We start from the raw sequence: 57671 nt of genomic DNA on the forward strand, positions 1-57671 counted from the left end.
GGGTTCGCATTTGTTGATTCGGGGTTCGCATTTGTTGATTTAGGGTTCGCATTTGTTGATTCGGGGTTCGCATTTGTTGATTTGGGGTTCGCATTTGTTGATTCGGGGTTCGCATTTGTTGATTTAGGGTTCGCATTTGTTGATTCGGGGTTGGCATTTGTTGATTTAGGGTTCGCATTTGTTGATTCGGGGTTCGCATTTGTTGATTGCACCTGAGTCTGAGAGGGACAGGTTTTGCGTAGTAAAACCTTTTATACGCATTATTTGTAAACAAGGCTCAAACTCTTTTTCCCCCTGCTCCCAGCAAGAACTGCCCCCTGCTCCCCTGTCTCTTCGGTCACGGATAAGATAAAGAGGTAACGTAGCTCCTCACACAAGTAGCAATGACTTCAACCCTGCGGAAATTTTCTCGTCTTAATACCCCAACCCTGCATCAGTTGCCCAATGGTTTGACAATTATCGCGGAGCAGATGCCAGTTGAAGCTGTAAACCTGAACGTATGGATTAAAGTTGGTTCAGCAGTAGAATCTGATGCGATTAACGGCATGGCTCACTTTTTAGAGCATATGATTTTTAAGGGAACAGAACGACTGGCTAGCGGCGAATTTGAACGTCGAATTGAAGAACGGGGTGCTGTTACCAATGCCGCTACTAGCCAAGATTATACTCATTACTATATAACCACTGCCCCCAAAGATTTTGCCGATCTTGCTCCACTACAAATAGATGTAGTATCTAATGCGAGTATTCCTGATGATGCTTTTGAACGTGAGCGATTAGTAGTTTTAGAAGAAATTAGGCGTTCAGAGGATAATCCCCAACGGCGTACATTTCGACGGGCGATGGAGACAGCCTTTGATGAGCTACCTTATCGCCGTGCGGTATTGGGGCCAGAATCGGTGATCGCCGAACTTAAACCTCAGCAGATGCGGGATTTTCATGCTAATTGGTATCAACCCCGATCAATTACTGCTGTAGCTGTGGGCAATTTGCCTGTGGAAGAATTAATTGCAACCGTTGCTGAAGGATTTACAAAAGCTAATAAAGCTCAGGACTCTCCAGTACAGACGCCATTAATCGCGTCTCTGCCTACTGAGCCACCATTTACAGAAATTGTGCGTCGAGAATTTGTAGATGAAAGTCTCCAGCAAGCAAGACTAGTCATGGTTTGGCGGGTTCCAGGAATAGCCCAGTTAGATCGCACCTATGGATTGGATGTTTTAGCCGGAATTTTGGGACACGGACGGACATCAAGACTGGTGAGGGATTTACGAGAAGAACGGGGATTAGTTTCTTCAATTTCTGTGAGCAACATGAGCAATCAGCTGCAAGGGACATTTTATATTTCAGCTAAATGTGCAGTGGAAAATTTAGCACAAGTAGAGGATGCGATCGCACAACATATTCGCACAGTCCAAACCGAGTTGGTATCAGAATCAGAAATTGCCCGTGTGCGCCGGCGAGTAGCAAACAGATTTATTTTTGGCAATGAAACACCAAGCGATCGCTCTGGGTTGTATGGTTACTATCAGTCTTTGGTGGGAGATTTGGAACCCGCCTTTAACTACCCAGATGATATTCAGAGCCAAGATGCAACTGACTTGATGCAAGCAGCCAAAGAGTATCTTTCTCCAGATGCTTATGGTGTAGTTGTCGTCAAGCCGTAAATTAGGAAATGGGGAGTGGGGAGTGGGGAGTGGGGAATGGGGAATGGGCAATTCAATTTTGGATTAAATTTCAATTCTTTAATCCAAAATCTAAAATCTAAAATCTAAAATTCTCACTCTCTCTCATCTCCCTCATCCCCTACTCCCCACTCCCTACTCCCCACTCCCTACTCCCCACTCCCTACTCCCCATTCCCCACTCCCCAATTATTTAATCATGTGGACTCAAATCGATACTCATATTAGCCAAGTGACAGGCGAAAAATTCCAGAGTCAGCAACAGCGATCGGTTGGTGGCGGATGTATCAACCAAGGTTATGCTGTTTCCAATGGTGAGATAACCTACTTCGTCAAGATTAACCAAGCATCCCAAGCTGCGATGTTTGAGGCTGAGGCATTGGGTTTAAAGGAAATGCTAGCAACAGCTAGTATTCGCGTCCCAAATCCTCTAAGTTGGGGTGTAGCTGAGAATTCTAGCTACATCGTCCTGGAATGGTTAGAACTTGGTAACGGTAACAGCAATTCTTCTCTACGAGACGCTCCGCGATGGGAAGAGATGGGGCGCAAGTTGGCGGCGATGCATAAAGCTAGCAGTAGCGAAGGTTTTGGTTGGAAAATTAACAATACTATTGGTTCCACGCCCCAAATCAATACTTGGACAGCAGACTGGACAGAATTTTATATTAAACATCGCCTGGGTTATCAATTTCAGTTGGCAAGGCGACGGGGAGGAAATTTCCCCCAACAAGAAAAATTACTCGCAGCAATCCCTGAATTATTGGCAAATCATCAGGTGCAACCTTCTTTAGTACATGGTGATTTATGGGGCGGAAATGCTGGGTGTACAACATCAGGAGAACCCGTGATTTTTGATCCAGCAACTTATTTTGGCGATCGCGAAGTTGATATTGCCATGACAGAATTGTTTGGTGGCTTCCCCGCAGCGTTTTACAAAGGTTATAACGAAGTCTTTCCTTTAAATCCAGGCTATGAGCAGAGAAAAACGCTCTATAACCTGTATCACATTTTGAATCACTTCAATTTATTTGGCGGTGGCTATGCTTCCCAGGCGAACCGAATGATTGACGAGATTTTGCGCTAACTACAGCATTGCCTACTTTGCGTACCTCCGGGCTTCCCTTTGCGCTCCTGGAGCGTTTAAATTTCACCCCTCAATTCCCCACCATTTGCTTCACCATCACCCCCAAAGCCAACATACCCAAAATCGTCATTAATCCCGCAGGCATAAACTTGCGTGTCTTTACCAGCCGAATTGTAAACACGACTACTAAAATAGCAGTAACTATCACTGCTAAAATCGAACCCCAGGTTTGCCCTTGGAGTTGAAAGAAAGCGCCGATTATTAGTAATAAACCGCTAATGGTGCCACTTAAGAGTGAAACCCTACTTCTAGCCTGGATGTAGCCAATAATGCCACCAGCGATCGCTAATATGCCGTAACCAAAAGCAGCAATTATACTTAAATTCATTGTTAAAACCTATGTAGACTTTGACTTTACTGCCAGGGTCAGCAGACAATTTACCATAGCTATTTAGCTATACCACACAGTTTATTGATGGATAATCAAGCGATGCCAATAGCAAGTACTTCCTTATATACAAAGGTTCAATATCTCCAACGCCAAGCAGCCTCACTTTTACTCTACCAGTCTGTTCTGCAAGGCGAAGTGGGGAAGGCATTTCTGGAACTGTTGCAAGCTATACGTTACACTGAGTCTGATGCACGGGGTTGCCTCCAAGCCTACGGCAGTTATTTCCACACTTTGGCTGCTAGAAATCAAAACTGGGAAGACTATTTAATTACTCAACTCCTCTTCTCGGAGAATCCTTTTACAAAGCTGGCCCAAGTACGAGAATTTGAAGATTTGCCCCCAGCTTTAGTAGTAGCAGTTCAACATGATTTACAAATATTGCAAAGTCTTTATGAATGTAGCAGCGCTTCTTTGAGCGAGTGGGTACAAGCTGTAGCTCATATGCCGATTTCACCAGTAGTGTGGTATAAAGAGCAAGAATTGATAGGAGTAGAGACAAAGTTCGCTACATATCTACAAAAGTTAGATAATTGGGGTGATGCTGTAGAAGAGTTAGCAGCTTATTATCGGCAATGTGGCTCTGGTTTATTTGCAGAATATGGCGCTTTACGCTGGCAAGCTGGCCAGTTTATCGGTATCCGGTATTCTGACCCAATTAAGCTGAGTGCGCTTGTTGGTTACGAGTCTCAAAGAGATGCTTTGCTAAAAAATACAGAGTTTTTATTATCAGGAGAAATGGCACTGCATGTATTACTTTACGGTAGTCGCGGTTCTGGCAAATCTTCTTTGGTGAAATCTTTGTTGAATGAATATAGTAATCGCAGCCTCCGCTTGTTGGAAGTGTCAAAATCTGATTTAAAAGACTTACCAAAAATTGTGGAACATTTACGGGGGGCGTCACAAAAATTTATCATCTTTGTTGATGACCTTTCCTTTGAAGAAGATGATGATGCTTTTAAAGCCCTCAAGGTAGTTTTAGAAGGGAATTTAACCGCGCGTCCTCAAAATGTAGTTGTGTATGCTACTTCCAATCGCCGTCACCTGATTCGGGAGTTTTTTGTGGATAGACCTGCACCTAAAGATAACGAGGAAATCCATGCCTGGGATACGATGCAGGAGAAACTTTCGTTTAGCGATCGCTTTGGTTTAACCTTGACCTTTGAACCAGCCAATCAGAAAACTTATTTAAAGATTGTAGAGCATTTAGCCGCACAAGCTGAAATTAATATTACCCAAGAAGATTTGGAATTTCAAGCATTACAGTGGGCAACTCGCCATAATGGTCGTTCTGGACGCACAGCACGGCAGTTTGTTGATTTTTTAAAAGCAGACTTAAGATTTCATGTAAATAAGGATACATCCAAAACTTCAGATTAAAATTAGTTCATTAATGATTGCACTTTTTTCTTACTTACAGAACAATGTTATACACCAATAATTACAACTAAAGATTTCAGAACGACTATGAGAGGGTTAATGACCTTAAGAACTACTTATTCTGATAATTTAAGTACGCTAAAAACCAGCAATATGCAATCAGTAATGATCAGTAATCGATTTATACTAGGGATAGTTGCCTTTAGTGTGAGTTTTGGCCTTAGCCTTGTCCCAAACTGGGATTTTAATAAAGCCTTTCTCACAGGTGTAATTACTGCCGTTACTATCTATGCAGCAGCATTATTCGTAGATAAGCGACGCAGAAATTATGAAATGTTTGTTTTAGGTTCTCTCCGCAAGCGAATTAAAGATATGGAGGGATTGAAGGCTCGTGTTCTCAGAGAAATAAATCAACTCGAAGAACATCATAATTTATTATATGCTCAGTCACAACAATTGCAAAATCAAGTAACAGAAACCCGTAACCAAAGGGATAGTCTACATCGAGAATTAAGAACATTTGCTGGACAAAAAAAGCAGTTAGAAACCGAAATCAATAGTCTGCAAATTGAAATTAATAACTTGCAAAAAAATCAAGGGGAATTGAACAATGCTTTTTCTATCCTTACAGCAGAAAAGCGCCGTCTAGAGTCGAATTCTAATCTATCTCGTGCTGAAATCACGCAGTTGCAAAGTCAAATTTCTGAACTCCAGCAGGAGAAACAAGAAGTTGAAAGCAATTTAACTCTTTTAGGCAGACTCAAACCCCAATTAGAAGAAAAATTATACGAACTGCGAATTGCAATTCAAGAACTAGAACTTGAGACAAACCAAAAAAATCAATTGCTGATAGCGGCAAAAGCCGAAAGAGAAAATATCCAAGCTATCCTGAATTCTTCACAAACCCAACTAGCAGAACAAAAAGCCGAATTACAGCAGTTGCAAGGGCAAGTTTCATTATTGCAAGAAGAACGAGACTCATTGCAAAATCAAGTATGGGAATTACTCCAACAAGTAGAAACCTTTAATCCACAGCCTTTGTCTGACAATTCCCAAGAAGATGACATTGAATTGTTCCCTTTTTCGGAAATAATTGGAACTTCAGCCGTCAGTGACATTTCGGAAGTTGATACATCGGGGAATTTACCTGAAGAATGGACTAATTTTAGAGAAAATCTCCCAGGATATGAGTTACAAGTATTAAAAGCTATAGTCGAACAAGATAATCCCAATGCTGCTATTAAAAAAATTGCCGAAGCAAACATCACTATGCCGAATCTATTAATTGATTCTATAAATGAACGCGCAAATGATACTATTGGTGAATTAATAATTAATACAGATTCGGAAAGTCCAGAAGTTTATCAAGAACATATGACGCATGTCAAAAAGATAATTGCAATGTATGAAGACCTTATGGCTAGACATGCTTCCTCAAATTAAATTATTATTGCAGTCGTCAAATTAGTAGTAAGGTGAATATGTACCTTACCTACTTACTTACTGCGTTTAGAATAAAGTGAAGTGTAATACATGGCCAAGCTCAAAATCTCGAAAAAAATCTCCACTGCTTTAATCAATTCCCTTGGTGCGGGGGTAGTACCAAGAGTGGGAGTTGAATATATAGCAGTAGGTCGAGAAAAAGAACTAAAAAGCCTATTACAAAATCTCGATGATATTGCAGAAGGTGTAGCAGCATTTCGCTTTGTAATTGGTAACTACGGTTCCGGGAAAAGTTTTTTACTGCAACTAATTCGCAACCGGGCTATGGAGCAAGGTTTTGTAGTAGCTGATGCTGATTTATCCCCTGAACGCCGATTGACTGGAAGCAAGAATGAAGGTGTAGCGACTTATCGAGAATTAATCAGCCACCTAGCTACAAAAACTCGTCCTGATGGTGGTGCTTTAGTCTCTATTTTAGAAGGATGGATTAATAAAATTCAACAAGAAGTGGTTAAAGAAACTGGAATGCGTCCGAATGAGGATGGTTTTGATGACCAAGTTGAATCGAAAATTAGGGAAGTAGTTCAGGATATTGAAGACTTAGTTCACGGTTTTGATTTTGGTAGTGTGATTATTGCTTATTGGCGTGGCTACCGATTGGATGATGATAATTTAAAAAATGCGGCAATGCGCTGGTTGCGGGGAGAATTTACTACTAAAGTTGAGGCGAAAGCAGCTTTAGGAGTACGCGTTATTATTGATGATGATAGTTGGTATGACTACATAAAACTCTTTGCGAAATTTGTAGCTGAGATTGGCTATAAAGGGCTGTTAATTCTAGTTGATGAAGCCGTACATTTATATCAAATATCTACTACAGTCACGCGCGAAAAGAATTATAATCGACTTCTAGCAATGTTTAACGACACCATGCAGTGCAAAGCAGAACATCTTGGCATTGTTGTTGGTGGAACAACTAAATTTTTAGAAGACCCCAAACGGGGACTTTTTGCAGACCAAGCTTGGCAAAGACGTACAAAAGAAAGCCGTTTTGTTGCACAATCTGGTGTTCAGGAATATTTAGGGCCAGTGATTCGGCTAAATCCATTGAGTGAAGCAGAAATTTTGACGCTTCTGCAACGTTTAGCTGAGATTCATGCTCTCAATTTTGGGTATGAACAGACTTTGACAAATCGTGAGTTGAAGGAGTTTGTGCAAGAAATTATTAATCGCTTGGGTGCAGAAGCATTACTTACACCAGGGGAAATTGTGCGAGATTTTATGAGTGTGCTGAATATTCTTCACCAAAATCCAGGAATTGCGTTTACTGAATTAATTCATGGCTCTAAATTTAAAGCTACTGCTGTGGGTAAGGATGCAGATGTGGATGAGGATGGCGCAGCAGAATTTAGTTTGTGATTAATCTGAAAGCGGTACGTCAAGTCGCTTCTCGAAATTAAAAATTATCGGACTTACGCATTGACAATAAATACCAAATATAAATCAAGGTTAAAAACCATATTTTTCGTATGGGCACAGCAATGCTGTGCCCCTACAGCATGATCTATTTACGTAGTTTACCGCCGTAGGCATCGCAGGATAATTAAGAAAAGCCTGAAAATTTCCTCAAGATCCTTAATTGGGATCACGATGCATTTGTACAGTGCGTAAGTCCTAATTAACTATTCAATCTGAATAAGCATATCTGGTTTGGGTCATTTTGATTGCCACCAAACGCAAAAAATTAAATGCTCATCCGATTGAAATGACAAATTTCAACGAACGCAACTGTCTCAAGAAAGTTATTCAGGGAATAACACATTATCAATAACATGGATAACACCATTGTCAGCTTCCACATCGGAAGTCACAATGTAAGCATCATTCACCTTAACATTATTCTCAGTATTAACTTTGATATCTTTTCCCTCGGTCGTTGTTAGCTTTTGCAACTGAACTAAATCAGCCGCCTTAATCTTGCCAGAAACCACATGGTACTCTAAAACCTTTCTTAACTTAATGACATCCTCTAGTAGTTCTTCTACAGCCCCTGATGGGAGTTTGGAAAAGGCTTCGTCTGTTGGTGCAAAGACAGTAAATGGCCCATCTCCCTTAAGTGCAGTATCAAGACCAGCAGTAGTAATAGCTGTTACCAAGGTGTTGAAAGAACCTGCATTAATCGCAGTATCTATAATATCCGGCATCTGATGTCACCTTAATTGTGTGAAAACTTGATGTTAAGAGATTTAACACATAAATGTATTTTTAGGCTATCAACCTAAGTTAGATTCAATTGAAGAATGCCCCCGTCCAAACAACAGCCTAGTCACAGCAAGCTTCTGGCAATTACCTTTGTCTACAATTGGTAAAAGTTGCATCAAGCGCAGTGGCAATTTGTACAAAAACTTCACTTGCAGGTGAAGTGCGATGCCAACTCTTCTCTACGAGAGGCTGCGCCAAGGAGACGCTAGGCGAATCGCGGGCTTTCCTTACGCTGATTGCAATCGGATTTCCAGTATCACCACCGCTACAAATATCGGGATCAATGGGAATTTTCCCCAGCAGTGGTGCTTGTAATTCTGCTGCGAGTTGTTCGCCGCCACCACTGCCAAAAATTGGCGTGTGTACGCCACAATCACTACAGATTAAATAGCTCATATTTTCAATGATGCCAAGCACGGGAACGCCCACTTGGCGAAACATATATATGTTGCGTCGTACATCTGCGATCGCTACTTGCTGAGGAGTTGTCACTAGAATAACTCCACAAACGGGGCTTTCTTGGATAATTGTAATTTGAGCATCACCTGTTCCAGGAGGTAAATCTATTAATAAATAATCCAATTCGCCCCATTCCACATCTTGCAAAAATTGAGTGATAATTTTATGCAAAACAGGCCCACGCCATGCCAAAGGACGATTTGCTTCTACAAGTAAACCAACTGACATCACTTTTATTCCCTGAACTTCTAGAGGTAAAAACTTATCACCTGTAGGAGTATTAATTACTTGAATATCAGCTTGTCCTAAACCCAACATTTGCGGCACATTCGGCCCATAAATATCAGCATCTAATAGCCCAACTTTTGCACCCTGTAATCTTAAAGCGGCGGCTAGATTGACGGCTGTTGTTGATTTGCCCACACCACCTTTACCACTAGAGACTGCTAGGGTTGTTTTTACGCCAGGAATTGTACAAATTTGAATGTAAGTTTTTTTACACCAAGTTAGAAATGATAATTTAGATTGAATCTCCGTCTGTAATTGGTGCTGATGGGAACCGATATATAAACGCAAGTAAACATAGTCATCAACTATGCGGAGATTCCGCACCATTCCCAAACTAATGATATCCTTTTTTAAGGTAGGCTCGATAACCTCTTTGAGGAGTTGGACGACCTCTTGCTGATGGGGATTAGTATCTGGTTTTACTGGATCTTCCGAATGCTGAAAGGGGGATGGGTGGTAAGACATTTATAACTCCACAAAAATATGTTTGTCAAATCTTGCATCTCTTCAAACGATGCGTGCGTCATAATTATTTGTATTGCAATTATGGTTGTTCTAAATAATATCTTTTAGTCGTCGCCATAGTCGATTCCAGGAAATAGATTTCCCATTGCACTTCCCTTATGTTATTTCTCCTCGATTGAGACTATTCTATCTGTTTTAATCTTCTGAATTGCCCGCTGCGCTTGGATGGACACTTCTTTGTCAGGGTCATCTAAGGCTTGTTGCAGGGGGTTAATAACGTCAGGATGAGCTAAATTCCCAAGTGCGATCGCAGCTTCTTTCCGTACATCTGCATATTCATCTGTTAATGCTTGAATTAATCTCGGCATAACTTGAATATCTGGAATTTTTTGCAACGCTTGTGCTGCTGATTTCCTCACTTGCCAATGTTCATCATCTAAAGCTATTTCTAATGCGGAAATCGCTTGAGAATTTTCCTGAATAGCCAAAGATTTCGCTGCATTCCGGCGAACTTGCCAGTCACTATCATTTGTGAGGGCTTGACAAAGTATTGTAATCACTTCTGTATCTTGTAAATGTTCTAAAGTTAAAGCAGCAGCACGACGTACATTTGCTTCTTGATCAAAGATTAAATTTAAAGCTTGTGGACATTTTCCTAGTTGATTGATATATCGCAGTGTGGTAACGGCTGCTTCTCTTAACTCAGGACTTTTTGATTCTAAAAATGGTAAAATGTCGGGTAAAGATTGAATGTCATGTATCTTCCGCAAAAGCACTAAAATATTTAATTGAAAATTTAGATCATTACTTTGTAGTTTATCTAGTAAAAGTAACAATTCATCTTGTGTAACTAACTCGTTTAAAGCTGAGGCAGCTTCAGTACGAATCTCTGAATCTGTTGAAGTAAGACATTCAATTAAAGCCGGGATGGCAACAGGATTGGCAATTTCCCAAAGGGCAGCGATCGCTATTTTTTGAACAGCAATATGTTCATCTTTCAAAGCGATGATTAAAGCGTCTATTGTTTCTTCATCGCCTAGATGTTGTAAGGTTTTGACAGCTACTAGACGATCATTTATATCAGGCGATCGCAACATTTCTAGCCAATGCTTGAGGTCATCGTTCATTAATTTTTACCACAGAAAAAAATAAGAGAAGATTTAACGTAATAAAAATGGAATTTGTACTGTAATTGCATTGGTTGGACATTCTTTTTCACAAGGTAGACAAAACCAACACTCATCATATTTCATATACGCTTTCCCCGTCTCTGGATTTTTTGCCAACACATCCAAGGGACAAACTTCAATACAAGCTGTGCATTTTTCTAGACATTTCGATTCATCAACGATAACAGGAACATCTACTCTTTGATTGATTAAAGCCATAAAATAACTCCATGATTTTGTACTGAAACTGCTAAACGGTAAAATAAATGGGGTAAGCTTGCATGAATTATCTCACGATTGTAGGTTGTTTATAGGCATTATGGAATATCGCAGAGCCAAGATAGAAGGAGGTACATTTTTCTTTACCGTTGTTACTCATAACCGCCGGGAATTTCTTTGTAATGCAAAGAATATTCTGCTGTTAAGACAAGCATTCAGAGAAGTAATGAGTAAATCTCCATTTATTGTAGATGCCATTGTCATATTACCAAACCACATACACTGTATTTGGACGTTACCACCAGGAGACAGTGATTTTTCGGATCGTTGGCGATTAATAAAAAATTATTTTACCCATCATTGTGATATTCAATATCAAGGGAAAATCTCTGTATCACGTCGAAAGAAAGGTGAAAAAGCTATTTGGCAACGCCGATTTTGGGAACATCAAATTCAAGACGAAATTGATTTCATTTATCATGTTGATTATATTCATTATAATCCTGTCAAGCATGGATATGTTAAAGCACCTAAAGATTGGAATTATTCAAGTTTCATTTTGTATGTAAACAAAGGAATTTACGATATAGATTGGGGTTTAGGAATAGAGATAGAATTTCCCGAAGATGTAGGAAATGAATAATCTATTCGTAGTTATTGTAGGTTGGGTGGAGGCGCAAGTTAATATCTTAGTAACACAATGAACAATTTATATTGCGCCGTAACCCAACATCAAGCGATATTAATCTTAGCGAATAATTAAATATATAAAATAGGTTTAGCATTAATTTTATCAAAAACTTTAAAGATTATTATAATATAAATATTTTCTGTTTTTCCGATATCATGTGTTGGGTTCCACTACGTTCCACCCAACCTACGGGAGATAGCGATCGCACTGCCAATCTTCTATCAGAAGAAAATCAAGACGAATTCTCAAATTCATTGTGGCATTTCCCAGGGATAACAAGTTACTATTTGCCCATCGGGCATAATAGTGTCTTCCAAGACGGCATCCTGGATAGCACCATCCACAATAGCTCCCCTGAGATTAGCGCGATCAAAGCCAGTATTTTCCAAGATGGTATCTCTAAGATCGGCTTCAGTAAGGTCGGCATCAAGCAAACCAGATTGATATAAATTAACCCCTCGCAAATTTGCTCTTCGGAGCTTGATGCCGACCAAATTCGATTGGCTCAGATCGGCATTAGTCAAGTTAATCTCACTCAGGTCGAGACCACTCAAGTTGACTCCAGCCAGGTTGATTCCTATAAAGTCTCTCTCTCCAGCAGCATAGCGTCTGAGCAGTTCTTCAGCAGTCAGATCGGTCATACTACAATTCCTCAATTACTTTCTACAATCAATTCTACTGCTCTCAACCTCTGGAACAATTTAATCCAATCCGTAACCCCCTTCGACATCAATCTCGAAATTCAAAAACCTCCCCCAAGGATAACTTGCCGAAGCGCAAGTTATTGTAGGTTGGGTGGAGGCGCAAGTTAGTATCTTGGCAACAAAATGAACTATTTGTATTGCGCCGTAACCCAACATCAAGCGATATTAATCTTAGCGAATAATTAAATATATAAAATAGGTTTAGTATTAATTTTATCCAAGAAATTGAGAGATTATTATAGTGTAAATATTTTCTGCTTTCCCGATATCATGTGTTGGGTTCCACTACGTTCCACCCAACCTACGCGAGATAGCGATCGCACTTCAATACAGGCTGTGCATTTTTCTAAACATTTCGATTCATCAACGATTACAGGAACATCTATTCTTTGATTGATTAAAGCCATAAAATTTCTCCCTTATTTTGTAATTAAACTTTTAAGCGGTAAAACAAATGCGGTAAACTTGCGTGGATAATCTCACGCTCATATTGAAACCCCAACTTTTCCATAACTCTTTGTGACGCTTTGTTAGTCGTTAGAGTAAAGCAAACTATCTCTGGCACCTTCAGCAGTTCAAAACCAATTTTCAATATTTCCTCACCCATTTCTGTTGCTAACCCTTTAGCCCAGAATTTAGCTATTAGAGCGTAAGCTAATTCTACTTCATCGTTACCTTCTACATCAGTATTCCGAAGACCAGCACGACCAACGAACTGATTATTAATTTTGTCTCGAAATACCCATAATCCGAATCCATAACGCTGCCAATGGTTCAAGTTATTTAGAATAAATAGCCGTGTTTCCTCATCAGAACGAACACCACCCAAACTTGCCATAACTTGCGGATCTTGATGCATACGATGAAGTTCATTCAAATGTTTAAATCGCAGACGTTCAGCAAGCAGACGCTGAGTAGTAAATGTTTGTATTAACTGCATATTCTTTTACCAAACCAATTGTTTATGAAAAGCCAGTGACTGTTTTATATTGGTGTAACCAATTTTCTCATAAAACAAGTGAGCTTCTTTGCGTTTAATATTAGAACGTAGTAGAACACTATCACATCCAGCCAGAGAAGCCCACTGTTCAATTTCCTGCATCAAAAAACGTCCAATTCCATGATGACGATAGCCTTTATCTACAACTAATCCCAAAATAATTGCAGGAGTCGGAATAACTATTGAGTCACAAATATGAGCCTGCGCCCAAGCTATTACATATTCATCTTCTAGAGTAGCAACATACACAATATGAGCATCGTTATTTTTAATTTTAGTAAGGCGCTGCTCTATTTGTTGATTTGTCACAGAATATTCAAGTTGTTCGCAAAGACTAGCAATTCTCTCTACATCTTTAATCTCAGCTTGTCTAATTTTAATTTTCTCACTTACACTAACTTTGTTTATCATAATTTAATTTTAAATTACAATTATTTAGTTATCCAGCGTTGCACGCAGAAAACGATAGCCTATATCAATCTCTGTCAAATTGTGAATATCACCATATTTTTTGCTCCATTCTCCACTACTTAAATCTGCTGCAAGTAACTTTACTCCTTGCTCTACTAAATCTTGATTAGCTAAAGCAAAAGATGATATTCCTGCACGTACTTCTGGTTGAAGATATAACTCTGGCCGTCTCCAGCCTGCTGCTGCGAATAAATCAGATAAATCGTATGGTAATAAAAGGGGTATGGCTTCAACACGCTTTTTAGTATTATTCTGAATTAAATTAACCTGTTCGTTAAGTGGTAAAAATTGTAACGCATCTTCCCACAAAAACGGAAAATAATCATAAAGCCATATCTTCTGAGCTAATCTAATATCAAAAGTTAACAAAATTATTGCCCCATCTCTAATTATTCTGTGCATTTCCTGAAAAGCTTTTTCGAGATGAGAAAAGTGATGAATTGCCAGGATACTTACAACAGCATCAACAGAGTTATCTAGTAGAGGTAGATTTTTTGCATAACCAGTAAACCACTTAATTTGCTGATGTTCTACTGCTTGTTTTTGCATTACTATAGAAGGTTCAACAGCATTAACAAGAAATCCTTTATTAGCTAGCGCTAGACTGTAACCACCAGTACCAGCGCCAATATCAGCAATAATGCTACCTTTGGGTAAATTGAGTAAATCAATTAATTTATTGACAATACGGATATCAGGAACGCGAGTTTTTGAGTATTGTTGACCAATTGAATTATATATAGACATATTAGAAAATTTCTCAAAATAATTTAAAACAACCCATTTAAAATCTAACTTTAGATGAATAAATCAAAAACCTGTTAGTTAAACAATTCCAGCAAATTTAAGAGATCACTTATCATAAACTTTGGTTTTACTTCTTGTGGTAAATTTTGATTTTTTCTGTTGTAATAGCAAAAATCTATTTTGACTTGTGTTGCTCCCGCATAGTCGTGCTTTAGAGAATCTCCAACGTAAAGAACTTCTGCTGGTGTTAAATTTAATCTAGACAAAGCATAATGAAATATTTCAGGAGATGGTTTAGCAAAACCAATTGCTTCAGAAACTACAATTTCTTCAAAAAAATGCTCAATTCCAGCAGCTTGCATTCTCGGTAGTTGCGCTGATACAAAACCGTTCGTAATCACAGCCAAACGATAACTACCTGCGAGAGCAGTTAGTACTTCATTTACATCAGGTTCCATAACAGCAGAATGATTAAAAATATGCCAAAAACTTTGACTAAGATTGCTGATTTTATCTGTTTGTATATCTAATTGAGCAAGTGTACTTCGGTAAGACATCTCGATTAACTCACTAGGAGAAAAGATATCTTGCTGTCTCCAATACTTGGAATTATAAGTTTCAAAGACTTGAAGAAAAATAGTCTCACTGACTCCATTTAAATCTAAAGATACTGCACAATCTTCAAGCGCTCCAAGAATAGCTTGGCGTTCACACATCTCAAAATTCAATAGTGTATTATCGAGATCAAAAATTATTGCTTCATAAGACATTTTTGTGAAATATTGGTATTATCTGGACTATATCGAAAAAGAGCATTTTATTTTAATGGTCATTTCACTTAACGGCAACATTGTAAAATTCTTTGACTATATCTACTTCTACAATGTAAGGCTCTACAGGACGCTTAAACAAGACCATTTGCTCTAATTCATCTTTCTTTAAATTGACATGACAAAACCATTCATCATCATTTTTTTCTGGATAATCTAAACGGTAATGATAAAGACCCCAACGAGTTTCTTGACGATACAATGATGCTCTGGCTGCCATTTCTGCACAGTCACGAATAAAGTGAACTTCTAGACTACGCATCAATTCATGGGGATCGCGAGCGCCCATTAAATCTAATGTTTCTTGATATTGGACAAAATGTTTTAAACCAATCTCGATTTTGTTACCTGATTTCGGTGGTTGCAGATAATCATTAACTAAACGTCTTAATTTATATTCTACCTGGGTATGAGGTACACCATTGGGGCGAGTTAAAGGTGCATAAATTCTAGTTTTTTCAGCTTCTAAAAAATTTGTATCTGGTTCGATAAAATCTAAATTTTGGATATATTCAATCGCATGAGTTCCCGCTATGCGACCGAAAACAAATGCCCCAATCATGTAATTATGGGGAACGCTGGCCATATCTCCGGCTGCATATAAACCTGTGACAGTTGTTTGAGCGTTTTCATTCACCCATACACCAGAGGCACTATGACCACTACATAAGCCAATTTCTGAAATGTGCATCTCTACGCCGTGAGTGCGATAATCTTCATTTCTGCCTTGATGAAAACGTTCTCTACTTGGTCGCTCATTCGCCCACAATATGGATTCAATTTCAGCGATTGTATCTTCATCAAGATGGGTCATTTTAAGTTGGACTGGCCCTTTCCCAGAATTTAATTCTTTCCAGATTTCCAACATCATTTGACCACTCCAATAGTCGCAACTAATGAAGCGATTTCCCTCGGCGTTAGCAGTATGAGCGCCAAAAGGGCCGGCAACATAAGCACAGGCGGGGCCATTGTAATCTTTGATTAAAGGATTAACTTGAAAGCATTCAATATTGCTGAGTTCTGCTCCTGCATGATAAGCCATTGAATAGCCATCTCCAGCATTGGTAGGATTTTCATAAGTGCCGTAGAGATAGCCAGAAGCAGGTAATCCTAATCTGCCACAAGCACCTGTACACAGGATGACTGCTTTAGCTTGAATGACCATATAATCTCCGTTTCTGACATCAAATCCCACCGCCCCAATAGCACGTCCTTCTTTGACTAACACACGGGTTGCCATGACGCGATTTGTAACTTTGACTTTGTGGCGTTTAACTTGTCGGGTGAGGATAGGTTTGAGGTCTTTACCTTCTGGCATAGGTAAGACATATTTACCCACACGATGTACTTGTTTTAAGTCATAGTTGCCTTGGGCATCTTTTTGAAATTTTACGCCCCAGCTTTCTAATTCTTGGATGACTTCGTGACCTAATTTGCCTGTTTGATAAACGGCTTTTTGGTTGACAATGCCATCGTTAGCAAGGGTGATTTCGCGCACGTATTGTTCTGGTGTGGAATGACCGGGAATGACTGCGGTATTTACTCCGTCCATACCCATTGCGATCGCACCACTGCGACGGATGTTAGCCTTTTCTAAAATCAGCACATCTGCATCAGGATTCGCTTGTTTTGCCTTGATACCTGCCATTGTCCCTGCGGTACCACCGCCAATGACAAGTACATCTGTTTTGAGCCACTGGGTATTGATATCCATATATAAATCCTTAGATTCAGAAATATCTCAACTTCTCCTACTTTCTTCAATTGCCTTCCCAAAGCATGTATTTATAAATTTCAGCATATAGTACGGTAATTTGGTAGAGCAATAGTAGTATATACTGATTGTATGAAGAGTTAATCAAGTCAAAGGCAATAAGTTTACATATCTACGAGTACTGGTTGACCTATAGTGCCACCAGCCAATCGCAAATAACAGATATCTTTACTCAAGCTGGCTTCTGGTAAATGTAATGACTGTAGTAGAAATCTTGTCATACTCCGCCAATTATCTGCGTAGGCGTAGCCCGCCGCAGGCATCGCTTGCTTTGCCTACTAGGGGACGGGGTAGTTGATGAAAATGTGACCAGCTTTCTACCAGGATTTCTGCCCCCTGACGCAAGCTGTTGGCTAGAGTTATCATGGGTACAACGTATATAAGCTTGTTGGGGAAGTCAATGTTGAGCGCTTTGGCGAAGAGAAAAGGTGCGATCGCATTTCGGTTTTCCCTAAACCTGTAGGTGCGATCGCATTTGGTTGCGAGTGGTGTGGTGTAATCAGGGTTAAATGATAAAAATATTTACTCAGTAGTTGTTCGCTGTGGTAGTAGTTGCTGTCCAAGTTTTTGCAATTGTGGATAGATTAATTTAGTTCTTTTCTTGAGATTTGCTGCGGTTTCGGGTTTAAGATTCATGCCTACATGGGCAATATCATTACGTAGTTGAGCCATTTGACTCCAAATTTTGATCAGTTCATCTGCTTCTGACAAAGCTGTAAATTGTTCATCACAACGGCTAGGAGTAATAGAACGAGGTAATTGTTTACTCTTTTCAACAGCATTGTTTATAGCACCTTCCACATACTTTCGACTTTTTTCGGAATCAAACATTAGTTCACCAAATCGAAGCACCAACACAGAAATTAACCATTCACGCGCTAGAGTTACAGCCTGTACAATTCTATCTCGCTGAATGTACCACTCAATCATCTGTAACTGTAACCATAAATTTTCAGCTAATTCTTCTTGATCAGTTGGGTCTTCTAGAGCAAATTGTCCATACTCTTTAACAATCCTTTCTGCCAAAAGTGAAAATGGTTTGGCACGTTGAGCAAAGCTAGGTGCTGCTTGTTTCAAAGTCTCTTCCAACTGAGTAGCTGATTGCATTGTCTCAATTGGTCTAGTTACATTCAAAGCCAATGAAACACTCTCAATAGCTTCAGCAGCTTTGTTAAGTTGATGTTTTAAAGGTCTGCTAGCAGGATTATCACGCAGTTCAACACCTAAAGGAATAGCACTTTTAAGTAAATTTGCAAGCGCCTGTCCATCTCCTATTTCCACAAAACGCTCAGTTGCAGTTAACCAATCCAGCATTCCGATAAATTCTGATAAATCAATTACTGGTGCAGGTAAGCCAGTTTTGAAGTTACCTAATTCTAATGCACCATAGTAAATAGCATCAATTGTAACGTTTTTAGCTGCTTTCAAGTAAGCAGCAAATAAGAATACAAGAAAGGGTAGAGAACGTAAACCATGAGTAATATCAAATATTACAGAATCCTGATCATGAACTTGATCAGTAATAATTTTAAAAGTTTCCCACATTTGTTCAGTTGTTTCACCATTTGGGATATCAACTGCTTTAATACGTAGATCGTTTAATTTAGCCAATACGGGAAAAGCTTTGTCTTTGGCTTCACTTGTTACACAAACCAACATAGAATCATAATTGCAAAACTGGCGTATTGCTTCTGCAAAAACTTCACCTTTATAAGTTTTACCTTCAAAACTATATGTGGTTTCCCGTGGATAAAGCCCTAAAAAAGTTATAATTTGTCTCATGATTTTCTTTTTCTTTGCTTATTTTATTAATGTCTGTCCCATACCCAAACGAGTTTTCATTCCCGTACCAGAAAAACGCGCATATTGGACTAATAAATTAGCCACATTTGCCAATAAAGGATCAGCACGATTGAGAGCTTGTAAAGTCACATTCCCAACAAATCCATTTACAAAACCTTTATGTAACTGGTAACTTCGCGTTTGAATTTTGTGATTTTTGAGTACAAAAGCGTTACCAAGATAAGCAATTAATTCATCACTTCCTAAATAAACAGGTGCAAAATTATTCCAGCGTTCTAACCAACTGCGGAACATTAATATGGGTAGAGGTAGGGGTAAGTTTGTTGTACCTTGAGAAAAAGCTGTGGGGTTGATAAAGCACAAGTCATAATGCGTAATAGGTTCTGGTTCATTTCCTACTAAGTTTGTATAGAGTTCTTCATAGCTGGTAATTTCATTTTCTCGGTTGATGACGTTGAATTTTGCACCGAGGAATTCTAATGAGTCTGAAAGATTCAGATTAGAAATAGCTTTGGCTGATGTTTGATTTAATCCAGATAGGGATAATTGGTAAAATTCTTCTGGATCAAAGGTAACAAAATCTCTGGATGTGGAGTAAAAGCCCGTTATTCCTGAGTAAGAAACTGAGGGTATTATCTCACTTCCCATTTCTAATTTTAGCTGTTGGTGTAGTTGCTTTACTAATTTCAAGTGATATGAGCGCGGTAATACTGTTGATGTGGATACGCTTAATGTCCATGTTGAATTAATTAGCATACTTTGAGTACCTTAAACTTGACCCAACCCGGTACAAACTTAATCTCTCTGCTAGATATAGTTACAACACGCCTAGATTTTGGAGCTTCAAAACTAGGTGCGCTTTTAGAACTACAATTATCACGAATATCTTTTCTAAGTTCCTCATCAAATAATAAATTAACTGTTGTGCCATTCATTCCACTTGCCCAACCTATCCTGATATTGTAAAGACAATTTCCAGGTTCATAAAAATCTCGAATGGTATTGAAGTCTAAATTTATTGGTTGACGATTTATATCCTTGGCATAAGGATTATTTTGAACTAATTGCCAGTAGTCATGTTCTTCATCCCACTGGTCTTGAGCAAATTCTTGACAAATTTCCAGTATGTCATCAATATTATTGAAAGGAATATCCATACCTTGTGTATGTTGAAACCAAGACAACATTTTCTTATCTAGGCTGATGGTGAACTGAGTTTGTACATTTTTCACCATTTCAGTATAAATAGGTGCTTTATATTTTGCTTTCCAGTCTGAAAAGTGACTAGAAACAATGACTTCAGCTGCAATAGGCAGATTAAAAAAGCGATATTTTCCCTGCTTGTCACGTCTTCTTATTTCTAAAAGTGGTTCAGTATCAGTAATATGAACTGCCCTCATAAAATCTGTATTAGCATCGCCGACTTTACCAATAGGATTATCACCATCTCTAAGGATAAACTCTGAAAATAAACTCTTCATTAGTGGTTTAGCTAAAGATTTTTTCTCCCTATCTGAAAACTTAGCTCCAGTTACTAGCCTTTCTTGTAATATTCTTTCTATTTCACTAACTCTATTTGTTTGAGCTACTTGGTATTTCTCTTCATACTTAAGCAGATGATAAGCGATCGCAGTCCTGATTGCTCCTTTAATTGAAGAACCAGGGATATACAACTGTCCAAAACCATTACGAATCATTGGGCGAAGATCAGTTATTTTCTGTTCCGTCCACCTTAAGCTACTGGTATGCTTAGGAAAAATAGCTTCTCCGTTGGAATCTTTAGCAGTTTGCCAATCATTTCCAAAAGTTACTTCCAGTAGCGAATTCAAGTCCTCTTGATTTTCAATTCGCCGAATATATTCGTTTAAACGCCCCTGCTCTTTAAAAGCTCTAGCAAGTGCTTCTTGATTAGGTATATAAACTCGCTTACTATCTGTAACATATTCAAAGGGACTCAGTTTACTTACAGCAGATCCTATATGTAAAATAGGGCTGGTAATTTGAATTCGTTTGCTTTCATATACCTCTGGTTTATAGAGAATATTTTCAGAAGCAACCATTACTATTCTCCATGTACTTTAATTGGCAAACTTAAACTAATACCACTGCGATAAACTTTGTGGTCTGTAAATTTCTCAGGGGTTACATCAGCAAGTCGTCCTTGTGGCAGAACTGAAAACACAGAGCCTTCGGTAAACATCTGTACTGATTTACGTCGCAATTGTCGCCCATCAGAGGTAGAAGAAGCAAGCCAACCGCCCCGTTGTTGTAATTCATAACTTGCGTTATTTAAGAATTCTTCAGGTAAAGGATGTTGCCAAAATAAGCTAATTAGACTGTGATGATTGGCATTAGTAAAATCAATAATTTGTTGCCAAAGTGTGCTTAATTCATCTCGTTCTGCTTTGAATTGACCTGCACCACTAGACCTTTCACCGCCAATACCTTCACCACCCAAAAAATCTAAAACAGCAAAAAAAGTGTTTTCTAAATCTGAATCGGAGAAATTAACCAAAAAGTACAAACCTGCTAAAGGTTCAATATCATCAGTTTGTTGATTATTTGGTGTCCAATTATACTGTACAAACGCTGTATTGTAGATGTTTGTTGCGCTGGTGATTCGATCAACTGCAATTTTTGGAACTTTACTGATTTCAAAGGCTTTGTTATAGTCAAAAGTCCCTGCGTTTGTTAACTCTCCCTTTGCTTTATCTTTTGTTTTTGCTTGTAATTCTGCACTATCTGTGAATCCATCCCCTTGATACCAACGTTGCCAGATTTCTAGAGGTAAATACTTCAAACCCTTGTAGGCTTTGGTAAAGTCCAAGTCATCTCCAACTGGATAATTAGGAGGAAAACTTAAGGGACGAGGTAAGTAATAAATCAGCTTTTTTTCTATTTTCTGATAAATAAAAGTAGAACTGAGGCGAAATGGTGCTTCTGATTGAGTATTAAATTGCTCTAAAAGGTTCGTAGCCGCATCTCTGCCAAAAAGTTTCGCATAAGCACTCATCCAGGCACTAAATAGAGTATCTGATGGCACTCGTTCACTAGTATTTTCCAGCCCAATTCCTAGTTCACCAAAATGGGCAAGGGTACGCCCAAATTTGAGTCTTGCTAACTTCCAAATGCTCATCTTGTAGTTCAACTCCCTGGTAGTAATCCCTGAATCTCACTAAATCTGCTTAATAATTCTGAGGTGTCAACTAGAGAAATAGGATTTAGAAAGCTTGTCCCACCGCTAACAACTTGGCGATATTGCTCTATGTCATGGTAGGAAAATTTAAAGTTCTGAAATTTGACTTTGCCATAACCTCTTGAGCCATGTCCCCCTAAAGCGTCATCCTCTAAAATAGCAACAGCGATCGCTAAATTCTTTAAATCCTCGATTGCTTGACTAGCATCCTCAACTGTGTAAACTAACTCAAAACCAAACTCTGAACCTGCTGGTACTCGTTCTATTTGTCTTGGGTTAGCGGCTGCTGTAATTCGATCCAAGCCATTCTCAAACTTCCACTCGGTCATATATAACCCAGTATCAATTTTCTTCAGCTTTTGAGCTGAGTTTATTAAAAGATGACTATCACGAACAATTAATCGAGCAGGTGCGTTGCGACCTTTAGTGCTGGTGTATTTTTCATCTTTAATAGTTTTAGTACCCTTTTCTTCTAAACCTTGAGCTTCCACGATAGAAGTTTTTATCCAAGTTTTTGCTCCACTTCCAGGGCCACCTGTAGAGCCAAAAATCCGGCTAAGTTTACAACTATGAGCGCCTTCATACGGAATGTTTTGTCCATCTATTTCCGTGTAACCATCTTCTAAATCATCACTTTCATAGCGGTATGTACCGCTTCCACCTGTACGGTTTAGTGGTTTATTGAGCAAGCGTTCCAAAATTGAGCGTAGTTTGCCTTTGATAGATGATCCTGGTAGGTAAGGATGTCTAGTAATTGGGTCACGAATTACAGGTTTATCCAGCCCACCAATATCAAGATTTTCTCCACCACCACCAATATGTAGACCTGTTTCTACAAGGAGTGTGCTTGTAAGACGTAATTTACCAAGGAATGGTTTTTGTTGCATTGATGCTGACATAATTACTTTCCATCCTCTGCTTTGTGATAAGCAATAATTGATTCAATTAATTGAACAAGACGATCAAAGTCTTCTTTGGTGTATACTTTGTCAATTGCAGCTGACATTACTTTACTCAATGATTTGACAGCATCTTGTCGTGCGGCTGCATAGGCAAGTTTAGGCTTGAGCAAAATTATTTCATCTTTAACCTTTGCAAATCTTGCATTTTCTTTCTCTGTTTCAGTCATATCAGAATGCTCAATTTCTTGATCATCCTGACCAAATTTTGCCTTCAGACGATTTATAGCATCCAAAAATTTACGAATCTGGTTTGTCTCTAACTTTTGTCTTTTAAGTTCTGGGCCGAAAACCTGAGCGTCTTGAACTAATTGACGAATTGGATAATCCTTCAGGGATTTAAAATCTTCAGATGTGGATGTGATATATTTCAGTATTTCTTGACTGATATCTTCAGATTTTTTGATTGCAGGTTTAGAGACTGCCAATTCTTTATCTAATTTGACTGGTGATTTAGGTCGTATTGGTTCTGTCATTATGCTTCTTTTCTAGTAAGTAATTCAATCCAAGTGGCGATCGCCCGAAAATAAGGTGCATTATATGGACTCATAAAAGACCGCCGAATAGGTGCAAAATCTTCATGGGTACGTAATTTCTGAGGTAATCTTGACATAGCATAAGCTAATTTTGGTAGATGGAGAAAATATTTAATATCATCTTTGTTTCCATTTTTTGCCTCTTTTAATGCTAATTCTTGGACTTCAGCAGTTACCAAAAGGTTACGAATGAAGCTTTCAGGATAATCTAAATCTGGATGATTCAACAATTTATGTACAAAAGGTAAAATCCCGAATAACTCCATGTATTCATCTTTATTAATGTATAATTTGGCTTTTGAAATAACTTGAATATCAACTGTTGATACATTACTTTTTCCTAGCCACTCATCCCACTTAAAAACCTCTCCAAATAAATCTAAACTATCCCGATCATTTGCTTTCGCCCTCTTTTCTGATTCACCTGAATCATTCGCAGCTTGGTAAAGAGGATATTTCACATCATTAATACTAATACCTCCTGAAAGTGTAATATATGGATTATGCCCTGTGTAAGCGCGGAAAGATTGGTAGACATCGAAAGCAAATTCAACTAAATCATTCCAAGAACCACTAATAAATAAATCATCTCCAGCCGCATAAATAAATAAAAGATTGAGTCGAGGAGATGCTTTACTGTTAGATTCAGAAGTTAAATATTTGGCATTTTTAGGTAAATTAGTAGCTCTGTTATTAGCTAAACTATTCAGATATGCTTTGAAAAAATAACTCATCTGACGTGATAATCCTGCAAGTCTTGGCAAGGTGTGATTATCACCCAATCCCTTAGCAAATATTTTTCCTAGATTATCTACATCCATTCGTAGATAGCCAATTCTTTGGATTCCTGTTGATTTTTTTGCTAATTCATGAGCGCGGATAAAATTTCCTGGGTTTTCAGAACTTTCTTTACCGTAATTACCCAACAAAAGCAGTACGGAGTTAGAAGAATAATATTCCTTGATATTCCAGTTATTGATTAAAAACAGTGTTTCATCATTCTGAATCTGTTGTTTTGGTACTTCCTCCAGCAAGAAGTAATGAAAACCACCTGGAACAGAAAGTTTATATTGCTTATTTGGTATATCATCACATCGAGAACGCACAACAGCTTTAGTTTTAAATAACTGACTGCCTAGCTGGAACATTTCACGGCAAGTTGGGCAAGCAAGAACAGAATCATCTTCTTCAGTATTTAACTGTTCTAAATCTGTCGTATCATCTCTATGGCAAACACGACAGCGATCGCCAAAACTATCACGCAGCGTAAGTAAATCATTTATCTGTTTATAAAACTTACGCATCTTTTGCTTATTGAGTTGGTAAATTACATTATTCCAATGACATGAAAATTCCTTACTTGCTACGTCGTTAGCAGAAAAGTCTCGATAGTCAAGGGCTAAAAATATTTTCTTCTGAAATTTATTTCTAAGCCAATTATTAAAGTTATCCTGAATTTTTTTAACTTTTTCCTCTGTTTTCTTACTCGCAACAGCTAGTAAATACAAATTTCCCCCGCCTGCATAAATAATATTAGTGCGAGGTAATTCTAGCTCTTCTAGGATATGCTGTATAATCTCTCCTGTAACTAGCTCTAAATAAAAACTTCTTGCTCGTACTGACTTAAGCGCACCATCAGAAGAAATTGTGTAAATAAATTTTTGAATTCCTGATAAATCACCAGCAATTAAACTAATATTTTCAGTAGGATTATTCAATAAAGCTACTGCAACGGCTGCTGTACTTCTTGCTATATCTACTAAAGCTACATCAGATTCACCAAAGCTGAGACATGAACCAAATTTTTCTAAAATCAGCATCAATAAAGAAAGGTTTTCTCCGTTGCTATTAAGAGTAGGTAAGGCTTCATCTTTGATTTTCTGTCTAAAAGATTGCTGTTGTTGTTCAATAGATTTTAAATCTAAAGGATAAGGAATATTAGGATATTCGGTATTGTCATTATTAATTTCTTGCAGTTGATGATAATTTGGTTCTTTTTTTTCCGTCCTGGATTCATCAGATAAATTAACTTTGTCAAATAGTAGCCGTAATATACCAACACTTATATTATCCTTCCAGCCTAAAATATGTTTAGCTTTATCAACTGCTTTTTGTTCTTTCTCATCAAGAACTTGAAACTTGAAAGGTAACTCAATATTACGATCTGCCCACTTAGTCAAAGCAGCGATCGCTTGTTGAACAACCTGTAACGCAACCTTTTCAGAACTTGCCACCATAAAAACTTTTGATTACTGAAACTGCAAAATCTATCTGAACTGGAATAGTAAGCGTTAGCGCAGCTTACCGTAGGTATCGCTGCTCTCCCTCACCTTCCACACAACCCCACCAAAACCCGCGCCAAAGCCTGCACCATCGGACGAGAAGAAACATCCTCTCCCCTTTTGAGGCAATGAATACTACCAGTTAGCGATGGTGATTGGCTAACAATCTCATCTTCGTTTCCGTGATAATCACTATGAAGATTGGCAATGATATGTATATTCAAATCCCGACAAAACTCTTCCCATAGCGGAACTTCTTCCTTGCCGCGATCGCCTGCTAAAATCACTGCATGAGTGGCTTCACGCATAATCAACCGATTTTCTTCAGTAATTTTCCCACCCACATCAATGATATTGAGTGGTGTATTAGCACTCCGTACCCAACCCGCAGCTTTGTGTGCAAACTCTGGGGTGAACTGGGCTTTATACTCATCCTTCAATCGTCTTGCTAAATCTGGATCTCGCCGTGCGGCATCAGAAAACCATGCACCTTCGCCATCAGGACAAGCTGTAATCACATAAGGATACGGTGCGCCTTCAATCTGAGAGATTGCTTGCTTTAAACCTTCACGCAGACATGACTTACCAGACTGTGGCGGGCCACAAAGCACAAGTTTGAGAATTGGTTTACTCTTGTGGGGTTCATCCGTTTCAATTAGTTCGCCTATCTTGTATGCCGGAGTTTGAGAAATCGCTGTAATAAAAGTCTTGTATCCTGGTCTACCAATCTTAGGATCAAAAACAGCGATCGCACCATAAAGCTGAGATATCTTATGGGCTATCAGATAACTCACAGCCACAGATGCTGGGCCATCAATCTTTAGTAGTTTTCCTCCAGAAAGTTCACCCGATACGACCATTTCATCTAAACGTATCGCTGCATCTCGTATTACTTGATCGCCATTAGCAGGTTTACCAAACTTGACTTTTAGAACGTCGCCTTCCAGACTTATGTGATACGTTGTCATACAATTTGTTAGTAACTACATTTACCTCCTCCATCAGTCAAATATCAATCAATTAAGTCTCCTAGTTTATACGATGGATTGTGTGTGATACAAATGACATATTTACCTAATTTCGGATCGTAAAAAGCAACTGCTCCGTAAATATGAGCAAGCTTATGTGCTAAAACAAATGCTACAGGGATAGAAATAGGCCCATTAATTTTGAGTAACGACCCTCCTGTAAGTTCTCCTGATGTTGCCATTTCCTCCAATCTGGCTGCTGCATCCTTTACAATCTGGTCATTTTGGGCAGGTTCTCCAAAATTTACACGTAAAATTCCGTCTTTTAGCTCAATTTTGTACGTACTCATTACCTTTAAGCTTTATTTGATGGGTAGATCATACACGCACTTGGAAGGAGTGTCTTCCAATACGATGTATCTTAATATTGTTATATTTATCGAGATTCGGGTGGTGTCTGAACTAGTTTTTCAGGATGTTCCCCAAGTTGAACTATTGCAGTGCTTAGGACGCGGATATCTTAAGCAAAACCTGCTGCGAGCAATTCGGTTGTGGGTGTGGCTGCGTTCGTTATACGGCTCCGAAGGAGCATCGCTCTACGGTGACAATCAAGACCGTATAATTTTAGATGACTCTTTTTCTTACGCAGACTGGCGCAATGCATTCTTTAGTCCCACACATCCTAAAGGAGAAGAAATTCCCCTCGTACATGACTCTCATTGCCCCTGTGCCAAAACCACAGCTCAATGGTTGTTTAATGAAAAAACAGGAATAGTTGCTAGCCAGTGGCAGAAATCAATACTTGCTTACACTGGTATTGACGCATCGACTTTAGATAAACTGTTACAGCAGCGTTTGTTTGGCGTAACTCGGCGTTCCTTGCAAGCTGATTTGGAAATTCTCGCTCAACTGGGTTGGCTTGTATACAAATACCAGAAATATTACCGGGTGTGCGAGTTTCCACCACATCCCATAACTGCTAAAGATGACGTTATCATTACCAAAATTGCTGCTTATGAATTGAACTTCATGCATGAAGATTTAGTAGCGATCGCAGAATATCATTCTCAAAAAATCAATGGTGTCCAACGCTTTTTTTTGAAACTCGATTATGTGATTCCCCGTAGTACCCTAGACGCGGTTGGGGATTGGGAATACGAGTTAAGACAACTTTGGGCTAAAACTCCAGTTCCACCGATTGAACTTACTTATGGTAGTGCCAAACTTAGGGACAAGGTTGATTGTATCGTTTATCCCGTATGCATCTACTACGTACAGAGAGCGGTTTATCTGTGTGCCTATGGACAAAGCCCTGGAAAACAAAGTGATTGGTATAACTTTCGCCTTGACCATATTCAAAGTATGATTCCTTTAGACTGGACAAACCCTAATCTACCTGTGAATCTACAACAGCAGTTTCAGCAAACATCCTTGCCTAGTCCAGATGATATTGCTTTAAAAATGTCTAAAGCTTGGGGATTTGATTTCTACTTACCTTCACAATTGATGTTACTGCGATTTGAAAAAGAGTTTTGCGATCGCTATGTTAAAGGTACTGAACGCCACGAAACTTTTGAAGAAATCAGTTACCAGCAAGTACAGCGTCTAATTAAACGTGAAATCAAACAGCCTCAACAACAGCAGGCTTTACTAAAAATCCTTAGCAAGCGATCGCCAACAGATGCTTACTATCAAGTATTCATCCGCTATCAAGATAACGAACACAGAGACAACAACATCGTCATGCGTTTACGAGCATGGCAACCAAAAGTTGAAGTCTTAACACCTTGGGATTTACGACAAAGTTTTGCTGCTGATATCGCCACCCAATTTCAGCTTTATCACAATTAATAATCACTATGACAACAGCAAAATTGACCGAAGATTTGAATCAGCATTAGTCTACACAACTCGTCTCAATGCTTTAGGACTTACGCAAAATATCTCTCAAACTCTGATTTCTCTGTGTCCTCTGCGTCTACGCTATTCCGTAACTCGTGCGTAAGTCCTGTGCTTATACTTTCGGTGAATCTAGGAGCAATTTCTTCGCAAACCATATCCACAAGCTATTCTCGCGCAGCACTTGTATATAGTTGGCAGAGACTTGATTGAGCCGAGCAAAGATGCTTGGCTGTCTTAGTACAACGACCCATAGCAACGTGGTAACTTTGTAGAGAAGCCCCAACCAACCGTGGTAAAAGATTAATGCAATCAGGCTCAGGTCAGAAGCAGCATGACCTTCTTCGACTTGTTGAGCAGAAAACTCAGGTAAAACGATCGATAATTGATCGCCGTGCTGCCCAAGCAATGAGTCAAGGACAACTGCATCCGCGATCGCGGCGGTGCAACCTTGTCCCAAAAGACTAAACATCCCATGTGCAGCATCTCCAATCAGTACTGCCCGACCATCCAAGTCATGATAGCAGCGAGATTTACTCCAGTATTCATGCCCCGCCTGGGCTGCCAGGAATGCCGCAGCTTGATCGACATCAAGCTTGGGTGCAACCAAGTTTTTTGGAAACATCTCCTGTAATAACTGCTGTAATTCCTCTACGGTTGTAATTCCACAGGGATTGATCCGATCACTGCTGCCTACTGGTTGCCAGAAAATCAACGCACTAAAATTACCATCTTTTTGCGGTAAGCAGGCACCAAAAACAAGACCAAATTGAGCGCTTCGCTTTTCAAGTCGAATGATCCGAGGTGGAGATTGTTGTAGTTCTGGCTGCATGGGTAGTTGCAGTACTTTCCATACCTGTGGTCGTTGCTGCTGTTGAAAATCGGTTTCGTCTGGTTTTGAGATGATCATGGCACTTCGGATGGTCGAGTGAATTCCATCTGCGCCCACTAGCAGATCATAGGCTACTGTTTCATAACCAGATTCTCTCTCAATCTCGACCTTACGACCTGCGAGATCAACATTGACGACTGAAACGTTAAAGTGTAGCGATAGCCGTGAACTCTCATCAGAGGTTCGATTGCCATAACATGTCAGTAGCGAACGCACGAGTAAAGCACACAGAGTTTGACGCGGAATCAAAATAAGTCTAGCGCCCGTAAATTCAATCCCTTCAGAGGCTAACTGCTCTGTTAGCCCTTCAATACTGTTCAACCAATGCTGTACTCTTGCGCCTAATCCCAAGCCGAATCCCCGACTGTCTGCATACTCTAAATCAGTCGGATTTTGATTACAGTCATAGAGTTGTACCGTATGGCTTGGGCTAAGGGCGAGTAATCGATGGGCTAAAAATAGACCAGCTGGCCCTGCACCAACAATGACGATATTCATATTAGTTTTGAATGCGTGAATGCGTGAATTGTTAATCTCTCCTATGCCCAACGCCCCCTCACATCTACATCAACTCCATCTCCCGCAAGCCCTGGCGTAGTCTTTTGGCCTCTTCGGGATTATAGATTTCATGAAGGGCGATCGCTTTTCTAAAAGCTGTTAAACTATCTTGATGATTGCCAACTTTCAGCAACACTACCCCTAAATTTTGATACGCTTCGGCATAATTGGGATTTAACCCGATTGCATTTTTATAACATGCGATCGCGTCTGTAAATAAACCCAAAGCCTTAAATATCATCGCCAAATTATAATGTCCAACAACAAAAGTAGGGTCAATTTTCAAAGTTGTGGCGTAAGCAGTTTTCGCACCGTTGAAATCTCCTGCTGCTTTGAGTAAGTTACCCAAGTTGTTGTATGCTCCTAATTTGAGCATGGGGTAAATTGGCAATTTGATCGCAGCTTGATAGTGCGAAATAGCCTGTGGGGATTTTTGCAACCGACTGTAGGCAATGCCTAAATGATAGTGGAGTTCATATAAAATATCGTAGTTTTCTTCCACACCCTGGCGAATAGAATTGCCTGCGGCTACACGACCAAAGTCCGCCTGCACGGACTGAGGATTTTCCAACCCGCCTACGCGGGTTTGGTTTGTGTAGCCGCGACTTGCAGTCGCCCTTTGTAATCCGCGCTTCAGCAATTCCATACCTTGGGAAATTTTCCCAGTTTCTACATACAATGCCCCTAATTTACTGCAAACATAGGGATCATCAGGATGAGTCGCGAGAAACCCTGACATCGCCGTAGCTGCTTTGGCATATTTGTTATTTTGAGCGATCGCACTTTTTTGATATCCTGTGTGTAAAAGTGCCACCCCTGGTAAATAACCTACTTGCCAATGGGGTTCTTTGGTTAAAATTGCTGACACACTATCATCTACTAAGGCATGGTAAGGACGGTCAAAATGAATATCTGGATGATTACGGAACAGCCTAGAAACCAGAGAATAAGGAGATTGTTCTGCACCAACTTCCTGGCGGACGAGGTTGATAAGTAGGTATTCATCTCTAGCGATCGCCTCTCGCAATTGCGGTACAATTGCTGCTGTCAGAGTTTCATCAGCATCTAATACCAAAATCCAATCACCACTGACATATTTTAGAGCTGCATTGCGGGCAGCACTGAAGTCATTACACCATTTAAAATGATGGACTTTTGCACCGAGTTGTTGGGCAATATTGGGAGTGCGATCGATTGAGCCTGTATCCAAGACTACCATTTCATCCACCACTTTCCTAACACTGTTCAGGCATTTGGCCAGTGTTGCTGCTTCGTTTTTCACAATCATGCACAGACTGAGTTTCATATTGCCAATAAATTCTGGGTTCAAATTTTTTGCTTGCTGTTGTTACCAACTTTTATTTTGTGCCGATATCGCATCAAATCATCATCTGGCAAGTTTTTGACAAAGGACAGGATAAGGATACTTTATTTGCCATCAAAAATCCTCAAGTTATACTTGTTATACAAGCTTACTGAAACTAACTCAAGATATATCTATCTTAGTTCCTTGACAATCTTTCTAAATAAGGCTAAAAATTCTTAACAGGGTGAGTCGCTACAAAGCCTGCTATATCAACCTGTAAAGTGTAATTTTGAACCATGTCATATTATTGACACATAGTATACATACCTTATTTATAGTAGTGAAATAAATTAATTTCTCATAGTTAATTTTCTGTTACAAAAACCGGAGACACGAGTTTTTTAATGCTTGCATAACTATAATACACATTATATAAAGAGTCATATATGTATGAAAAATTCATTCGCCAAAACAGCAAATTTCATTCGCCAAAATATCAGAGAATATTTGCGATCGCTTAACCATTGGTTTTTAGATACGCCAGAAAGGGCACTCTTAGAAGCTCAACAAGCAGCTGAAAGAATTAAAAATATTGAGAGAGAACATTTTGATAACAAAAAAATATCTTTAGAATCAGTAAAATATACTGAAAACGTGATGTCTTACTGGCAAGGATACCTTGATAAAAATTTAACTATTATCAAGTTTAGGCTTGCAGAGTTCCGGCTTAGTCGGGGAATTGTCAATATATCTAATTCTGTTTTATTAGAAAAATTGAAGGTTATTGATGAAGTTGTAGAGAAGTACGCTATCAAAGATCAACTAATTGATAATAGCGCATTACTATCAACTTCTCAAGCCATACAAATTAACCGGAGCAAAATTAACAAACAGCCAGACTCATCTAATATTAATGATATTAAAGCAACACCTCCATCTCAAAAAACTGGAGCATTACCGAGTTCTATAGGCAAAAAAGTTAATAGAGTTAAAGCAGATTTTGCCCCGCAGACAGAAGAAGAATTTATGAGGAATTACCGAATTTCTCGAAATAGGACAAGAATTGCTCTGAGATTTCTAATTACTCTAATTATTGTACCCCTTTTAATTCAGAGTTTATCTAAATATTTTTTAGTAATTCCCATATTAGAAAGGGTTAGAGGAGATAATAAAATTCAAGTTTTTCTTAATTCTGATATAGAAAAAGAAGCTCTCCAGGAATTACATAATTATCAGCAACAATTGAAATTTGAATATTTAGTCAAGCAAGCGCCTCCACTTTCTTCAGAGGTAATCCAAGGAAGAATTAAAGACAAAGCAATGGAAATAGCTGATAATTTTCACATTAAAAGTAGTAGCGCTCTTAGCAATGTTTTTGCAGATTTAATCTCACTCTTTTCTTTCGGTTTAATTATCGCTCTGAGCAAAAGAGAAATTGTGATTCTCAAGTCTTTTATGGATACCATTGTCTCTGGTCTCAGCGATAGTGCTAAGGCTTTTTTGATTATTCTGTTGACAGATATATTTGTAGGGTTTCACTCACCAGATGGGTGGGAAGTCATTCTTGAAGGGTTAGCAGAACATTTAGGTCTGCCAGCAACTAGAAATGTAATCTTTTTCTTTATTGCAACATTTCCTGTGATTTTAAATACTATCTTTAAATACTGGATATTCCGCTATCTAAGTCGTTTATCTCCATCGGCATTAGCTACATTAAAAGAGATGGACGATTGACATACTCCTCGGCGTAAACGCACGAGGATTCTAATTCATGGTTCACAGAAATCCGCTTGCTATATCAGGTTTCCCATCAATAGTATTGGTGGTCTTCTCCCCATGCTTTCCCTCATCAATAGAGGCAGATTCTTCTTGCCCAGAAGTACTGTTGTCTTGCCACTCAGATCCTAATATCTTCATACCCTTTTTCAGGATGTTAATCGCCGCGTTTGTATCGCGACATATTTCCATACTACATTTAGGGCATGAATGAGTCCTGGTGCTAAGTGCTTTTTTGACTCGACGACCACAATTTGAGCAATCTTGGGATGTATAATTAGGCGATACCGCTACTACCGCTTTATCCCAGATTTGACCATAGTAGTCTAACCATTGAGTGAACTGATACCAACTAGCGTCAGAAATCGACTTAGCCAAATAGTGATTTTTGACCATGTTCGCAATCTTCAAATCCTCATAGACAATCACATCGTTAGAGTGAACTACGCATCGAGCTTGTTTTATAGCCCAATCTTTACGCTGTCTTTGGATTTTTAGATGAACTCTACCTAGTCGTTTACGTGCTTTATGGTAGTTGTTTGATTGAGGTTTTTTACCTAAAAGAAACTTTTTACTTAACCGCTTTGATCGCTTTTTAAGTCGACCTTCTGACTTTCTCAAAAATTGCGGATAAATTACAGCATTATCATTTTGGTCTTTGGTGAAATATTTCAACCCCAGATCCAACCCAACAACATTCCCTGTATATATTCCTACCTCCTTGCGGTCAGCATCAAAGCAGAATTGGGCATAATACCCATCCGCTTTCCTGACTACACGGACGCGGTTGATTTTAAGTCGATGAAGGTCTTCTCGCGTAGATGAATTGCAGAATACAGATAAAGAACCAATTTTAAAGCCATCCGTGAAAGTAATAATTTTGCAATCATCAGATAGTTTCCAACCTGACACCTTATACTCTACTGAACGAGAATGCTTTTTAAATTTAGGATAACCTTTCTTTTTCTCCTGTTTTTTACAACGCTTATAGAAACTTGAGATAGAAGTCCAAGCTCTTTCGGCACTGGCTTGACGGGCTGCGGAGTTTAACTTCAAAGCAAAGTCGAACGATGCAGCTAAGTCCTTGCACAGCTTATATAAGTCAGCTTTATCAACCCCTTGATTATCGATCCAATAGCGAACTGCTTTATTTCTAATAAATTGGGCAGCGAGAATGGCATCATCAACAGCTTGATATTGTTCCTTGGTTCCGTTTAGTAGCTTGGCTTCTCTTACTATCATCTGTATATTTTATCACAGAAGATTGCAGATAAAAAATATAATAGAATATAAATCCGTCCTGGAAGGACGGGGCTTTAAACCCAAATTTTCGGTAAACGGCGATAAGCATTTGTCTCCTGATTCGTTAGGCTATGTATATCCTGGTTTTTTCGAGGCGTGCTATGGATTTTGAAAGCAAAGCCAATGCCCCAACTGCTACAGACAACATAGAGTTTGCTCAACCAACTACTACCCGTAAGCCACTGGAATTGTTGCGAGATACTGAGGCTTTCCTACGTCGCCCAACCGTAGCAACACTGTCGTCGATTTTGCCACCAAAACTCAGCAATAGATTCCAAGCAAGCTCATCTTTGGCTGATGATTCCTTTAAGGAACTGGCAGAAATTGACCTAGACAGTATTAGTGATTTTGAACTGCGACCTGTACGAATTTGTGTTGGCTTCAGCTTTGTTGGTTTTGGGGCGCTGATGATATTAGTGCTGCTGCTGTACTTAAACACGTTTCATCCAAAACTCAGTACGGTTGAACAGATTCGGCAATATTGGTATCAATATGTTTGGTTTGTCAGTTTGGGTGTTACGGGGATGTTTATCTTGGGACGTGAAGCGATGCGTCCTATGCCAAAGCGACGGAAATAATTCTTAATGACCCTTTCTACGTTCGCGAATAGCGTGTCGCAGACAGATGCTCTTGCTAGCTTGGACGCACGAGTATGCGGACTCGCTAATATAATTAATTTTTATAACCAAACTTGGCGATGACGGGGACTTAAACCCCCAGAATTCGTTAAAAGTTATGAATTTTGATTGAAAATTCTTTAATTAATAAATCATAACTTTTAAAAATTAGCACTTGAAAATGTGCTTCGGTATAAACAGCCGTTAGGAAATTTTATACATGAATCATGATGCTTTCATTGTTCCACCAGGTTCAAAGATTTCTCTGAAAAAAAACTATGACCCAGCCTATAAGACTGATTTTGATGAAAAAGCTGATGCTGCAACCAAATTACAGGCAGATATTGAACGACTAGGAAATTACCAAAATATTCTCTACGCTCAAAACACCTATGCCTTGCTGATTATTTTTCAGGCGATGGATGCTGCTGGCAAAGATAGCACAATTAAACATGTAACCTCTGGTGTGAACCCGCAAGGATTTCAGGTGTTTAGTTTTAAGGGGCCTAGTGCAGAAGAATTAGACCATGACTACCTGTGGCGAACAACGAAGGCTTTGCCAGAAAGAGGCCGAATTGGGATATTCAACCGTTCATACTATGAAGAAGTGCTTGTGGTTCGTGTCCATCCAGAAATGCTTAAGAAACAACAACTTCCCCATTTACCTGAGGGAAAGAAGATATGGAAGCAGCGCTTTGAAGAAATCAATAATTTTGAAAAGCATTTGGTAAACAATGGTGTAATCATCCTGAAGTTTTTTCTAAATGTCTCGAAATCAGAGCAGAAAAAACGCTTTTTAGAACGGATTGAATATCCTGAAAAAAATTGGAAATTTTCCGATAGCGATGTCCAAGAACGAGCTTTCTGGGATGATTATATGAATGCTTATGAAGAAATTTTTAATTATACTAGTACGAAATGGGCACCGTGGTATATTATTCCTGCCGATCGCAAATGGTTTACACGCCTAGTAGTCGCCAATATTATCTGCACAAAATTGCAAGAACTAAATCTGCAATACCCGACAGTTAGTGAGGAACATAGGCAGCAAATTTTACAGGCGAAACGCATTCTAGAACAGGAAGATTAAGACATGAACTAAATAAATAAATAAATGCTAAATTAGTTAAATTATACTCTATAATTTAAAGGATGCAAAATTGTAACTTGACTAACGCTATTTGCTAGGAAAAAAGTTTAGCAGATAGTCCTAGCCGCAAAATAATGATTCAGATGGCAGAGGATGGGAACAATGATCTACCTCACTTTAGTAATGCTGCCTTTGATATTGTGGCGATCGCAGCCTCAGCAGGCGGTCTGACTGCTTTAGCTAAAGTGCTATCGAGTGTACCGACAGAATTTACAGCCGCGATCGCCATTGTGCAACACCTCGGCCCCCAATACCGCTCGTTCATGGCAGAAATTCTGACTCGGCGCACGACTCTTACTGTCAAGCAGGCAGAAGAGGGAGATTGCCTTACACCAGGAACAGCTTACGTTGCCCCACCTAATCGTCACTTGGTAGTTAACGGTGACGGCACACTTTCCTTATCACAGTCGGAATTAGTACATTTTTTACGTCCTTCGGCTGACCTGTTATTTGAATCAGTTGCAGCCACTTACAAAGACAGAGCGATCGCTGTTGTGCTAACTGGAACAGGTAGCGACGGCGCGATGGGAGTAGAAGCGATAAAAAAAATGGGCGGTACTGTCATTGTCCAAGACGTAGAAACCTCCGAATTTTCCGGGATGCCCTCCGCCGCAATTCAAACTGGCAACGTAGATTTTATTCTCCCCCTTGATGAAATCTCCAGCACTCTGGTGACTTTGGTTATGGGTAATATTGAAATAAACTAAACTAAGATATTGTATCAGTCCCAACATCTGCCTCAAAATTCATTCTGAGGCTAATTAAAGTCGTCTAAAGACGACTGAATAGAAAAACTTTTAATTTAAAATCCCAAATTGGTATGACTTCCGCAGAAAAAGATCCGGAATTTGAAAATCTACTGATTTATCTCAGACAAAACCGGGGATTTGATTTTACAGGCTATAAGCGCTCGAGTTTGATGCGTCGGGTAAGCAAGCGGATGCAGTCATTTAACATAGAGAACTTTGAACAGTATCTAGACTACCTAGAAGTTCATCCAGAGGAATTCAATTATCTTTTCAACACTATCCTAATTAACGTCACGGATTTTTTTCGAGATTCATCAGCTTGGGAATACATAGCAGAGCAAATATTGCCTAATCTGATTCGGAATAAAAAAACTTCTGACCAAATCCGCATCTGGAGCGCTGGCTGTGCTTCTGGGCAAGAAGCTTATACCCTGGCAATATTGATGGCTGAAATATTGGGAGCAGAGGAATTTCGCCAACGAGTGAAAATCTACGCCACAGATGTAGATGAAGATGCTCTCAACCACGCACGTTTTGCTATGTATTCAGCAAAAGATGTCCAGGCGGTGCCAGATGAACTGCGGCAGAAATACTTTGAAATTGTCGGTAACTGCTATGTCTTCCGCTCAGACTTGCGCCGCTCAGTGATTTTTGGTCGTCACGATCTGCTTCAGGATGCGCCCATTTCGCGCTTAGATTTGCTGGTCAGCCGCAATACATTAATGTATTTTAATTCTGAGGCTCAAGGGCGAATTCTAGCCCGGTTTCATTTTGCATTAAATGATAATGGCTATCTGTTTTTGGGGAAAGCAGAGATGCTAGTGATGCATTCTAATCTGTTTACACCAATGGACTTAAAAAACCGGATATTTACTAAGATATCGCTGGTGAATATCCGCGCTCGCCTCTTAGTTATGGCAAATTCAGTAGATGAAGAATCTAACAGCCGTTTGTCTCGACACCTGCGGCTGCGAGATATGGGTTTTGACACAGCACCAATTGCCCAAGTAATCATTGATATTAATGGCATTTTGGTAATGATGAACGAGCAGGCGCGGACTTTGTTCGCCCTTTCTCCCAAAGATTTAGCTCGTCCCTTCCAGGATCTGGAACTTTCCTATCGACCAATTGAGTTGCGATCGCTAATTGAACGGGCTTATACTGAACGCCGCCCTGTGACTCTGACAAATGTAGAGCGCTATTTCTCAAACACAGAAACGCAATATCTGGATGTGCGGATTACGCCTTTGCAAGAAACAGCCACCACTTTCTTAGGGGTCAGCATCACCTTTCATGATGTCACCCGTTACATTAAACTTCAAGAGGCGCTGCAACGCTCCCAACAGGAATTAGAAACCACCAACGAAGAATTACAATCTACTAATGAAGAGTTAGAAACCACCAACGAAGAACTACAATCTACCAATGAAGAATTAGAAACCACCAACGAAGAACTACAATCTACCAATGAAGAATTGGAGACGATGAATGAAGAATTACAATCTACTAATGAAGAATTACAAACAATTAATAACGAACTGAGCGATCGCACCATAGAACTTAATCGCACTAACATTTTCCTCAGCTCTATTCTCAGAAGTCTCCAAACTGGAATAGTGGTAATTGATAGCAGCTTTAATATCTCAATTTGGAATTACATGGTAGAAGATTTATGGGGCTTGCGAATTGATGAAGTTTTAGGACAGTCTATCTTCAGCCTAGATATTGGGCTACCCGTCGAGCAGTTGCGATCGGCCATCCGCGACTCCCTATCCGGGAAAAAGCAGTTTCAAGAAATGATCCTTGATGCTACCAATCGTCGGGGTAGGCAAATAAAATGTTACCTGGCAATCACTCCCCTGCTTGGTATTGAAATGCAGGGAGCAGTTTTGATGATGGCAGATGTAGAGAGAGTTAGCAGTATGATTTCTACTCAAGAGATGGAGGAACGGCAGCAGTAAGATTGACTCTCATTGGGCTAAGAGGATGTTTGAAAACTTCTTCTGTGTTTATCAGAAAAGAACTATCCTGGAGGAAATACTGGTTGGGTTAAGTTAGATTAATAAAGAGGAAAAAATTTGCTATGTTACTTGAACTCAACCAACTAATTGTTAGAGCCGGTCATCAGTTGTTGATTAAAGATATCTCCTGGTCGGCATACAAACGGATTTTGGCAGAATTGGGAGACAATCGCAGTTTTAGGATAGGTTATAGTCAAGGGATACTGGAAATAATGGCTCCATTGCCAGAGCATGAAGTAGCAAAAGTTATTATTGGAGACTTGGTAAAAGTTTTATTAGAAGAACTGGATTTAGAATTTTGGAGTTTGGGTTCTACAACTTTTGATAAAGAAAGTATGGATGCTGGGGTAGAACCAGATGATTGTTTCTATATCCAAAATGAAGCTAGAATTAGGGGCAAAGATAGAATAAATTTAGAAATCGACCCGCCTCCAGATTTGGCTATTGAAATTGATATTACCTCGCGCACTCGTTTCAATAATTATCAAGCTTTGAGAGTACCAGAACTATGGCGATGGAATGGAAGCAAGTTAGAAATAAACGTGCTGTTCGATGGAAAATATGTAGAATCAAATACCAGTTCTATTTTCCCCAATCTCCCAATTTGCCAAGTGATTCCCGAATATTTAATGCTGAGTAAAACCAATGGCAGAAATGCGACAATGAAAGCATTTCGTGCGTGGACAAGACAGCAAATAGGAGCCATTTAGAAGTCTTGTCAGCTTTTGGTAATTAATGACGCGCCGTTACCACCGCCTCACCGAATTTTAGATTTTAAATTTTGGAAAATGGAATTGTTGGGCATTGCCTAAGAAGAGAAGATTCTTGCGTTCCATTATTTAAAAAGGTCTCTTCGCAAGAGCGTCTGGTAGAGTTGCGAACGTATTTAAACGCGAGAATAATTCTTTAATCCAAAATCTAAAATTAAATGGCTTGCCCCTGACTTGATTGCTGGGGTCAATCTAAAATCTAAAATCCTTGTATTGTCTGACTAGGGCGCGGGTTTAAGAGCTACAGTACGCCCCAAAGAACCTGAGCAATTTCTGGATTCCTTACTCACTGGTTTAATTGAAGCTCGCTCTAGTGAACGCCTGAGGCTATTATCTGCTCACCGTCCAGAGCCAGAGTTAGGAAAATTTTATCGTGGGTTAATGGCATCCGAAGCGCGTCACTACGGTATATATTGGGTTTTAGCTGCTACTTATTTCGACAAAGAAATTGTCATGCAACGGCTTGATGAATTAACAATTGTCGAAAGCGAGTTGCTGGCGACTTTGCATCCAGAACCTAGAATTCACAGTTAGTAGACTAAGGCAACAGATATGAAGCTTCAGTTAACACACCTGAGACTGCTTGTCTCCAACTACAAAGATTCTTTTCTGTTCTACCGCGATCTGCTGAAATTTGATGTAGATTGGGGCGATGAAGATAGCGGATATGCTGAGTTTAATACCGGATATCTCAAGCTGGGTTTGTTCAAAAAAGAATTAATGGCCCAAGTAGTCCCAAGAATCGAACAGCCTTCATATGTTGTCAATCGAGATAAAATTGTCTTGATTTTCGCAGTCGATAACGTGGATGAGGTCTATGAGCAAGTAAAAGCTCACAATGCGATTGTTGTGAGTCAACCACAAGATCGCCCAGGCTGGGGAATCCGCACAGCTCATTTTCGCGATCCTGATGGCAATCTCATCGAAATCTACAACAATCTAGGAATTGTCAGCTAAAGATGACTTTTTTCAGTACTGGCAGAATTCACGCCTTGAAAGTACCGCCTGAAATCGACTCTGTAAGAATTGCTATTTGCTGGGTAAATTGGGATATAGATGCGGAAAAATTTTCCCTTGTAAACTTGACCAGCAAATGGTAATGAAAAACTATTATCAAGATTTTATAATCCGTGATTGGGTGCAAAGCGATCGCACTAGAGCTGCCGAAGTCATCAGTTATGTATTATCAGAATACGGACTAGGTTGGGAACCAAAGGGCGCTGACCGAGATGTGCTGCGAGTAGAGGAATGTTATTTAGCTACTGGGGGAGAGTTTTGGGTAATTGAACACCAAAGCCAGTTAGTCGGTACTGGAGCATACTACCCCATACATCGTGGGGAAAAAGCTGTAGAAATCCGCAAAATGTATCTTTTGCCCAGTATCAGGGGTTTGGGACTGGGCAAATATTTGTTACAACAGCTAGAAGCAGCGATCGCAGTGCGTGGATTTGGGCAAATTTGGATTGAAACCGCCAGCGTTTTGGTGGAAGCAGTCAAGCTGTATGAAAGCAACGGCTACACTCCCGCAACCGGAGTAAAAACAACAAGGTGTGATCGCGTGTATGTTAAATTCCTCAACCAGCCCTAAATGCATACTTGGATTAAAAATCTCCCAGGCTTACTCAATCTTTTTCTCCAATCCCATTGCCCCCTATGTCAACGTGCAACTTCCCAAGAATTCTGTCAAAACTGCACCAGACAACTGCAAAAATGTCAACTTAAAGACTCAATTTCTCTATGGCAAGAACCAATACCAGTGTTTTGCTGGGGGGAGTATAGTGGCCCGGTGAAACGGGCGATCGCGGCGATGAAATACGAAAATCAACCCCAAATAGCTCGTCCTTTGGGTCAATGGTTAGGAGAAGCATGGTTGTTAAATTCACCGAGCCGAGATAGCCGGCCTGTGGTAGTTCCCATCCCACTCCACGCTAGCAAACAAAAGCAACGTAAATACAATCAAGCCGCACTCATAGCACAAAGCTTCTGCGAAATAACCGGATTAAAATTGAAACTAAACGGTTTAGCAAGAGTGCGAGAAACTGAAGCGCAGTTTGGTTTGTCGGTATCTAAACGACAAAAAAACTTGGACAAAGCCTTTGATATTGGCCAAGTTTTTCGCCGTCATCCTCCAAATGTCCCAGTGCTGTTAGTGGACGACATTTATACTACTGGTGCTACTGCCAGGTCTGCTGTGCAAACACTTCGTCAGTATGGAATTGTGGTCTTAGGATTAGTCGCAGTAGCCACTACGGTCAAAGACGGATAAATCAAGAATTAATGGGCAAGCTTTGACAAATAAATGCATAAATTGACCGAATTACCCTATTTTTGTGGCAAAATTGCTTGAAATGTATGAATAAAGTTTTTGCGGCGGGTTTAAAACAACTCATGATCATTCCTGCCACATTGCTGGCAATAGGCATCAGTACAAGTGCAGCTTTTGCTCAAAATAAGTTGTATAGTCCAATCCCTTTATCTAACACTACTGAAATTACTGATCGCCTTTCAGACAAAGACATTCCCACAGGTCAAGGTGGATTTGCCCGTGATTACACAGTGAAGTTACAGAAGGGCGATAATTTAGCAGTTGACCTGTCATCTGAAAACTTTGACAGCATCATCACACTACTGGCACCTGATGGTTCGACTCTGGCAGAAAATGATGATGGCCCTGATGGCACTAGCAATTCCCTACTATTTACTCGCATTGTAGAGACAGGCAATTATGTTATCCGTGTCCGGTCTTTTGGGGAAACTGGGGTTGGGGCTTTTAAGCTCAAGGTGACAAAGTTGCAACCAATTAAATGAAATGGTCATTAGTCATTAGTCATTGGGCATTGGGCATTGGGCATTGGGCATGGGGCATTGGTATTCTCCTCTGCTTCCCCTGCTTTCCCTACTCCCACTCCCCACTCCCCACTCCCCACACCCCACACCCCACATCTTAAAAGGCGGTCAGCACGCAAAGAAATAAGGCTTCAGTCCACTCAACGACTGCGCCGTAAGTATCTCCAGTGTGTCCGCCTAATTTGTGGTTGAACCACGCACCAGTTAAAGTAGCGATCGCACTTCCAGCGACTATCATTGTCAGTGCGAGAAATAGCTGCTGTTTATCTATCAGCCAAAGTAAACCACTCAAACCAAACAACAACAACAATCCCGGTAACAAATCTTTGTAAGAACGAATGGCTTGTTTGTGAAATGCACCTTTACCAGTTGGTTTCAGATAAGGATATCGGGCGATGGCCAGCTGTTGTCCCCAGCGTCCCCAGCCACAAGCAGCCATCAGCAACAACCAACGGTTTTCTGGTATATCCGTCAATGCTGTTATTTTCAGTATCACCAAGGCGATCGCTGCCATTGCCCCAAATGCACCTGTGGCACTATCTGTCATCACCTCCAGTCGCCGATCTCGGTCGCCCACTGCCAAACCATCGGCAGTATCCATTGCCCCATCTAAGTGCAGTCCTCCAGTTATCGCAATCCAAACACTTACTACCAAAGCACTACGAGTTAGCACTGGCATACCAATATAATCCATTCCCCTATCCAGTAACCCTAAAATTCCCCCAATTATCAAGCCCACAAGCGAAGCACTACGTGCCACTCCCCGAAAGTCCAATCCGTTCAAATACGGTAGCGGAATAACAGTGTAAAATATAATACTAGCTGCCAGCTTTAACAACAGCTTTTTCCACCACTGTTGCTGTTTCGTCATCAGAATTACATTAATATTTGGTAAATTGCTGGATAATAGTCATAATTTCCGTACAACCGACATGAGCGGACTTTAAAGCTTTAGATAAGATTTACTTCTATTAGAAATTCTCCCTGAAAATTTTGTTATGCTAGTCTAAGTAATAAATAGGTAAGAACAGTAACTTTATATACAAAAAAACAAAAGATTCCGGAAATTAAAATTCCATCAAGGATCAAAATTTGTGTTTTGTATGCGTTAACTAAAAGCTTACTCCAAATTAATTAGACGATTGCCCCCCAAAATTGATATTTTTTAAATGTGGGAGTAAACAAGCTATTCAATTATGACAGTTTAGCTATGTTGTCACTCTTTTTAGCTCAATCGCTATTTTCCTATGAGTCACCATCTACCCGACACCAGGATACCAGCTCCGTGCATTATTAACACGGGAATCATTGTGAATAAGCTCGACATCCGGCGATTGCTGGCAGATTTAGGTCGAGTCCACTACATCTACACCCAAGAAGATAAGGTACTGAGCGAGGGTGAAGGGGATGTGATGGAAGTTTTTGCTAATCCGCAAAGGTCTACTTTAGTGGCTAACCACGCGCTATATCTGAATGTTTGTAGTTTTGATTACTTAGAACTAAAACAGTCGCCGCAACAAGAAACCTACTTCGATTTGATGCAAGAAGGGGTGTGTCTGCGGTTGATTCCCCGCTCAACCCCTTTACAAGAGCGACGAGAGCGAAACTTCAATGTCAGCGCCATAGAAGCGATGATGGAGCAAGTACTCTCAGCCAGGTGGGATGCAGAAATTGACGATGACTGTTCTGATTCTTTTTAAATAACAATTATAGAAGCACCCGGTAGGCGTAAAATAAAACGAGCGTGTCTTTAGACCTAAGATAGCTTATGAGTGCGACAATAGGTCGCCAGGTAAGCGAGTTTTGAGAGGGCTATATCGATCAAGTTCTGGCAAATACCTTGCATCTATACTGATGTTTGTCGATAATTTAGCCAAATAATATTAATTTTGCCCTAATACCATTTGGTTTTATGGCTGCTAGTTATGGATTTGTGAAACTCTTTACCAATTAGCGTTTCACAATCCAAAATCTAAAATCGTTCGGCTGAGGCTCACTACGTTCGCGTAGCGTTCCGCAGGAAAGTCTAAAATCCAAAATGGCATGAGTGCGAATTTTTCTTTTCAATGTCTTGCTTGCTGTAGCCAAACCAAAGCTAGAGCAGGAGTGTTTTTTACTCCTCACGGTGTTGTAGAAACCCCCAGATTTATGCCAGTGGGAACGCTGGCAAATGTCAAAACTATCACCCCAGCCCAGCTACGAGATACTGGAGCACAAATGATCTTATCCAATACTTATCATCTTCACCTACAACCAGGAGAAGCGATCGTGGCTGGGGGTGGTGGGTTGCACAAATTTATGGGTTGGAACGGGCCGATGCTCACAGATTCGGGTGGGTTTCAGGTGTTCAGCTTAAGCGAGATGCGAAAAATTACTGAAGAAGGCGTAACTTTCCGATCGCCCCATGATGGACAAATTATTAACTTAACACCAGAGCGCTCCATTGAGATTCAAAATATTTTGGGGGCAGATGTAATTATGGCCTTTGACGAGTGTCCGCCCTATCTGGCGACTCGCCAAGAGGTAGAAACTGCAACTGAGCGCACTTATCGCTGGTTAGAACGCTGCATAACGGCTCATCAACACAGTGAGCAGGCTTTGTTTGGGATTGTGCAGGGGGGCGTATATTTGGATTTGCGTTGCCGTGCGGCCCAAGCTTTGGCTAAGTTGGATTTGCCCGGATATGCCATTGGTGGCGTGAGTGTGGGAGAACCGCCGGAAATGATGGCTGAGATTGTAAAAGTGACAGCACCGCTTTTACCCCCCGAAAAGCCGCGTTACTTGATGGGTGTGGGTACTTATCGGGAAATGGCGATCGCGATCGCATCTGGCGTAGATTTATTTGATTGCGTAATTCCCACACGCTGGGCCAGACATGGGACGGCAATAGTCCAGGGCGGACGCTGGAATTTAAAAAATTCTAAGTTTCGTGAAGATTTTGCGCCATTAGATGAAACTTGTTCCTGCTACACTTGTCAAAATTTTAGCCGTGCTTACGTATCTCATTTAGTGCGAGCGCAGGAAATTTTAGCTTATACCTTGTTGAGCATTCACAACATTACCGAACTAATTCGCTTTACCCAAAAGATTCGAGAAGCAATATTGAGCGATCGCTTCACCACAGAATTTGGTCACTGGCTCAACTCATCTCAATCAGCACCAGATGAAGGGGAAATTACAAATCACAAATGACTATTGACCAATGATCAAGACTCAAACCATGTTAAGATATTTCTCAATTATGAAAGCTGTGTTGGATAGTTGGATTTAAACAAACATGGAAGCAGCAATTTTATTAGCAAAACTGCCTGAAGCTTATCAAATCTTTGATCCTTTGGTGGACGTTCTCCCAGTCATTCCCGTATTCTTCTTGTTGCTTGCTTTTGTTTGGCAAGCAGCCGTGGGATTTAGGTAAGTTAATCTATTTTTCAATTCATAGGACAGGTAGAGTACCTGTCCTATTTTTTTGTGGCATCATGTTTGAGCAGAGTTAATATTTATTAATATTTTGCAATGAATTAATATAATAAATAAGATGTGAATTAAGCCATGCCAATATGAAGCCTTGAAAGCCAAGCTTCGAGTCAAGGAGGAATCAGTTATGGGTAATATCAAATTCGTTAAAGAGAATAAAGAAGTAGTGGCGGCGGATGGTGCAAATCTCCGGCTGCAAGCGATGCAAAATAACATTGATATATATACATTAATTGGCAAGATGACAAATTGCGGTGGAAATGGTCAGTGTGGCACTTGCGTTGTCGAGATAGTCGAAGGACTAGAAAATCTTTCCCCCCGCACAGACGTAGAAAACCGGAAATTCAAGAAAAAGCCGGAAAATTACCGCCTTGCCTGTCAAACTTTAGTGAATGGCCCAGTCAGTGTAGTCACGAAGCCTTAAATTCTCAAATCTGCCATTGTTTCAATTTGTATCCAGTCAACAGTCAAAATACTTACCAAAATTGAGTTTCCTCTCTAGGAGACGCTACGCGAAAATTTTGAATTTTGAATTGGTATAATTCTGTCATTGATTTCTACAAGCCCCACACTCGTGGCATCAGAGTCATGAGTTAGGCGTTCTATAAATGAAGTGGAATCGTGTTAAAATTAAATCTAGCCGCCGTCGGTGCGCCGGAGGCTTTAAACGCCTGTGGAGAACTCATAAGACCTGGATTACTCCAGGCGGAGATAGTTGAAGCAGGAATCGCGTGATTTCTAGTCATGCGAGGTTCAAGATGCTATTCTAATGTTGTTGACTGGAAATTTAAGAGAGGCTTTCTTGCCATGCAAGTTAATGACCTGGGGTTCATAGCGAGCATTTTGTTCGTACTCGTTCCCGCCGTGTTTTTACTAATTCTATACATCCAAACTGCTAGCCGCGAAGGTGGAAAAGATAGTTAAGAGTTTGTGTATAAAATAAATAACCCCTGCGCCAATAGTGTAGGGGTTTTTATTTTTGAACCTCAGACCAATTTGAAAAATGATTGCGACAGATGGATTGCCCAAGAGCTTATGCACTAACTTTTTTACAATCCAAAATCTAAAATCTAAAATCTAAAATGGTATCAGATGACTGAAAATCAGGCGATGGAAAGCATAACTTCTCCACAGGCGTTTAAAGCCTCCCTAGCACCGACGGCGGCTATTTAATTTTAAGACAAATGAGCGTGAAATATGCAGCTAATAACTCATGACTCTTATCTGCCGAGTCTGCCGCTTGTAGAAATCAACGGCTAACTCTATTTTGACTTTAATCGATTGTCCGTGCCAACAATACCGGACAAGTGGCATTGACTCGAACATAATCAGACAAGGAAGATCCGATAAGTCTGTCTATATCAACAAAACTTTTAGCGATCGATGGACGACGATCTGGAGAACCGAGCAATAATAAGTCTATATTCAACTCTTCTGCCAAGCGACAAATTTCTTCACCAGGTTTGCCACTGCTGATATAAGAACGAGATTGGACGCCCTGTTTTTCAGCTTCTGCAACAGCAGCTGCCAAAACTGGATTTTTGTCTGAGTTAACCTCAGTTATTTCCGATTTTTTCCCGCCTAAATCTGTAGTAATATTTGCCAAGATTAACTGGCCACCCTGAATATCTCGCAACAAAAACAGAGCCAATTTCAAGCAATTTTTTGCTGAATCAGAGTTGTCTATTGCCACCATAATGCGCTTAATTTTTTTCACATAAATGTCATCTTTTACCAGCAACATGGGGCGAGAAGATAGTTGGAAAACATACTGACTGACTGAGTTCGATAAAATCGATTGCAGCCGCTTCAGCCCGCGTGAACCCATAATAATCAAGTCAGCGTCGATTTCATCAGCTACTTGGCAAACCACATCTTTGGGATCGCCTTCACGCAAAATTGAAGAAACCTGGCTAGGATCTAAGTTCAAAGTTTGAATCGCATTCGCCAGAATTTTACCACCATTTTCCCATTTAGCTGTCATGCTAGCAGCAGCATTTTGTGCTTGAACAACATGCAAAATTGTAACTTTTGCAGATTGAATTGAAGGGATTTCTTTTAGGGTTTTGAGCATTTCTTCTGCATGTCCCAATCCCGATACAGCCAGCAAAATTCTTCTGATCATCTTACGTAATTTTTGTGAAGTTTACTTTTGTCTTCGCTGTTAGTACTTGGCTCTGGTCAGATTTTTCCCGCCTTGCTCGACAACCTAGTTAGTAAGTTGGCACAAACAAACTTTGTTTTTTAGTATTTAACACTCAAACAAATGGGAAAGTATAAAAAACTCAACAAATGTTTAAGTTTATTTGCACGTAGTTACTTAAATTCTCAACTAAATTTCAATTATTAAGCATACTCTCAATTTAGCCTGAATAACTTAATAAATTATGATGTTAGTTATCATTTTTAATCTATGTTCACTTTTTTTAATTAGAGGGAAGTTAAGTATTGCAAAGAAATACCAAAATAACTCTTAGGGAAAGTTGATTCAGTGTAGCCTTTAGCAGGCGATGTCTACGACGGGCTATGCCTACGCTTCCGGCTTGAATAGTCTACACTACTCCTGAATTTTTCCTACTCTCCACCTTTTTTTAATTTTATTGCAACTTTGGTAACTCAGATAGGATTGCTATATCCGCAAATATTAACAGAGATAAATCAACTACTTACTACTGCTCCTTTGATGGCAGCAGAGGATAATGTTGACAACCTATCATATCCAGTCAGCAATGTAGACAGGTCCAGTTTCGATACTTCCATCGGGCATGATGGTATTCCAGAAAAAAGTACCAATGTTGCCATATCTGACTTGACGGAGTTCCAACCCATTCTTGTGCATAAAACCAACAGTGTTTGTGAGGTCAGCTTCAGCCAGATTGGTATGATTGAGGATGGCTGGACCAATAGCTCCAGCCAAATTAGCCCTAGTCAAGTTGGCGTCACTCAAATCAGCCCTTCGCAAATCAGTACGATATAACCTAGCTTTGATCAAATTGGCACCTCGCAAATCAGCCCTACTCAAGTTACAATCATCAAGAAAGCCTTCCGTAACGTCAATTCCAACCAAGAAAGCATTGCTGAGATTAGTACCAATAAAACCGCATTGAGCCAAGTTAGCTCCAGCCAAATTAATTCCACTGAGATCGACTCCTTCCAACAAAGAGTAGTCACCGTAAATATAGCTAAAGCTCAGTCCAGAGAAATCCCTTCTTCCAGCAGCATAAAGCTCCAAGAACTCCTCAATGAAAGAAATTTTGGCTCCCCTGTTTCCATCCATACCCTAACTCCCGAATCAATTAGTATTATCAACAGTACCGCACAAAGCTTCTGTAACACCCTTCTAGCACCCCAAACAGAGTTCAACATAAACATCTAACTCACCTTCCTCACTAGAAGTATGAGTGGTTAAAAACATTTTTAGAATTGCCTTATGGCATTCCGTCTCATGATTAAATTCGGATTGCTATAGTTTACTCTAGTTTCTCATTCTCAATATTAGTAACAATTAAGATGCGTTTGCCGTGATAAATTCATGAGCATTTAAGTTGTATAAAAGCAGGGCTGAAGCCCTTATTAAAAGCGAATCATCCTGGAAAAATGAATAACGATTAGCTTATTAAAACCCCCCAAATAGAATCTGGAGGGTTTTGTTTGATTGCTTGTAAGATTCACTTAACTTAGATGTGCTTCTGGTTGTCCGTTTTGGACTACAAAGGAAGCTAGTACAGCGCGGCGTAAATCAAGCTACCATTTGAAAACTTGCAAAAGCCTTGGTATACAAAACTTTTGACTTTTGACTTCCGCCTTGCGGTACTAGGGTTTTGACAGAGCCATTCAAGTTAACAATGCTTGATACAACGCGGTAGTCGCTTTGCCAAAATTACGAATTATTTAAAATCTGCCATTTCCCTGAACAATGTGCTTAACGGTAGTCAAGGTTTCCAGGCTGATAAATCCCCGACGATGACCTTTTTGGTTAGACATGCCGAGAAACACTGAATCTCCCCGCGAGGGGTTGCGGGAAAAACGCGGGGAAGTGTTGATGTAAGTAGAAGCACTGTTAACTCCTAAGGCAAACTGCCGACTTTCCTGGTAGGATTCAGTAACGATGCAGTCGGCGTGCCCACTGCTGTGTTGATTAATCCAGGCGATCGCAGTCTCTAAGCTATCCACCAGTTTAAAAGCTACTGTCCTAGTTAAATAAGGATTTCCCCATTCGGCTTCCTTCACCAGATGCAACTGGGGAAAGGCTTTTACTAGTTCTGCATCCCCTTTAATTTCAAAACCTTTTTCCATTAAGCTGTTCCACAGAACTGCTAAAGATGATGGCAAGGCTTGGCGATGAATGAGCACCTTTTCAATGGCATTAACTTGGTCTGGTTCGCTCTGATGGCTATTAAGAATCATTAAGCGCACCATTTCTAAGCTGCTATTCGGCGACCAGTAGAGATAACAGTTACCCATTGCTGATTTTAAAACTGGGCAAGTTGACTGTCGTACTACCTGCTGTACCAAGCTGGAACGTCCGTAGGGAATCACTAGATTCACGTACTGGTCTTGGGTGACTAAATCCCGAATCGAAGCACCATGTTCTGCTGTGATCAGTTCTAGACAGCCCGGAGGTAGACCAACTTGGGCGATCGCGCTTTGCAGTACCTCAGCGATCGCCGCGTTGGAATGGCTAGCTTCAGTACTGCCTTTGAGAATTAGACAATTGCCAGTTTTGATACAAAAACCCGCCGCGATCGCCCCTAAATCCGGGAACGCCTCATAAATAAATCCAATCACTCCCAAGGGCATTAACTGGGTGTAACTTTGGGAATCTTCCAGTTGATAATCAGCAGTTCTGACGCGCCGTAGCGGATCTGATAATTCCCCTAACCGTTGTAAAATGTCCACGGTCATCTCTAGCCTTGTGGGAGTCAGCTTCAGCCAGTCCAATATCAACTCAGGCACTGCCATTTCCCGACTGGCTTCTAAATCCAAGGTGTTGGCTTCTAGAATGTCGTCAAATGAGCGCTCAAGAGCTTGTGCCATCGCCAGTACTGCACGACTCCGGTCTGCTCCCTTTGTGATCCCCAACTTTAGGGAAGCTTGATAGGCTCGTTGGGCACTAGTAATCGGTTCGGGGTGGTCATCCAAAACTTCAACAGTCATTGAGTTAACGTCTGTAGGTAAGCCAGACCATTAGTGCTGGTAGGATAGCCAACAGCACCGCCACTATTGCCCAAGCAATAATGCTGGAACCATTTGCCAATCGCAGTGCTAATGGGAGCCATATAATCACTAGCACGAAAATAATGCCCAGCGCTACAGGCAGATAGCTTTCTCCCAAGCGGGGATGGACAACATGCCAACTATTTCCCATCCAACGCCAAGCCCGCTTGTAGGGATAGGTGGTAGAAAGCTGTTCTAGGACGTGACCATTATCTTCTACGACAAAGATTTGCTGACAGCGATCGCAACCAAATGCTTCTGTCAGCGTAATCGGAATTAACTGACCCCGGCGACGGCAGGGACAGGGGTATTCGGTATTGAAATCGATTTTTTCGGGTTTTTGAGATTGCACAAGCGTTCTAATAACTTGAGCGAGTTTTACACGAACAGTGAGAATATAATCCCTTGGTAAATGCCTTAGAGGCTTCTCTCTTTATATAGATGGGCAGGCGATACAAACGTCGCCATAATTGCAAACAGTAGATGTAGCCGACTTTAAGTATCGTAATTGCCATATCACTACGGGGTTCTCTATTTGTAGTCTTTCCCCAAAGCTGGCAATCTTATTTAAAAATTTCCTTGTGTTCATTTGTCGCTTTCAAGGTAATGTGGTTGCTTTTTTGGGCATTTATTGTGCTGACACACCTGGTACGATTTTAAGCCTACGTGGCGACCACTCCTAAAACAAATCGTTTGGGAAGGCTACGCTCATAAATAACAGACACCAACAAACCCGCTAATTTTACTTTGGGTCACTATATATTAGTATCCAGTTATCAAGGTGAGATCAAGATTACGTCCAATCTCTATTCCTTCCAGTTCACAAGCGTTTCAAGAGCGGGAATTGCCAAAATATCTAGAGCGTGTGTGTGACTCTTTGCCCAAATAGATTATGGCTAATTTCACTGCTAAAAGACGCTTTGCACCTGAAAACACTTTATTTAACTAGCCACCTTTAGTCCAGTGTAATACACCCTACATAAAACGAATTGATTACACCTATAAAGATTCTAGCCAAGGTAATCCATATCTAGACTACTCTAAAGCTGGGTTTTATATTTCTTAGCAAGCGGGCAACGCGATCGATTTGAGTGGGCGATATTCAAATGGCGACAGTAGACGATTTTTTTGCTCGATCTGTCTGTCCACATTCGGAGCGGTTCACAGGAGTGCAGCGCGAATCGACGAACACTTCAACGCACCCTAATAAACAGTAAACCTCTTGGAATTTTTAACTCCAAGAGGTTTTAGTTGGAAGCGGGTAACGCGATTCGAACGCGCGACATTCACCTTGGCAAGGTGACGCTCTACCACTGAGCTATACCCGCAATCGATAACCATATCTTAATATCTCAGATTTATCTGTAATTGTCAACCCCTTAATATAGTCATTAGTCATTAGTCATTAGTTAATAACAAAGGACAAATGACTAATGACGCCTTAGCCCAGTTCTTCTGACTCCGCAGTTAAATTGCCGACGCTGGCACTTTGAAAAGAGGCTGGTAAAGACTGACTATTACGAGAATATGGCTCTGCCAGGTTAGAACGCAGTTGCCGCATCAGGCTGGCCATTTCTAGGGCATTCATGGCATAATCCCAGCCATGATTACCTTTGATGCCTGCCCGTTCTAAGGCTTGCTGCATAGTGTCTACTGTCAAAATGCCAAAAATTACTGGCACCCCAGTTTGAAAGCTAGCGGCAGCAATGCCTTTAGAAACTTCTGAGGATACGTAATCAAAATGAGGTGTTTGCCCTCGAATGACTGCACCTAGACAAATTACAGCATCATAACGATGGGAAATTGCTAGTTGGCGAGCTACTAAAGGTACCTCAAAACTTCCTGGAACCCAAACATAGTCCACCTGATTACCGTGGGGGTTAGGGTCTACACCGTGGCGCTTCAAGCAATCTTGACATCCCTCTAGCAGCTTTCCGGTAACAAGGTCATTGAATCGACCAATCACCACTGCAAACCGCAAAGGCTCCGTTTGGGTAAAAGTTCCCTCGAAAACTGCCATGACTGCCTCTTAATCAACTATACTTCTGGCCAATATACATTTCTTAATTTAAATGTAGAGGAGCAGGAAAGCACGGTCAGAAAAAAGAAAATCCGAAAAAATCTCTCCTTTTTTCCTTTGGTCTTTGACCTTGGCTTTTCTGCCCCTCTAGTTCTTATATTATCTGCCTGCGCCAGACCGAAGCCGTCGCCTACACGACAAAAAAGTTTAACAAGCCAACTAAAAATACCAAACCAATCCAGGCGGCGGAACCAACCCAGAGCAGTTTTTTAGATTCAACCCAATTTTGGGGAGTGGCGTAAGCAACGGGAACGCCAACAACCAGGACAAAAGACAATAGGACTAGGCTTATCAAAGCGAATTGGAATATTATGGTCATTTTTGCTTCTCCCAATACAGCGAAATAGTGATATGTCTTACACTAACAGTAAGGTGTACAGTGTAGGCAACGAGCGTGACTCCTGCTATTGCATAGGACATTTCCAGAAGCCCTGGTTTTATGTCCTCGTGATCCCCCACGGTCAAAAATTTGATTTTTTCTTCCTTTCGTACCCCACAAATTTTACGACACAGGATGAATTGCTTATGACTTTTGCACTGATGTGTCAACCAATGGTAAATTTGCATTCTTTGAAAGGATGCCTACTCGTTTCCCGTTGTCTAACGTTTCACGTAGGTTTCCCAGAGGGCAGTAAGCGAGGTGTATCAACGGCCGTGGCGGCGAGTAACCACTTAAATCATACAACGCCGTGATCATCTATTTCAGAATATTTGAGAATTAGGGTGCTGACTCTGAGGGTTAAAGGGTGAGGCTTCTGTCCATTTTAGCTAAAGAGCGACACTGATACTTTTTTCTTATTTTTCAGTTACCAAAAATTACAATATTTTAGTCGTTCGTCCTTTGTCTAAGCACCAATGACCAATGACTCTTAATACTATGGATTTAATTCTTTGCCACACAACAGCAGATTTTGACGCACTAGGGGCTGCGGTAGGGTTAACGCGCCTACTACCGGGAAGTAAGATTGTGCTGACTGGCGGTTCTCACCCTCCTGTAAGGGATTTTTTGGCATTGCATCGGGATGAATATCCGTTGATTGAACGCCGTTCGGTGAATCCAGAAAAAATTCGTTCTTTGACTGTGGTGGATACGCAACAGCGCGATCGCTTGGGTAAAGCTGCCGAGTGGTTAGATTTACCCCATGTTACAGAGATTATAGTTTATGACCATCACTTAGGACAAGAATCAGATATTCCCGCCACGCGATCGCATATTTCCTCAGTAGGAGCCACGACAACTTTAATCGTTGAGCAATTACAACAACAGCAAATTTCCCTAACTACTGCCGAAGCAACTGTGATGGCTTTGGGTATCCACGTTGACACTGGCTCTTTGACCTTTGACCAGTCTACACCACAGGATGCTTTCGCTTTGGCTTGGTTGATGGAACAAGGTGCCAGTTTATCAGTAATTTCTACCTACCGTGACCCTGGCTTGTCTTTACAATTGCAGCAGCTATTAACTGAGGCGCTGGAAAATTTAGCATATCTCTGTCTACATGGATATACGGTTGCTTGGGTAACTCTGAAAACAGATGGTTTTGTGCCGGGGTTATCGAGTCTGGCATCGGAACTCGTGGAATTAACCGAAATTGATGCCATACTGTTGGCTAATGAGTATCCTTTGGGTGAAAGTGATTCACGCTTAACTGTAATTGGGCGATCGCAAATTCCCAAAACAAATCTCAACCTATTATTCCAACCTTTGGGCGGCGGCGGTCATTCGCAAGCCGCATCGTTGAACCTACGCAAAGTAGATTCGCAAGCAATATTAAAACAACTCCTGGACGGAATAAAAGCACAAATTCCCCATCCCCCCACCGCTAGGGATTTGATGTCTTCTCCTGTCCGCACGATTCTGCCTGAAACCACAATTGGCGAAGCACAGCGCATTTTATTACGCTATGGACATTCTGGTTTATCTGTAGTTGATGCTCAAAAGCAACTGGTAGGTATTATTTCGCGGCGGGATATTGATATCGCCTTGCACCACGGATTTAGTCATGCGCCAGTTAAGGGTTACATGACAAGAAATCTGAAAACAATTATGCCAGATACAACACTGCCAGAAATTGAGTCGGTGATGGTGACTTATGATATCGGACGCTTACCAGTAATGGAGAATGAGCAGTTAGTTGGTATTGTCACTCGTACTGATGTATTGAGGGAATTACATCAGGAAAGAGAAGAGGAGAGGGGAACAGAGGAACAGACAAAGACGGGAAGAAGGGGAGAAAGTAATCTTAGTCTGCCTCAATTGCAGAATAAACTTGCTCCTCGATTGTGGCAATTACTCACCACAGCATCGCAAGAGGCAGAAAAACGGGGTTGGCATCTTTATCTAGTGGGGGGTGCAGTGCGCGATTTGCTATTAGCCCAAGCATCGGACACTTTGATGATTAAAGATATTGACCTCGTAGTTGATGGTTTTCATAAATCAGCAGATGTCGGTGCTGGTGTGGAATTAGCAAAGGCACTACAACAACTTTACCCTTCGTCCCGCTTAGAAATCCACGGGGCTTTTCAAACTGCGGCTTTGTTGTGGCACAAAGACCCAGAATTAGATTCTCTATGGGTAGATATTGCCACCGCTAGAACAGAATTTTATCCTTATCCAGCAGCAAATCCAGAAGTTGAGGCGAGTTCTATTCGTCAAGATTTGTATCGCCGAGATTTTACCATCAACGCCCTCGCCTTGCGCCTCACTACTCCCCGTGCTGGTGTAGGGACGCAACATGCTGCGCCCCTACTTGACTTCTTTGGCGGGTTAATCGATTTACAAGCCAAGCAAATTCGGGTTTTACACGCCAATAGCTTTATCGAAGACCCCACCCGCATTTATCGTGGTGTGCGCTTTGCCGTGCGCTTCGGATTTGAGATTGAACCACAAACTGAAGAGTTTATCCGCTATGCCATCAACAGTGGCGTTTACGATCGCACTGCTCAAGAGAATAGCAGAACTCCAGCCCTGCAAACTAGACTGAAAACTGAATTAAAGCACATCCTAGAAGCCCCTTACTGGAAATCGGCTTTGCAGTTCCTCGATAATTTAGGGGCATTGCAATGTATCCATCCTACCCTGAAGCTAGACGCAGAACTTCTCGGACAATTACGTTTGCTAGAACGCTGCTTGCGGCGATTTGACCCGCAACCAACCCTTATCCATTGGGAAATGCGCTTAGAAACGTTAATCGCCCACCTAGCACCAGAATATCCGGCGAAAGTAGCAAAAAATCTGCAATTGCCAGAGGATAGCATTGCTAGGCTGAAGAACTTAGCTCAAGTGCAAACTGAGGTGATGACATTATTACCCACTTTGCAACGCCCCAGTCAAGTAGTGCAGTTGTTGCGACAGTATGATTTACCAATGCTGATTTTAATCGCCGTGCAAAGTCCGCGAGAGATTAGACATCAGATTTGGGAATATTTTACAGTTTGGGCGAATGTGCAGCCACTATTGAATGGCAATGATTTAAAGAAACTTGGTTACAAACCAGGGCCTCAGTATCGGCAAATCTTAGATGATCTACTTGCTGCTACCTTGGATGGAGTGATTAAAGATAGATTTGAGGCTGAGGAATTTTTAGCACAACACTATCCTAAATGAATTAGTGAAGCGATCAGCCTATGGCATTATATGCGATCGCGTAGCGTGCCGTAGCCATTCGCAGTAGTCTAAATTGTCTCTGGGTCGATATTTAACTCCCGCAGTTTTGCTACCAAACGTTCTGCTTTTTGTTCTGCTTGTTCTGCCTTTTGTTGTGCTTGTTCTGCCTTTTGTTCTGCCTGTTCTGCCTTTTGTTGTGCTTGTTCTGCCTTTTGTTGTGCCTGTTCTGCCTTTTGTTGTGCCTGTTCTGCCTTTTGTTGTGCTTCTTCTGCCGTTTCTTGTGCTTGTTCTGCCGTTTCTTCAGGTGTTGGTACTAGTTGCCCATCTCGTGTAAAAAACCGCAATAGACCCTGATAAATTCCCAGATATAACCCTAGCTGATGACTCCACAAATGTCCTTGTTCAGAAGCTTGTAAAGGTTGATACTCTCCATCTACTAAATGAAATCCCGCAAATTCTTCTGTGTAAGGGTCAAACCAAAAATAATCATGGGTGCGAAAAGTATCTTGATAAATTTTTTTCTTTAAATCTTTGTCAGTCTTAG

General features: G+C 40.5%; 57 protein-coding genes, 1 tRNA gene and 2 pseudogenes (1 of these 60 only partly in view). 24 read left to right on the forward strand and 36 right to left on the reverse strand.

Features of this window, described 5'->3' with window-relative positions; all coding sequences use genetic code 11:
• On the reverse strand, positions 1-199 hold a 199-nt coding region (locus HWQ23_RS26945), incomplete at its 3' end, for a hypothetical protein (protein ID WP_292835379.1).
• Positions 200-383: 184 nt separating this feature from the next.
• On the opposite strand from HWQ23_RS26945, the gene HWQ23_RS26950 reads away from it, so the two are divergent.
• Both HWQ23_RS26950 and HWQ23_RS26955 read left to right on the forward strand, forming a co-directional pair.
• The gene (locus tag HWQ23_RS26950; RefSeq protein WP_292835382.1) at positions 384-1667 is read left to right on the forward strand and encodes a M16 family metallopeptidase; all 1284 of its coding nucleotides are present in this window, start codon (positions 384-386) and stop codon (positions 1665-1667) included.
• A gap of 216 nt (positions 1668-1883) precedes the next feature.
• Complete coding sequence (locus HWQ23_RS26955) at positions 1884-2768, forward strand: fructosamine kinase family protein (protein WP_292835385.1); 885 nt, start codon at positions 1884-1886, stop codon at positions 2766-2768.
• Between the two features lie 70 nt (positions 2769-2838).
• Here HWQ23_RS26955 and HWQ23_RS26960 read toward each other — a convergent pair whose 3' ends face one another.
• Entirely contained in the window at positions 2839-3156 is a 318-nt protein-coding gene (locus HWQ23_RS26960) for a TMEM14 family protein (RefSeq protein ID WP_292835388.1), read from the reverse strand.
• 87 nt (positions 3157-3243) lie between these two features.
• On the opposite strand from HWQ23_RS26960, the gene HWQ23_RS26965 reads away from it, so the two are divergent.
• The 3 genes from HWQ23_RS26965 to HWQ23_RS26975 all read left to right on the forward strand — a co-directional run bounded on the left by HWQ23_RS26965 (position 3244) and on the right by HWQ23_RS26975 (position 7458).
• Positions 3244-4596 (forward strand): ATP-binding protein, encoded by a 1353-nt coding sequence (locus tag HWQ23_RS26965; RefSeq protein WP_292835391.1) that lies wholly within the window; start codon positions 3244-3246, stop codon positions 4594-4596.
• 99 nt (positions 4597-4695) lie between these two features.
• Complete coding sequence (locus HWQ23_RS26970; protein ID WP_292835394.1) at positions 4696-6039, forward strand: tellurite resistance TerB C-terminal domain-containing protein; 1344 nt, start codon at positions 4696-4698, stop codon at positions 6037-6039.
• Positions 6040-6129: 90 nt separating this feature from the next.
• A complete protein-coding gene (locus HWQ23_RS26975) occupies positions 6130-7458 on the forward strand; it encodes an ATP-binding protein (RefSeq protein WP_292835397.1) in 1329 nt (442 codons plus the stop codon).
• Between the two features lie 383 nt (positions 7459-7841).
• On the opposite strand, the gene HWQ23_RS26980 is transcribed toward HWQ23_RS26975, so the two are convergent.
• From HWQ23_RS26980 to HWQ23_RS26995, 4 genes are all read right to left on the reverse strand, one after another.
• On the reverse strand, positions 7842-8243 hold the full coding sequence (locus HWQ23_RS26980) for a fasciclin domain-containing protein (RefSeq protein ID WP_292835400.1): 402 nt from the start codon (positions 8241-8243) through the stop codon (positions 7842-7844).
• Between the two features lie 142 nt (positions 8244-8385).
• The gene (locus HWQ23_RS26985) at positions 8386-9513 is read right to left on the reverse strand and encodes an Mrp/NBP35 family ATP-binding protein (protein WP_292835403.1); all 1128 of its coding nucleotides are present in this window, start codon (positions 9511-9513) and stop codon (positions 8386-8388) included.
• Between the two features lie 161 nt (positions 9514-9674).
• On the reverse strand, positions 9675-10640 hold the full coding sequence (locus HWQ23_RS26990; protein WP_292835406.1) for a HEAT repeat domain-containing protein: 966 nt from the start codon (positions 10638-10640) through the stop codon (positions 9675-9677).
• Between the two features lie 33 nt (positions 10641-10673).
• Positions 10674-10901: a 4Fe-4S dicluster domain-containing protein gene (locus HWQ23_RS26995; RefSeq protein ID WP_053455107.1), complete on the reverse strand. Its 228-nt coding sequence runs from the start codon at positions 10899-10901 to the stop codon at positions 10674-10676.
• 100 nt (positions 10902-11001) lie between these two features.
• On the opposite strand from HWQ23_RS26995, the gene HWQ23_RS27000 reads away from it, so the two are divergent.
• Positions 11002-11544: an REP-associated tyrosine transposase gene (locus HWQ23_RS27000; RefSeq protein WP_292835415.1), complete on the forward strand. Its 543-nt coding sequence runs from the start codon at positions 11002-11004 to the stop codon at positions 11542-11544.
• A 299-nt stretch (positions 11545-11843) separates the two neighbouring features.
• On the opposite strand, the gene HWQ23_RS27005 is transcribed toward HWQ23_RS27000, so the two are convergent.
• From HWQ23_RS27005 to HWQ23_RS27090, 18 genes and pseudogenes are all read right to left on the reverse strand, one after another.
• Entirely contained in the window at positions 11844-12233 is a 390-nt protein-coding gene (locus HWQ23_RS27005) for a pentapeptide repeat-containing protein (RefSeq protein WP_292835418.1), read from the reverse strand.
• Between the two features lie 383 nt (positions 12234-12616).
• A pseudogene (locus HWQ23_RS27010) lies at positions 12617-12703 on the reverse strand (4Fe-4S dicluster domain-containing protein); the annotation flags it as partial.
• Positions 12704-12726: 23 nt separating this feature from the next.
• Positions 12727-13236, reverse strand: coding sequence for a GNAT family N-acetyltransferase (locus HWQ23_RS27015; protein WP_292835421.1), 510 nt, complete (start codon positions 13234-13236; stop codon positions 12727-12729).
• A gap of 6 nt (positions 13237-13242) precedes the next feature.
• Positions 13243-13707, reverse strand: coding sequence for a GNAT family N-acetyltransferase (locus HWQ23_RS27020; protein WP_292835424.1), 465 nt, complete (start codon positions 13705-13707; stop codon positions 13243-13245).
• Between the two features lie 24 nt (positions 13708-13731).
• Positions 13732-14514 carry a class I SAM-dependent methyltransferase gene (locus tag HWQ23_RS27025; protein WP_292835427.1) on the reverse strand — a complete coding sequence of 261 codons (783 nt, stop codon included), beginning with the start codon at positions 14512-14514 and terminating at the stop codon, positions 13732-13734.
• A gap of 74 nt (positions 14515-14588) precedes the next feature.
• Positions 14589-15284, reverse strand: coding sequence for an HAD family hydrolase (locus HWQ23_RS27030; RefSeq protein ID WP_292835430.1), 696 nt, complete (start codon positions 15282-15284; stop codon positions 14589-14591).
• A gap of 64 nt (positions 15285-15348) precedes the next feature.
• Entirely contained in the window at positions 15349-17058 is a 1710-nt protein-coding gene (locus tag HWQ23_RS27035; RefSeq protein ID WP_292835433.1) for a fumarate reductase/succinate dehydrogenase flavoprotein subunit, read from the reverse strand.
• 164 nt (positions 17059-17222) lie between these two features.
• The gene (locus HWQ23_RS27040; RefSeq protein WP_292835436.1) at positions 17223-17381 is read right to left on the reverse strand and encodes a hypothetical protein; all 159 of its coding nucleotides are present in this window, start codon (positions 17379-17381) and stop codon (positions 17223-17225) included.
• A 99-nt stretch (positions 17382-17480) separates the two neighbouring features.
• Positions 17481-17681 carry a hypothetical protein gene (locus HWQ23_RS27045; protein ID WP_292835439.1) on the reverse strand — a complete coding sequence of 67 codons (201 nt, stop codon included), beginning with the start codon at positions 17679-17681 and terminating at the stop codon, positions 17481-17483.
• Positions 17641-18900 (reverse strand): TIGR02221 family CRISPR-associated protein, encoded by a 1260-nt coding sequence (gene csx2, locus HWQ23_RS27050; RefSeq protein ID WP_292835442.1) that lies wholly within the window; start codon positions 18898-18900, stop codon positions 17641-17643. The genes HWQ23_RS27045 and csx2 overlap by 41 nt, the downstream gene beginning before the upstream one ends.
• 18 nt (positions 18901-18918) lie before the next feature.
• Positions 18919-19677 carry a CRISPR system precrRNA processing endoribonuclease RAMP protein Cas6 gene (gene cas6, locus HWQ23_RS27055; protein WP_292835444.1) on the reverse strand — a complete coding sequence of 253 codons (759 nt, stop codon included), beginning with the start codon at positions 19675-19677 and terminating at the stop codon, positions 18919-18921.
• Positions 19671-20981, reverse strand: coding sequence for a type III-A CRISPR-associated RAMP protein Csm5 (csm5, locus tag HWQ23_RS27060; RefSeq protein WP_292835448.1), 1311 nt, complete (start codon positions 20979-20981; stop codon positions 19671-19673). Before csm5 ends, cas6 begins: the two co-directional genes overlap by 7 nt.
• A 2-nt stretch (positions 20982-20983) precedes the next feature.
• Complete coding sequence (gene csm4 / locus HWQ23_RS27065; protein ID WP_292835450.1) at positions 20984-22057, reverse strand: type III-A CRISPR-associated RAMP protein Csm4; 1074 nt, start codon at positions 22055-22057, stop codon at positions 20984-20986.
• Positions 22058-22065: 8 nt separating this feature from the next.
• Positions 22066-23016: a type III-A CRISPR-associated RAMP protein Csm3 gene (gene csm3 / locus HWQ23_RS27070; RefSeq protein ID WP_292835452.1), complete on the reverse strand. Its 951-nt coding sequence runs from the start codon at positions 23014-23016 to the stop codon at positions 22066-22068.
• A 2-nt stretch (positions 23017-23018) separates the two neighbouring features.
• On the reverse strand, positions 23019-23552 hold the full coding sequence (gene csm2, locus HWQ23_RS27075) for a type III-A CRISPR-associated protein Csm2 (protein ID WP_292835454.1): 534 nt from the start codon (positions 23550-23552) through the stop codon (positions 23019-23021).
• Entirely contained in the window at positions 23552-25849 is a 2298-nt protein-coding gene (gene cas10 / locus HWQ23_RS27080; protein WP_292835456.1) for a type III-A CRISPR-associated protein Cas10/Csm1, read from the reverse strand. The genes csm2 and cas10 overlap by 1 nt, the downstream gene beginning before the upstream one ends.
• 89 nt (positions 25850-25938) lie before the next feature.
• The gene (locus tag HWQ23_RS27085; protein WP_292835458.1) at positions 25939-26862 is read right to left on the reverse strand and encodes a CRISPR-associated protein Csx3; all 924 of its coding nucleotides are present in this window, start codon (positions 26860-26862) and stop codon (positions 25939-25941) included.
• Between the two features lie 44 nt (positions 26863-26906).
• The gene (locus HWQ23_RS27090; protein ID WP_292835460.1) at positions 26907-27212 is read right to left on the reverse strand and encodes a CRISPR-associated protein Csx3; all 306 of its coding nucleotides are present in this window, start codon (positions 27210-27212) and stop codon (positions 26907-26909) included.
• A 103-nt stretch (positions 27213-27315) separates the two neighbouring features.
• On the opposite strand from HWQ23_RS27090, the gene HWQ23_RS27095 reads away from it, so the two are divergent.
• Complete coding sequence (locus HWQ23_RS27095) at positions 27316-28713, forward strand: TIGR03985 family CRISPR-associated protein (protein ID WP_292835672.1); 1398 nt, start codon at positions 27316-27318, stop codon at positions 28711-28713.
• A 163-nt stretch (positions 28714-28876) separates the two neighbouring features.
• Here the strand turns inward: HWQ23_RS27095 and HWQ23_RS27100 are convergent, their stop codons facing one another.
• The gene (locus HWQ23_RS27100) at positions 28877-30151 is read right to left on the reverse strand and encodes an FAD-dependent oxidoreductase (RefSeq protein WP_292835462.1); all 1275 of its coding nucleotides are present in this window, start codon (positions 30149-30151) and stop codon (positions 28877-28879) included.
• 64 nt (positions 30152-30215) lie between these two features.
• Positions 30216-31517: a glycosyltransferase gene (locus HWQ23_RS27105; RefSeq protein WP_292835675.1), complete on the reverse strand. Its 1302-nt coding sequence runs from the start codon at positions 31515-31517 to the stop codon at positions 30216-30218.
• Positions 31518-31967: 450 nt separating this feature from the next.
• On the opposite strand from HWQ23_RS27105, the gene HWQ23_RS27110 reads away from it, so the two are divergent.
• Entirely contained in the window at positions 31968-33251 is a 1284-nt protein-coding gene (locus tag HWQ23_RS27110; protein ID WP_292835464.1) for a proton extrusion protein PcxA, read from the forward strand.
• A gap of 42 nt (positions 33252-33293) precedes the next feature.
• Here the strand turns inward: HWQ23_RS27110 and HWQ23_RS27115 are convergent, their stop codons facing one another.
• Positions 33294-34535, reverse strand: coding sequence for an RNA-guided endonuclease InsQ/TnpB family protein (locus HWQ23_RS27115; RefSeq protein ID WP_292835465.1), 1242 nt, complete (start codon positions 34533-34535; stop codon positions 33294-33296).
• A gap of 161 nt (positions 34536-34696) precedes the next feature.
• Between HWQ23_RS27115 and HWQ23_RS27120 the strand changes: the two genes are divergently transcribed.
• The 10 genes and pseudogenes from HWQ23_RS27120 to HWQ23_RS27165 all read left to right on the forward strand — a co-directional run bounded on the left by HWQ23_RS27120 (position 34697) and on the right by HWQ23_RS27165 (position 42710).
• Positions 34697-35173, forward strand: coding sequence for a hypothetical protein (locus HWQ23_RS27120; protein ID WP_292835467.1), 477 nt, complete (start codon positions 34697-34699; stop codon positions 35171-35173).
• A gap of 259 nt (positions 35174-35432) precedes the next feature.
• Positions 35433-36302: a polyphosphate kinase 2 family protein gene (locus HWQ23_RS27125; protein WP_292835469.1), complete on the forward strand. Its 870-nt coding sequence runs from the start codon at positions 35433-35435 to the stop codon at positions 36300-36302.
• 134 nt (positions 36303-36436) lie between these two features.
• On the forward strand, positions 36437-37069 hold the full coding sequence (locus HWQ23_RS27130) for a chemotaxis protein CheB (protein ID WP_292835471.1): 633 nt from the start codon (positions 36437-36439) through the stop codon (positions 37067-37069).
• Between the two features lie 113 nt (positions 37070-37182).
• Positions 37183-39072, forward strand: coding sequence for a CheR family methyltransferase (locus HWQ23_RS27135; protein WP_292835473.1), 1890 nt, complete (start codon positions 37183-37185; stop codon positions 39070-39072).
• A gap of 122 nt (positions 39073-39194) precedes the next feature.
• On the forward strand, positions 39195-39842 hold the full coding sequence (locus HWQ23_RS27140) for a Uma2 family endonuclease (RefSeq protein ID WP_292835475.1): 648 nt from the start codon (positions 39195-39197) through the stop codon (positions 39840-39842).
• Positions 39843-40127: 285 nt separating this feature from the next.
• Positions 40128-40436 (forward strand): annotated as a pseudogene (miaE, locus tag HWQ23_RS27145) (tRNA isopentenyl-2-thiomethyl-A-37 hydroxylase MiaE); the annotation flags it as partial.
• Positions 40437-40454: 18 nt separating this feature from the next.
• Positions 40455-40859 carry a VOC family protein gene (locus HWQ23_RS27150; protein ID WP_292835477.1) on the forward strand — a complete coding sequence of 135 codons (405 nt, stop codon included), beginning with the start codon at positions 40455-40457 and terminating at the stop codon, positions 40857-40859.
• A 142-nt stretch (positions 40860-41001) separates the two neighbouring features.
• Positions 41002-41490, forward strand: coding sequence for a GNAT family N-acetyltransferase (locus HWQ23_RS27155; RefSeq protein ID WP_292835479.1), 489 nt, complete (start codon positions 41002-41004; stop codon positions 41488-41490).
• Positions 41491-42168: a ComF family protein gene (locus tag HWQ23_RS27160; protein ID WP_292835481.1), complete on the forward strand. Its 678-nt coding sequence runs from the start codon at positions 41491-41493 to the stop codon at positions 42166-42168.
• 86 nt (positions 42169-42254) lie between these two features.
• Positions 42255-42710 (forward strand): PPC domain-containing protein, encoded by a 456-nt coding sequence (locus HWQ23_RS27165; RefSeq protein ID WP_292835483.1) that lies wholly within the window; start codon positions 42255-42257, stop codon positions 42708-42710.
• A gap of 136 nt (positions 42711-42846) precedes the next feature.
• Here the strand turns inward: HWQ23_RS27165 and cobS are convergent, their stop codons facing one another.
• Positions 42847-43620 carry an adenosylcobinamide-GDP ribazoletransferase gene (gene cobS / locus HWQ23_RS27170; protein ID WP_292835485.1) on the reverse strand — a complete coding sequence of 258 codons (774 nt, stop codon included), beginning with the start codon at positions 43618-43620 and terminating at the stop codon, positions 42847-42849.
• 376 nt (positions 43621-43996) lie between these two features.
• Between cobS and HWQ23_RS27175 the strand changes: the two genes are divergently transcribed.
• From HWQ23_RS27175 to psbM, 5 genes are all read left to right on the forward strand, one after another.
• Positions 43997-44449, forward strand: a complete 453-nt coding sequence (locus HWQ23_RS27175) for a hypothetical protein (protein ID WP_292835488.1) — start codon at positions 43997-43999, stop codon at positions 44447-44449.
• Between the two features lie 343 nt (positions 44450-44792).
• On the forward strand, positions 44793-45941 hold the full coding sequence (gene tgt / locus HWQ23_RS27180; protein ID WP_292835491.1) for a tRNA guanosine(34) transglycosylase Tgt: 1149 nt from the start codon (positions 44793-44795) through the stop codon (positions 45939-45941).
• 85 nt (positions 45942-46026) lie between these two features.
• The gene (locus tag HWQ23_RS27185; protein WP_292835495.1) at positions 46027-46164 is read left to right on the forward strand and encodes a photosystem II reaction center protein K; all 138 of its coding nucleotides are present in this window, start codon (positions 46027-46029) and stop codon (positions 46162-46164) included.
• 186 nt (positions 46165-46350) lie between these two features.
• Positions 46351-46647: a 2Fe-2S iron-sulfur cluster-binding protein gene (locus HWQ23_RS27190; protein WP_292835498.1), complete on the forward strand. Its 297-nt coding sequence runs from the start codon at positions 46351-46353 to the stop codon at positions 46645-46647.
• 383 nt (positions 46648-47030) lie between these two features.
• The gene (gene psbM / locus HWQ23_RS27195; RefSeq protein WP_084227279.1) at positions 47031-47147 is read left to right on the forward strand and encodes a photosystem II reaction center protein PsbM; all 117 of its coding nucleotides are present in this window, start codon (positions 47031-47033) and stop codon (positions 47145-47147) included.
• A 349-nt stretch (positions 47148-47496) separates the two neighbouring features.
• Here the strand turns inward: psbM and HWQ23_RS27200 are convergent, their stop codons facing one another.
• From HWQ23_RS27200 to psbZ, 7 genes are all read right to left on the reverse strand, one after another.
• A complete protein-coding gene (locus HWQ23_RS27200; protein WP_292835501.1) occupies positions 47497-48348 on the reverse strand; it encodes a universal stress protein in 852 nt (283 codons plus the stop codon).
• 588 nt (positions 48349-48936) lie between these two features.
• Complete coding sequence (locus tag HWQ23_RS27205) at positions 48937-49500, reverse strand: pentapeptide repeat-containing protein (RefSeq protein ID WP_292835504.1); 564 nt, start codon at positions 49498-49500, stop codon at positions 48937-48939.
• Positions 49501-50114: 614 nt separating this feature from the next.
• Entirely contained in the window at positions 50115-51380 is a 1266-nt protein-coding gene (locus tag HWQ23_RS27210) for a glutamate-5-semialdehyde dehydrogenase (RefSeq protein WP_292835506.1), read from the reverse strand.
• A gap of 4 nt (positions 51381-51384) precedes the next feature.
• Positions 51385-51792: a hypothetical protein gene (locus HWQ23_RS27215; RefSeq protein WP_292835509.1), complete on the reverse strand. Its 408-nt coding sequence runs from the start codon at positions 51790-51792 to the stop codon at positions 51385-51387.
• Positions 51793-52696: 904 nt separating this feature from the next.
• Positions 52697-52768, reverse strand: a tRNA-Gly gene (locus HWQ23_RS27220).
• 113 nt (positions 52769-52881) lie between these two features.
• Positions 52882-53460: a 6,7-dimethyl-8-ribityllumazine synthase gene (gene ribH, locus HWQ23_RS27225; RefSeq protein ID WP_292835512.1), complete on the reverse strand. Its 579-nt coding sequence runs from the start codon at positions 53458-53460 to the stop codon at positions 52882-52884.
• A 190-nt stretch (positions 53461-53650) separates the two neighbouring features.
• A complete protein-coding gene (gene psbZ, locus HWQ23_RS27230) occupies positions 53651-53839 on the reverse strand; it encodes a photosystem II reaction center protein PsbZ (protein WP_100901500.1) in 189 nt (62 codons plus the stop codon).
• Positions 53840-54397: 558 nt separating this feature from the next.
• Here psbZ and HWQ23_RS27235 point away from each other — a divergent pair.
• Positions 54398-57127 (forward strand): CBS domain-containing protein, encoded by a 2730-nt coding sequence (locus HWQ23_RS27235; protein ID WP_292835679.1) that lies wholly within the window; start codon positions 54398-54400, stop codon positions 57125-57127.
• Between the two features lie 68 nt (positions 57128-57195).
• Here the strand turns inward: HWQ23_RS27235 and HWQ23_RS27240 are convergent, their stop codons facing one another.
• Positions 57196-57671, reverse strand: partial view of a Uma2 family endonuclease gene (locus tag HWQ23_RS27240; RefSeq protein ID WP_292835517.1) — the 3' portion only. 352 nt of this gene lie beyond the right edge of the window; the window shows 476 of its 828 coding nt (coding positions 353-828); the start codon falls outside the window, past its right edge — the gene reads right to left on this strand; it ends in the stop codon at positions 57196-57198.

Source organism: Nostoc sp. JL33 (assembly GCF_017114985.1).
GTDB lineage: Bacteria > Cyanobacteriota > Cyanobacteriia > Cyanobacteriales > Nostocaceae > Nostoc.

Coding starts and splice junctions, on each gene's coding strand:
- HWQ23_RS27155 (WP_292835479.1), top strand. CDS start 41,002: ATGAAAAACTATTATCAAGATTTTATAATCCGTGATTGGGTGCAAAGC.
- HWQ23_RS26955 (WP_292835385.1), top strand. CDS start 1,884: ATGTGGACTCAAATCGATACTCATATTAGCCAAGTGACAGGCGAAAAA.
- HWQ23_RS27135 (WP_292835473.1), top strand. CDS start 37,183: ATGACTTCCGCAGAAAAAGATCCGGAATTTGAAAATCTACTGATTTAT.
- HWQ23_RS27020 (WP_292835424.1), bottom strand. CDS start 13,707: ATGATAAACAAAGTTAGTGTAAGTGAGAAAATTAAAATTAGACAAGCT.
- HWQ23_RS27160 (WP_292835481.1), top strand. CDS start 41,491: ATGCATACTTGGATTAAAAATCTCCCAGGCTTACTCAATCTTTTTCTC.
- HWQ23_RS27015 (WP_292835421.1), bottom strand. CDS start 13,236: ATGCAGTTAATACAAACATTTACTACTCAGCGTCTGCTTGCTGAACGT.
- csm2 (WP_292835454.1), bottom strand. CDS start 23,552: ATGACAGAACCAATACGACCTAAATCACCAGTCAAATTAGATAAAGAA.
- HWQ23_RS27210 (WP_292835506.1), bottom strand. CDS start 51,380: ATGACTGTTGAAGTTTTGGATGACCACCCCGAACCGATTACTAGTGCC.
- tgt (WP_292835491.1), top strand. CDS start 44,793: ATGAGTGCGAATTTTTCTTTTCAATGTCTTGCTTGCTGTAGCCAAACC.
- HWQ23_RS27035 (WP_292835433.1), bottom strand. CDS start 17,058: ATGGATATCAATACCCAGTGGCTCAAAACAGATGTACTTGTCATTGGC.
- HWQ23_RS26990 (WP_292835406.1), bottom strand. CDS start 10,640: ATGAACGATGACCTCAAGCATTGGCTAGAAATGTTGCGATCGCCTGAT.
- HWQ23_RS27200 (WP_292835501.1), bottom strand. CDS start 48,348: ATGATCAGAAGAATTTTGCTGGCTGTATCGGGATTGGGACATGCAGAA.
- HWQ23_RS27130 (WP_292835471.1), top strand. CDS start 36,437: ATGATTCAGATGGCAGAGGATGGGAACAATGATCTACCTCACTTTAGT.
- HWQ23_RS26975 (WP_292835397.1), top strand. CDS start 6,130: ATGGCCAAGCTCAAAATCTCGAAAAAAATCTCCACTGCTTTAATCAAT.
- HWQ23_RS27150 (WP_292835477.1), top strand. CDS start 40,455: ATGAAGCTTCAGTTAACACACCTGAGACTGCTTGTCTCCAACTACAAA.
- HWQ23_RS27025 (WP_292835427.1), bottom strand. CDS start 14,514: ATGTCTATATATAATTCAATTGGTCAACAATACTCAAAAACTCGCGTT.
- HWQ23_RS26970 (WP_292835394.1), top strand. CDS start 4,696: ATGACCTTAAGAACTACTTATTCTGATAATTTAAGTACGCTAAAAACC.
- HWQ23_RS27140 (WP_292835475.1), top strand. CDS start 39,195: ATGTTACTTGAACTCAACCAACTAATTGTTAGAGCCGGTCATCAGTTG.
- HWQ23_RS26950 (WP_292835382.1), top strand. CDS start 384: ATGACTTCAACCCTGCGGAAATTTTCTCGTCTTAATACCCCAACCCTG.
- ribH (WP_292835512.1), bottom strand. CDS start 53,460: ATGGCAGTTTTCGAGGGAACTTTTACCCAAACGGAGCCTTTGCGGTTT.
- HWQ23_RS27185 (WP_292835495.1), top strand. CDS start 46,027: ATGGAAGCAGCAATTTTATTAGCAAAACTGCCTGAAGCTTATCAAATC.
- HWQ23_RS27005 (WP_292835418.1), bottom strand. CDS start 12,233: ATGACCGATCTGACTGCTGAAGAACTGCTCAGACGCTATGCTGCTGGA.
- HWQ23_RS27110 (WP_292835464.1), top strand. CDS start 31,968: ATGAAAAATTCATTCGCCAAAACAGCAAATTTCATTCGCCAAAATATC.
- HWQ23_RS26965 (WP_292835391.1), top strand. CDS start 3,244: ATGGATAATCAAGCGATGCCAATAGCAAGTACTTCCTTATATACAAAG.
- HWQ23_RS26980 (WP_292835400.1), bottom strand. CDS start 8,243: ATGCCGGATATTATAGATACTGCGATTAATGCAGGTTCTTTCAACACC.
- HWQ23_RS27175 (WP_292835488.1), top strand. CDS start 43,997: ATGAGTCACCATCTACCCGACACCAGGATACCAGCTCCGTGCATTATT.
- csm4 (WP_292835450.1), bottom strand. CDS start 22,057: ATGAGCATTTGGAAGTTAGCAAGACTCAAATTTGGGCGTACCCTTGCC.
- csm3 (WP_292835452.1), bottom strand. CDS start 23,016: ATGTCAGCATCAATGCAACAAAAACCATTCCTTGGTAAATTACGTCTT.
- HWQ23_RS27165 (WP_292835483.1), top strand. CDS start 42,255: ATGAATAAAGTTTTTGCGGCGGGTTTAAAACAACTCATGATCATTCCT.
- HWQ23_RS27105 (WP_292835675.1), bottom strand. CDS start 31,517: ATGAAACTCAGTCTGTGCATGATTGTGAAAAACGAAGCAGCAACACTG.
- HWQ23_RS27000 (WP_292835415.1), top strand. CDS start 11,002: ATGGAATATCGCAGAGCCAAGATAGAAGGAGGTACATTTTTCTTTACC.
- HWQ23_RS27115 (WP_292835465.1), bottom strand. CDS start 34,535: ATGATAGTAAGAGAAGCCAAGCTACTAAACGGAACCAAGGAACAATAT.
- HWQ23_RS27085 (WP_292835458.1), bottom strand. CDS start 26,862: ATGACAACGTATCACATAAGTCTGGAAGGCGACGTTCTAAAAGTCAAG.
- HWQ23_RS26960 (WP_292835388.1), bottom strand. CDS start 3,156: ATGAATTTAAGTATAATTGCTGCTTTTGGTTACGGCATATTAGCGATC.
- HWQ23_RS27040 (WP_292835436.1), bottom strand. CDS start 17,381: ATGCCTGCGGCGGGCTACGCCTACGCAGATAATTGGCGGAGTATGACA.
- cobS (WP_292835485.1), bottom strand. CDS start 43,620: ATGACGAAACAGCAACAGTGGTGGAAAAAGCTGTTGTTAAAGCTGGCA.
- HWQ23_RS27100 (WP_292835462.1), bottom strand. CDS start 30,151: ATGAATATCGTCATTGTTGGTGCAGGGCCAGCTGGTCTATTTTTAGCC.
- psbZ (WP_100901500.1), bottom strand. CDS start 53,839: ATGACCATAATATTCCAATTCGCTTTGATAAGCCTAGTCCTATTGTCT.
- HWQ23_RS27190 (WP_292835498.1), top strand. CDS start 46,351: ATGGGTAATATCAAATTCGTTAAAGAGAATAAAGAAGTAGTGGCGGCG.
- csm5 (WP_292835448.1), bottom strand. CDS start 20,981: ATGGTTGCTTCTGAAAATATTCTCTATAAACCAGAGGTATATGAAAGC.
- HWQ23_RS27235 (WP_292835679.1), top strand. CDS start 54,398: ATGGATTTAATTCTTTGCCACACAACAGCAGATTTTGACGCACTAGGG.
- HWQ23_RS27205 (WP_292835504.1), bottom strand. CDS start 49,500: ATGGATGGAAACAGGGGAGCCAAAATTTCTTTCATTGAGGAGTTCTTG.
- csx2 (WP_292835442.1), bottom strand. CDS start 18,900: ATGAGACAAATTATAACTTTTTTAGGGCTTTATCCACGGGAAACCACA.
- HWQ23_RS26995 (WP_053455107.1), bottom strand. CDS start 10,901: ATGGCTTTAATCAATCAAAGAGTAGATGTTCCTGTTATCGTTGATGAA.
- HWQ23_RS27120 (WP_292835467.1), top strand. CDS start 34,697: ATGGATTTTGAAAGCAAAGCCAATGCCCCAACTGCTACAGACAACATA.
- HWQ23_RS26985 (WP_292835403.1), bottom strand. CDS start 9,513: ATGTCTTACCACCCATCCCCCTTTCAGCATTCGGAAGATCCAGTAAAA.
- psbM (WP_084227279.1), top strand. CDS start 47,031: ATGCAAGTTAATGACCTGGGGTTCATAGCGAGCATTTTGTTCGTACTC.
- HWQ23_RS27030 (WP_292835430.1), bottom strand. CDS start 15,284: ATGTCTTATGAAGCAATAATTTTTGATCTCGATAATACACTATTGAAT.
- HWQ23_RS27125 (WP_292835469.1), top strand. CDS start 35,433: ATGAATCATGATGCTTTCATTGTTCCACCAGGTTCAAAGATTTCTCTG.
- HWQ23_RS27090 (WP_292835460.1), bottom strand. CDS start 27,212: ATGAGTACGTACAAAATTGAGCTAAAAGACGGAATTTTACGTGTAAAT.
- cas10 (WP_292835456.1), bottom strand. CDS start 25,849: ATGGTGGCAAGTTCTGAAAAGGTTGCGTTACAGGTTGTTCAACAAGCG.
- cas6 (WP_292835444.1), bottom strand. CDS start 19,677: ATGCTAATTAATTCAACATGGACATTAAGCGTATCCACATCAACAGTA.